Raw genomic sequence first — 57091 nt, forward strand, 5'->3', positions numbered from 1 at the left:
AAGCCAGGTGATGGTACAACCGAAGAGCCAAAAGATCAGGACGGGACAAAGCCAGGTGATGGTACAACCGAAGAGCCAAAAGATCAGGACGGGACAAAGCCAGGTGATGGTACAACCGAAGAGCCGAAAGATCAGGACGGAACAAAGCCAGGTGACGGCACAACAGAAGAGCCGAAAGATCAAGACGGAACAAAGCCAGGTGACGGCACAACAGAAGAGCCGAAAGACCAAGATGGAACAAAACCAGGAGAAGAAACTGCGAAAGGTATACTTTCCATTACCATGATCAATGGGTTACAAAAGGATTATCTGCTCTCAATGAAAGAAATCAACGATTTTCTTAATTGGTATAAAGAAAGAAGCTTTGGAATCGGAATGAACTTTTATGAGATCAATGATGAACACAATAAAGGACCTTTCACAAGTAAGAAAGATTACGTGGTGTACCAAAATATCTTAATGTTTGATATCAAGCAATATTAATAAAATGAAAGCTGCTAAAAATAGGTTAGCAGCTTTTTATATTTTACATTATTGTTAAAAATAGGATTAATATCATAAAAAAACAAGATATTTTTTAAAAATCTGCTAAACATCCCATAACCACGTCCGATAATAAAATTGTCAGGGTTGATAAGCCCTAGAATAAAGGACTTTTTTCAGACAAGGACGTCTGTCAGGTCCCACATACATGGAGGTAATAGGAAATGAGAATTAACCACAATATCGCAGCACTTAACACATTAAACCGTTTGTCTTCAAACAACGCTGCTAGCCAAAAGAACATGGAGAAACTTTCTTCTGGTCTTAAAATCAACCGTGCAGGAGATGACGCAGCAGGTCTTGCAATCTCTGAAAAAATGCGTGGACAAATCCGCGGATTAGAAATGGCTTCTAAAAACGCACAAGATGGTATCTCACTTATCCAAACAGCTGAAGGTGCATTGACTGAAACTCACTCAATCCTTCAACGTGTTCGTGAACTAACTGTTCAAGCGGGTAACACTGGTACGCAAGATGCAACTACAGATCTTAAAGCGATCCAAGATGAGATCGACAACCTTTTAGATGAAGTAGATGGTATCTCTAATCGTACAGCATTCAACGGTAAAAAATTACTTGATGGTACTGCAACAGATGGATTTACTTTCCAAATCGGTGCTAACAAAACTCAACAATTAACTGTTAATATTGGAAACATGGGTACTGCGGCTACAGGTCTTGATATGTTGAAAGCAGACTATGTTGTGACAACAGCTACAGCTGCTAACACAGATGCTTTATTAGACAAAGTAGATGCTGCAATCAATAAAGTATCTTCTGAGCGTGGTAAACTTGGTGCAGTTCAAAACCGTCTAGAGCACACAATCAACAACCTTGGTGCTTCTGGTGAAAACTTAACAGCTGCTGAGTCTCGTATCCGTGACGTTGACATGGCGAAAGAAATGAGTGAGTTCACTAAGAACAACATTCTTTCTCAAGCTTCTCAAGCAATGCTTGCACAAGCGAACCAACAGCCACAAAACGTACTTCAATTACTACGTTAATGAAAGGCCCCTTGATGGGGCTTTTTTTTATGCTGTTTTTTCCTTCGCATTTTCTCCAGTCTTATGATTCTTAAATCCCTCTGATAAATCATGAAAAATGACCTATAAATTTGGCATACTCTAGCGAAACGATCATAATGAATAAGACTTTTTCCTTATTTATTCCTTTTTTGTTAAACATATTCCATTGAAGTTCGATAAATGGATTGTAAGGCTTACAAAAAAATTCTAATTTAGAACTTTTGGACATGGATGTCTAATTGGTTCAAACACATGGAGGTCATTTAATATGAGAATTAACCACAATATCGCAGCACTTAACACACTGAACCGTTTGTCTGCAAACAATGGGGCAGGACAAAAGAACATGGAGAAGCTTTCTTCTGGACTTCGTATCAACCGTGCAGGAGATGACGCAGCGGGTCTTGCAATCTCTGAAAAAATGCGTGGACAAATCCGCGGATTAGAAATGGCATCTAAAAACGCACAAGATGGTATTTCTCTTATTCAAACAGCTGAAGGTGCATTAACTGAAACTCATGCGATTCTTCAACGTATGCGTGAATTGACAGTTCAAGCAGGTAACGTTGGTACACAGCAGACTGAAGATTTAACGGCGATTCAAGAAGAACTTACTGCTTTGGTTGATGAAATTGATGGGATTTCTCAGCGTACAGCATTTAACGGAAAGAATCTATTAGATGGTAGTGTAGAGGATGGATTCCAATTCCAAATTGGAGCGAACATTGAGCAAAATATCAACGTAAAGATCGGCAAAATGGACGCTGAAACATTGACTGTCAAAGATATTAAAGTGAATGAAGATGGTTTTGACTTTGACGTTGAAGTAGCAAAAATCGACGCTGCAATCGGTGCGGTATCTAAACAACGTTCAGCACTTGGAGCTGTCCAAAACCGTCTAGAGCACACAATCAACAACCTTGGTGCTTCTGCTGAAAACTTAACAGCTGCTGAGTCTCGTATCCGTGACGTTGATATGGCGAAAGAAATGAGTGAGTTCACTAAGAACAACATTCTTTCTCAAGCTTCTCAAGCAATGCTTGCACAAGCGAACCAACAGCCGCAAAACGTACTTCAGTTATTACGTTAATTAAAAGCCCCCGTTGAGGGGCTTTTTTTATGTTAGTTTAATTTTAGCAATTGATGTAATTGAAAGTCTGGAACAGCTTCATTGAAGAAAGCTCGATTTAATTCCTCATTCTTTTGATCCCACCTATGCCACCAGTGGCCGACATCACCAGTGAAGTCAGCTTGAATCATGTCTTGCAGCTGCTCTAGGTTGATGATTTTTCTCGGTTCTATTAAGAATGAATGCATACGATGATACGCCTCAAGGTATTTAGTTTGTTTTGTTTGAACGGCATATTGTACATAATAATTTAAAAATTCTTGTACAAATGTCAGATGGGGAATGGGGGTTCCTTTTAACTCGACGCCTTCCCATGCCATATCCGCAATTGCACAAAGCCACCAGCCAAGCTCATTGGCATGCTGCATTTGTTGTAAGGTATGCCGTTCAAAAGAAATAAGCTCATCTTCTTGTGCTTGTTTGAGCATATGCTCAAGTGTTTGTGCCTCAAGAGCTGCCTTTGTCATTCCTTGACCATGTATTGGATCTAATGTGCACAAGGCATCACCCATGACCAATAATCCGCTTGGCCAATCTTCCATTTGTTCATAGTGGTTTCTGACACAAGCCGGAACTCTAAATCCTTTTGGTTTCGTATAGGGAATTAAATGAGTGATGGCTTCTGCTATAGAGGGATTGGTCAGCCTAGCGGTCTCTACATCAAACTGATCAGCGTCCGTTGTTGGATAATGAGAGCCGCCAGCTGCAGAGAGAAGAACAGCTGCTAAATCATGATCTACTCGTTCAAACAGTCCTGTTGGAATTTTCTTATTTGGCTGTCCAACGATGACCATTGGTTCTAGGTTCGGTGCCTCAGCTGGTATTTGGTAGTATCTTGTGCTATAGCCAAGAGACACGATTAACTCATCTGTCTGCGGCAAGGTCAGTCCTGCGCTTTTCAGCCATTTTGGCAATTTAGACATTCTTCCAGACGTATCGATCACTAAGTCCGCTTTCAATTTGTGAATGATTCCTGGCTTTATCCTCCGATCTTTGACCTGTAGTCCACTCACTTGAGTCGTTTTTTTCTCAAAAAGAAGAGAGATCGCTTCATGTTTTTCAAAAAATTGAACACGTTCCTCACGTAACATTCTTTGCATCAGCACCCACTCTAGCATGGCACGTCGTGTGACAGCTGTTTCTTCAGTATCGGTGAGTACTAACTCGCCATCTTTTGTCATAAATCGAGATGTCTGATGCCATGTGTTGTACCCGCCCAATTCTAGTAATTCTTTTGTATAACCAGGAAATAGACGTTCCACTATTTGTTTGCCTAGTGGCAGCATTCTATGTGGATGAAAGGCTTGAGGCGTGCCAAGACGATTCTCAGGAGAGTCTGGCAATTCGTCCTTTTCAATAATCAATACTTCAAGGTAGAAACTTGATAAAACCTTTGCAGCGAGCATTCCCGTTATTCCGCCTCCGATGACGATCGCCCGCTCATACTTCATGGGTTGTGTCACAACATGCGCCTCCAGTGAATATATAAAATGGTTACATGACCATTTCATCATATGTTGATTTTCTAAGTATAGCAAATTCTTGTTTTTTTGAATATAGAAAGGAATTGGCATACTTTTTACTCGTAAATATGAAAAAAACTTCAATCTTGATCATTATTTTTAAAAAATAATGATCAAATTTAAGAGGAATGACCGATAAATACATTAAGGGGGTAGAGAGAATGGATATACTACAGAGTATTGTAACCGCAGCACCTTATATGATGAAGATTTTAAAAGATGAAGTGACGATGGGTGTCATTGATCGAGAAAAATTCTTGCTGTATTTGCCATCAAAAGATGTGGATTTTCAAATACGGACAGGAGATCCCATTAAACCAGATGATCAGAATATGAAAAATGCGCTTAGAGGCGAAACATCAAGTACATTCGTACCTGAATCGGTGTATGGGACGCCTTTAAATGCAATGGGATTGCCGATTTTCGATGAAAATCATCAAGTCATTGGTGCAATCGCTTTAGGTTTTCCGCTTAAAAATCAAATAGAACTCGAGGCGTATATGGAGTCATTGAACGACATCATTCAAAGTATTCAAGAAAAAGTACATGTGGTGGCGGCTCATTCAGAAGAGCTCTCTGCGACAAGTGAGGAAATGACATTCCAAACACAGCAAACACTTGAAAGCTCGAAAAAAACTTCAGATATTACAAAAATGATCAAAGGTATCTCTAAACAAACGAGTTTGCTAGGATTGAATGCTTCAATTGAAGCGGCCAGGGCAGGAAAAGAGGGAGCGGGTTTTAGTGTGGTAGCGAGCGAGGTTCAAAAGCTCTCAAGCGAAACCTCACGTGCAACGGAAAATATAGAAAGCTCATTACAAGGGATTTCCTCTAATATACATACATTACTTGAGAGTATGGGCCATATGAAAGGGTCATCTTCAGAACAAGCTTTATTAGTGACGGAGTTTAGTGAAATTGTAGATAGGTTGACGATGGTTAGCAAAGAAATGAAAGAATTTATGCAAAAGGCGATGTTAACGTAAAAAACGAATCCAAAAAGGGTTCGTTTTTTTGTTGGCTCGTTATTTTCTATTTTTCTGATCAAAGCGATAATCGTATGTTTCACCTTTGACCACATTTAAAAACTCATGTCCAATTTGAACGAGCTGTGCATTTTCCCATTTAATCAGAGGATCTTTATCAGGGTACTTCCAGTAGATTGTTTTCTTGTGATGGGTGAGTTTGTTTTCAATTTCTGCTCTGACCGCATTCTCTTTTAGCTTTCCTCCGCTATGTCGATATGTGTTAATGGTATAGGTTCCATCAGGTGATGATATCGAGCGGATGAATGTTCCGTGAGACACGCCTTGAAGAGAGAAGCATTTCCAGTAAATAATTCCGGCGAAGCTAAGACATAAGATGGCAAGGATGATGGTGGTTTTCTTTTTAAACATGAATTCCTCCAGGTGTAGATCGCAATATTCTAATATATGAGAGAGATTACAAAAAGATTCATATAGTCCAAAAGTTCTATTCATTTCAATTATCGGTCATTTTTTCTTAACATTCAACAGTTAGCCCGTAAAGATAAGGAAAATTTAAGGATGCATTCAGATCACACTGGTCATTCGAAAACACTTTACAAAAGAATTTGCGATCAGTAGACTTATGCTCATATAGAGAAATGGGGCAGATGGAATGAATCGAATCATAGATACGTATCAAAATTATGAAGAGCTTTCCGCTCATGAAAGAAAAGGGATTGACTATCAAATTCTTCATCAGCGGAAAGGGGATCAGCTTCTCGTCCTGTCACCTCATGCGGGCGGAATTGAATCTGGTGTGAGCGAGCTGGTCCATGAAGTAGCAACCGATTATTCTATGTATTTATTCGAGGGCCTTAAAGTGAAAGGCAATCATGTTCTTCACATTACGAGCACACGTTTTGATGAGCCGATTTGTCTTTCTCAAGTGCATACACATCATTATACGTTTGCACTCCACGGCTATGGAGAAACAGATGTCCTACAAACTTTAGTTGGCGGTACCGACAGGGAAAAAGCTGCTGAAACAGTGAAGTGTCTCACACAAAATGGCTTCCATGCCTTGCTTTTATCTGAATCGGATCAATTTGCTGGAACACATCCTCAAAATATCAATAATCAATGCCTCACAGGAAAAAGTGTTCAAATTGAAATTAGCCAAGCTCAGAGAAGAGCTTTTTTTCAAGACTTTAGGCGGAGCCGTAGACGTGATACACAAACCGAACAATTTTATCAATACACAAATGCGCTGAAACAAGTGTTAAGCCTTTATGAATAAACTTCTGACGTCACGTGTGCTGACGCTTTTGTTTGATATGTAGCTTCATTTTCTGCCACCTTGCCGGCTCTCATTAAATAAGAAGTAAATTCTTTTTGAAATTGAATGCCGGCTCTTCGCTGTTCAAATAGAGCAAGCCGTTTTTCAGCAAAAGCCCGAGTGACATGAAATGTTTGAGCAATATGCAAAATGGCTTGCTGCCTAAGGTTTGGGAGCGTCATTTGCAGCAGCATAAAAGTCGGAACACAAAAGTGATACATGAATTGTTTTGCTTGAAACTCTTGCAGTTCTCGAAAGAGCTTGTGCATGTTAAAGTGGTTGCCTGTATGCTTCAGCACATGACAAAGCTCGTGGGCGAAATCCTGCCACTGTTCTTCTGACGATAAGGATCTGTTTAAAATAATACTGTAAAGACCTTGATGTTTGATCATCATGCTGCCAGTATCCTCGTAGTGTACCCATACATGAAATTCAGCTGCGATCCTATGCATGTCTACATAGGCAGGACCGCTTATTTGCAGTTGAGTGTATAACCGTTTAATATCTTCTTCTAAATGGGTTAAAAAATAAGTCATGTCAAAACCTCCATACAAACGTATGTTCTATTTTTGCCGTAAAAGAAAAGTCCATATAGGACTAAATGGCTAATAAAGCTATCGCTTACTTTTTATATCGGCTTATTTTTAACAATTTTAACATAAAATCAAAGAAAATTGGAAGTTTTTCCTGTTTTTTTTGTTCTATTTTTTATTTTTTACAAAGATAAAACGGCGATTGAATTCAAATTTTACCATAGTCTTATGACGAAAACAAACAAATTTGTCTTACGTTTGCCACCGATTGATGAGCAAGATCAAACATCAATTGAACAAAAAGGAGTGCAAAACATGGTACAAATTTATCAAGATTTTATTCCAGTTGGAAACGGAAATCGGCCAGGATATACTATGACGCCGCTTTATGTAACTGTGCATAACACAGCCAATACATCTAAGGGAGCTGACGCAAAAAGTCATGTGGCATATGTCAAACGCTCAACAACAGAGGTAAGCTGGCACTTCACAGTGGATGACAGAGAAATTTTTCAGCATCTCCCTTTAAATGAAAATGGGTGGCATGCTGGGGATGGACATGGAGATGGCAACCGAAAATCGATTGGCATTGAAATTTGTGAAAACGAAGATGGAAACTTTCAACAAGCTGTCAAACATGCCCAGTGGCTTATTCAAAAGCTTTTAAAAGAACATGGCATTCCATTAGCAAATGTGGTGACGCATCAGCATTGGTCAGGAAAAACATGTCCACGTCTGCTGCTAGCTACATGGGATGAATTTAAAAGAGGAATTGAGACTGCAGGTGATCCGGAAACGGTGATCACATATGTGGTGAAAAGCGGGGATACGCTAACGAGTATTGCCAAAGCCCATGGTGTTACAGTGAGTGATTTACAGACATGGAATCAGATTAGTGACCCGAACATGATTCGAGTTGGACAAGTTCTCAAAATTTATCGTGCAGAAGAAAAGCTCAGTTATGAACTGCCGGATGGGGTGTTAAAGGTGACATCACCTCTGACAAAAGGGGAGCATGTACGTCTCGTCCAAAAAGCGCTTGCTGCTGTGTATTTTTATCCTGACAAAACAGCTGCAGATAAGGGCATTGATGGCGTTTATGGGGAAAAAACAGCCAATGCCGTCGCGCGATTTCAACTGATGAATGGTCTAACAAGTGATGGAGTATACGGTCCTAAAACAAAAGTGAAGTTGCTTCAACTATTAAATCAGTGAGTCTTTCTTTTTGGCCGCTTGAATGACGGCTTCACTTTTTTCATGTAATCGGCAGATATAAGGGGATGGCTTAAATTCAGCAAACTGAACATACCTCAATTGTTTAAGTTTCTTTTTCATATTGGCACCTCAATCGTTGCAGCAGTTGGTTTTATTGTATGCAAGTAGATGTGAAAACGGAAGTAGGACGCGGATAAAGTTCCGCGTCCTTTAGTGTAATCAAGCTTTTTTATTTTTATACTCATCTAGGAGCTGTTCATTCTTTTTGAAAATACGCTCCGTATGGGGACTTACTTTGTAATCAGCCATACTAATATGGCGCTTTTTCTTTAAAATCTTAAATGGGTTTTTCTTGCGATTGTTATTATCCCCTTGAAGTGCGTGTTCCATCTTCATCACCTTCCTCTTCGTCAGGCAAGATTAGGTCATAAATCGTTGTAAGTGAAGTCATTAATAAATAGTCGAATTCAGTGACAATATCCTCAGAGGTCAGCTTAATCACAAAGTGTGCATCCGCTACTGAAAACGGGATGAGAACCAATTTGCCGAAATCATCGTAATACACTTCCTGCCTGTCAAGCTTTGCTTGAATAAGTGCTCTCTGATCAAGTGTCCGCAGCAGGTCATCTTTTTGCTCCTGCGTATCATAAGGACAAAGAACTGCTTGAATATTCATTTTTTCTGCAAAAGAATAGATCAGTCGTTCAATTCCCTCTATATATGCTTCTATACTTCCATAATATACATGGATCGGTTCATTTTTCAATAGGTATTGGTACGTTTTTAGTTTATTGAGGTAAGAATGAAGCAGGTCGTTATTTTGTTCTAGGAGTTGATGGGTGTCGGTTTCAAGTTCATGATTTCCGAGTTTTTTAATATAGGAGCTGAGGAAAATAAAGGCATCAGTTAATGCGAAAAAAACAGCAATAATCAGGTAGTGCATCCAATCGGTGAAGATTGAAGCAGGGTCATTTGTCCAGTACACAACAGCACCTGCTACATAAATCCAATACCACGTTTTACGAATCGCAAACATCTTTTCTTTTACTTTTTGTTCAAAGCGCCATACCGCAAATACATATACAGCAAGAGCACCTAGCAATAACCAAACAGTCAATTGAAAAAATAATAGCATGTTCTTCTCTCCCATAGACAGATGGATACTTATTTATTTCTATGGATATGATTGGAAACCCTGCTTCATGAAAAAATGGCTTGCAGAAAAAGAGCATTTGAGGATGCGAACAAATAAAAAAAGACCTGTTAGACAGGTCTTTGATATTAGAGAATCGCATTTAACACAAAGTATATAAGTGCCCCTAGAGTTCCCGAAATCGGTAATGTGATCACCCAAGTGACAAGCATACGTTTTGCCGTACCCCAGTTGACTCCTTTTACTCTATGTGCAGAACCTACACCTAGAATAGAAGATGAGATCACGTGAGTGGTACTAACCGGTAAGTGAATAAATGTTGCACCGAAGATAATAGCTGCACCCGTTAAGTCTGCAGATACTCCGTTTACTGGACGAATCTTCATGATTTTACCGCCGACTGTTTTAATAATCTTCCAGCCGCCAATAGACGTGCCAAGTCCCATTGCAAGCGCACAAGAGAATTGTACCCAGAAAGGAATGTCGTCTGTTGTATGCAAATTACCTGCAATTAAAGCCATCGTAATAATTCCCATCGCTTTTTGCGCATCGTTTGTTCCGTGGGTATACGATTGCAGTGCAGCCGTTAAAATTTGAACACGTCGGAATTGTTTATTTGTTTTTGCGAGATTGTTGTTTCGGAATATAATTTTGATAATGGTATACACGATATATCCCAAAACAAAAGCCAGGATAGGTGAAAGCAAAAGTGCTTGAATGATTTTAATGAATCCCGAATAGTTTAAAGCGCCAAAACCAGCAGAGGCAATAACAGCTCCTGCAATTGATCCGATCAGTGCATGTGAAGAACTACTCGGAATCCCGTAATACCAAGTAAGCAAGTTCCAAGTAATCGCTGCAATTAAAGCAGCCAAAATGACGACAGATCCGTTTTGAAGTGTAAAAGGATCTGCGATGTCTTTTGTAATGGACTTTGCCACACCTGTAAATGTCATTGCTCCTAAGAAGTTCATAAACGCTGCCATAATAATAGCATGTCTTGGCTTTAACGCCTTTGTTGAAACTGAAGTAGCAATGGCATTTGCTGTATCGTGGAATCCGTTAATGAAATCAAAAGCAAGTGCACAAATGACAATAAGTATGGTAAGGATGAGTAATGTATCCATGTTTAACTAACCCCGTTACGCATTCTTCATAATGATTGTTTCTAGATTGTTGGCAACACTTTGACAGGAATCTGCGATTTCTTCAAGTGTTTCGTAAATTTCTTTGTATTGAATGACCTTAATTGGATCTGTTTCTTTTCCAAACAAGTTCTTTAGTGATTTGCGGTGAAGATTGTCACAATTATGCTCAATCTCTTTAATTTTGATTGCGTGCGGATGAATATCTTTCAAGCGATTATCAGCCAGTAATTCAATAGTCGTTAAAATTTCTTTCGCACATTCTCTGATGTAGTGGCTGAATTTGTCGATATGTTCGTCAGAGCTTGTAATTGAATAAATTTCTAAAGTTGCTGAAAAATGCTCAATGCCGTCTAAAACATCGTCGAGGCTATTCGTCAATTGAAGAATGTCTTCACGTTCAATCGGTGTAATAAAGGCTTTATTCAGCTCTTTAATCATGGTATGAACATGATTATCACCTTTTGTCTCATATTCCTTCAATGTGTCAGAAAATTCTTTCAGAGTGGTTTGATTTGTTACTTTATAGCTAACAAAATACTCAGCAGTTTCATCTAAATTTTTAGCAATTTCCGTTAACAAGACGGAAAACTTGTCTTTTTTCCTTTTTAACATGTAAAAACCCTCCATTGTATAAATGAGACAATGCACACATCAAATAATTATATATTCTTTTGTCGAAAAAAAACAGGTGTAGTCGAAAATTTCTTCACTTTTTCTATTTGATCTTATTCTGACCTAAAGATGTGATCTCAACTCACCTTTTTCAGAAAGGGGAAAAGAAAGCAAAAAAGCGGACCATTTTTGGCACCGCTTAAACGTTAAGAAGCTGAATAAACAAGCTTAAACCGCTCACAAACAAGAAGCATATCTTCCTTAAATGTTAATCCGTACGGCTTAAGGGCTTCTGTGAAAAATTCTTCATGTTCTTTGTACCAATAGTCATATGAAAGATCGCCTTCACCTTCTGCTTTTGCAAATGATTCAGGAACCTCATTCATTGGCATGATATCTACTTGTGTGATCTCTATGATGGCTTTTGGTTCCTCCTGGCTGTCCAAAATGACCGCATATTGACCGGGTTTTGGAAGAGGCTCTTGTTCTTTTTCGTAAAAAAGGTATCCAGAACAAGTGGCTGTTTTTTTTCCTTGTTGTACAAGGTCAAGCAAGTGATCTGGATCTGCGCCAAATGCCCAAGCAGAAACAGAGGCGTGATCAGGAGTTTTTCCTGATTTTTCTTCCCAATAAGATTCCCAAAATAAAGTGCTTTTGTGGTTCATCCTTTTTCCCCCTTTGTTATGAGTTTATTATATCGTGAAGTTTCAAACTTGGAAATCGTATGTCTTTATTACTACGAACTGTGCATGTCATATGTTTTGAAAACATGCGTTTTGTTTGGCAGATATAGGATGATATAATGAAAAATTTTGAAATTTTAGAATAATCTATTGTATTCTGGTCAAGAAGTCGGTAAGGTCAAAGTAAGAATATGGAAGGGGTGTTGTTCATGAAACGCATTTCTCTAACTGTTTTGTCCATATGTCTGTTTGTTTTCTCGTTTTTTCTGCCGGTCAGCCAAGTCACTGCAAACGAAACTCATGGGAATAAAGTAGCTGTTGGTAAAGATGGTATGGTGGCTACTGCACATCCGCTTGCATCGGAGATTGGTGCTGACGTATTGAAAAAAGGTGGGAACGCAGTGGATGCTGCTGTTGCCATTCAGTACGCACTTAACGTAACAGAGCCAATGATGTCAGGAATTGGCGGTGGCGGATTTATGATGGTTTATGATGGGAAAACAAAGGAAACTTCCATCATCAATAGCAGAGAGCGAGCACCACAGGGCGCAACACCTGACATGTTTTTAACAGATGATGGAAAAGTGATTCCGTTTGCTGAGCGATCTACACATGGAAATGCGGTAGGTGTTCCAGGGACTGTAAAAGGTCTTGAAGCTGCATTAGATAAGTGGGGTACTCGTTCTATGAAGGAATTGATTGAGCCCTCCATTCAACTTGCAGAAGATGGTTTTGAAATTGATTCTGTCTTGGCAAAAGCGATTGATGATCACCAAGGGAAATTGAAAAAAACGGCCGCAGCGCCAATTTTTCTTCCAAATGATCAGCCGCTCGAAGAAGGAGATCTGCTTGTCCAGCCAGGTCTTGCAAAAACATTTAAACTCATTGCGAAAAAAGGAAGCAAAGCGTTTTATGAAGGAAAAGTAGCAAAGGCACTTGCAAATACAGTTCAAGATTTTGGCGGGACGATGACTTCAAAAGATATCAAACGTTATGAAGTCAAGACTGACAAGCCAATCTGGGGAGACTATAAAGGATATCAGCTTGCAAGCATGCCTCCACCAAGCTCAGGCGGGGTGTTTATGCTACAAATTCTCAAAATACTTGACCATTTTAACCTGTCTCAGTATGACCCCAAATCATTCGAAAAATATCAGCTGCTTGCTGAAACAATGCACCTCTCCTATGCTGACAGAGCCGCATATGCCGGCGACCCCGAATTCGTAGATGTTCCACTAAAAGGACTACTAGACGATGATTACATTTCAGAAAGAGCCTCTCTCATTCAATTAGATCAAATGAATCGCAGCCCGAAAGAAGGAGATCCTTGGGCATATGAGGATGAGAAAAACCCATCCCCAATTGTTCCTCAGCCAGAAGATAAAACCATTGGTGAGACGACCCATTTTACTGTTGCAGATCAGTGGGGAAATGTTGTGTCATTTACAACAACCATTGAACAATTATTTGGTACAGGGATTCTTGTTCCAGAGTATGGATTTTTCTTAAATAATGAACTAACTGATTTTGATGCACGACCTGGCGGTGCAAATGAAGTCCAGCCCAATAAACGCCCATTATCAAGTATGACCCCGACGATCATTTTTAAAGATGGAGAGCCTGTCATGACTGTTGGATCTCCTGGTGGAACGACGATCATTGCTTCTGTTTCACAGACGATTCTCAATTTACTTGAATATGACATGGAGCTTCAGGATGCGGTAGAAGAGCCAAGAATCTACACAAACAGCTTAACTTCGTATCGTTATGAAGTAGGTGTCCCTCTAGATGTAAGAACAAAGTTAAATGATATGGGTCACCAGTTTGGCAGTTCCCCTATTGATATAGGGAATGTGCAAGCTTTACTGATTGATCGAAAAGCAGGGACATTCACTGGAGTAGCTGATTCAACGAGAAATGGAACTGCTGTTGGTGTCAATCTAAAGGTAGCTGCAGATCAATAGCATTTCCCGGGAAAAGAAGCGCCTCATCAAGAAGGCGTTTCTTTTTAGTTTTCATTAAAATAAAAACACAGTTGACACCTGTGAATAGTTTGAATAATATATAGACTAACATCAATCATACATAGCTGATCGGACAACCGAAGGCTCTTGGCATTGACGTACAGGACTTTTTTGTACTTCAATCGCTGAGGGCCTTTTTTGCGTATAGAACTGAAAACGGCAAGGTTGGTGTCACTATTCAATGTGAAAGGGAGCGGATAACATGAAAAAAAGGATATGGATGTCTATTGCGATGACACTTTTCATCATCACAAGTGCTGCATGCTCAAATGCGAATGAAGCCTCAAATCAAAAGGGAAAGATTGAGCTGTTGAATGTGTCATACGATCCTACACGTGAATTGTATCAGGAATACAATCAAGCCTTTCAGATTTATTGGAAAGACAAAACCGGTGAGGATGTGACGATACAGCAGTCTCATGGAGGATCAGGTAAGCAGGGGAGATCGATTATTGATGGACTCGAAGCAGACGTGGCTACACTTGCTCTTGGGTACGACATTGATGCCATTGCAGATCGAGGGCTACTTTCAAAGGATTGGCAAAGAGAATTTCCAAATCAGTCCACACCTTATACGTCTACGATTGTGTTTCTTGTGAAGAAAGGAAACCCCAAAAATATTAAAGACTGGGATGACTTGCTTCAGCCAGGTGTATCCATCATCACACCAAATCCAAAAACGTCAGGCGGTGCAAGATGGAATTATTTAGCCGCATGGGCATATGCCGATAAAACCTTTCATGGGGATGAAGAAAAAACGAAGGATTTTGTGAAAAAGTTATATGAGCATGTCGAAGTACTCGATTCAGGTGCTCGTGGCGCCACAACAACTTTTGTCGAGCGCGGTCTTGGTGACGTGTTAATTGCTTGGGAAAATGAAGCCTATTTGACACTGCATGAATTAGGTAAAGACAAATTTGAGATTGTCAGTCCCTCCATTAGTATTCTAGCAGAGCCGCCCGTTGCCGTTGTCGACCAAAATGTGAAACGAAAAGGAACAGAGAAAGTGGCAAAGGCTTATTTAGATTATTTGTATTCTAAAAAAGGACAGGAAATAGCGGCTAAAAACTATTATCGACCAAGAAATCAAGAAGTGCTAAACAAATATAAAGATCAATTTAAAGAGATTGATATGGTGACCATTGATCAGGCATTTGGCGGTTGGCGAAAGGCGCAGAAAAGATTTTTTGATGATGGCGGATTATTTGATCAAATATATAGCGGACAAAAATAGGGGGCGACGTGATGAAGAAAGGCTATGCTGCCGCCAATAAAAGAAAACGTGTATTGCCTGGATTCGGGCTGAGTCTCGGAGTGACACTTGTTTATGTCAGTGCGATTGTCGTGATTCCTTTATCTATGGTATTTATTTGGACGGCTTCATTAGGAGCAGAAGGAATTTGGAATGTCTTTAGTGATGCGCGGGTGCTAAAGTCGCTGCAGCTTACGGTTACGACTTCTTTTGCAGCTGCACTCATCAATGCAGGTTTCGGTGTACTGATCGCATGGGTTCTCACGCGGTACTCGTTTCCAGGAAAGAACATCCTGGATGCCCTCATCGATTTGCCGTTTGCTCTTCCAACGGCAGTGGCTGGCATCGCTTTGACGACTCTATATTCTCCGAATGGGTGGATTGGGCAATTTTTGCATGTGAAGGTGGCTTACACCCCGCTCGGTATTATTTTGGCACTGATTTTTATTGGCATTCCATTTGTCATAAGAACGGTTCAACCGGTCATTGAGGGGCTTGAGCAGGAAGTGGAAGAGGCTGCAGCCATACTTGGTGCTACAAGAAAACAGACCTTTTTTCATGTACTGCTGCCTGCCTTGTTTCCAGCGGTAATGACTGGATTTTCTCTTGCATTTGCAAGAGCACTCGGTGAATATGGCTCCGTTGTGTTTATAGCGGGAAATATTCCGTTTAAAACAGAGATTACACCACTGATGATCATGTCTAAGCTTGAGCAGTATGATTATCAAGGTGCCGCAGCCATTGCTTGTTTCATGCTGCTCTTATCATTTGTCATTTTGTTATTGATTCACGGATTGCAGTGGTTTGTCGAGCGGAAAAAACAAGTGGAAGTGAGGTGAGACGATTGGAAAGGGAGCTTCTTAAAGAGCACCGCATCAAGTACAGGAGTCCTGTGACGGAATCAAAAGCGGTGAAGAGTATGTTGATTGGTGTGGTGTATGTTTTTTTGATTTTGTTTTTACTCGTGCCGTTGATTGCTGTGTTTTCAAAGGCCTTTGAGAAAGGATGGAGTTCTTATCTTCTTGCCATCTCACATCCAGACACGATTGCGGCAATCAAATTGACTGTTTTCATTGTGATGATCACATTGCCGCTTCAAATGATTTTTGGGGTCAGTGCTGCTTGGCTCATCACAAAATTTCATTTCCCGGGAAAACGTTTGTTAACGACTGTCATTGATCTTCCGTTTGCGGTGTCACCTGTCATTGCAGGACTTGTATTTGTACTTTTATTTGGTTCAAATGGACTTTTAGGACCGTGGCTTTTAGCAAATGGATGGAAAGTGATTTACTCTGTACCGGGGATGATTCTTGCGACCATCTTTGTGACATTTCCTTTTGTTGCGAGAGAATTAATTCCGTTTATGCAAAATGAAGGCATTCATGAGGAAGAAGCATCGCTTACGCTTGGTGCCAGTGGGTGGAAGACCTTTTTCCTTGTGACACTTCCAAATATAAAATGGGCCCTTTTTTACGGCGCCATTTTAGCAGGGGCAAGGGCGATTGGTGAATTTGGTGCAGTGTCGGTTGTATCTGGTCATATACGCGGAATGACGAATACGATGCCGCTTCATATAGAAATTCTATACAACGAGTATCAATTCCAAGCGGCTTTTGCTGTGGCCTCTCTCATGGCGTTTGTAGCGGTCATTACATTAATCATCAAGCAGATCATTCAGCAGAGAGATCACAGGCTTGGCAAGCGTTCAAAATGAATGGAGGGATCAGCCTTGGGGATTACAGCGAAACAAATATCAAAGCAATTTGGGCAGACGAAGGTTTTGCAAAACGTGGATTTGACGATCGGAAATGGGGAATTAATATCCTTACTAGGACCATCTGGATCAGGTAAGACGACTTTATTAAGAATTATTGCAGGGCTTGATGATGCGAATGCAGGACAGATCTTATTTGGAGAACAGGATTATACTCACATCCCAGTGCGAAAACGGCAAATTGGTTTTGTCTTTCAGCAATATGCGCTTTTTCGAAATATGACGGTATTTGATAATGTGGCTTTTGGATTGAAGATGAAACCTAGAGGTGAAAGGCTGCCTAAAAAAGACATCAAAGAGCGGGTGCATGAGCTGCTGAAAGTCGTTCAATTAACGCAGTATGCACACCGTTATCCAGAGCAGCTGTCAGGTGGACAAAAGCAGCGTGTAGCACTTGCACGTGCTCTAGCCGTTAAACCCAAAGCTCTTCTCTTAGATGAACCTTTTGGTGCACTAGATTCAAAGGTGAGAAAAGACTTAAGACATTGGCTGAAAAAAGTTCATCAAGAATTTCAAATGACGACCATCTTTGTGACGCATGATCAAGAAGAAGCGTTTGATATCGCTGATCGTGTTGTGGTGATGAATGAGGGCAGAATCGAAAAAATCGGCACAAAAAAAGAAATGACAGAGCAGACAGACAACCTTTTTGTAGCTGAGTTTTTAGATATAGGAAGCCATATTTAACAAGAAGTTGATGTGATGTAATGAAAGAGATGCGGCAAAAAGCTGCATCTTTTTTTATAAAAATTTTCCTAGGAACATTGACTTATAATTTCGAATATTATAATATCTTTACAAAGGTAACAGTATTGAACATTTTATAAAACATCTATTTGTAAGCGCTTTACAAAAGGTTCTATTTTAAAATGTTCATTCTTTTTGTTACATGTGTTCATATTTATACCAAATGAAAGGGGTGGTTGTTTGAACAGCTTGTTTGAGTTAGATCAACAACTGATTGAGCTGCAATACGAAGCATCTTCAAGTGAGGAGGTGACTGCCTATTTAGCAGAAAGGTTAGAAACTGGAGGATATATTAAATCGAGCTTTTTACCAGCAGTGCTTGAAAGAGAAAAAACATATCCGACCGGTCTTCCTCTTGCGACCTTTGGGGTGGCCATTCCCCATACAGATCCTGAACATGTAAACAAACCGGCGATCAGTGTAGCGACATTAAAGGAACCTGTTATTTTTCATAAGATGGGAAGCCCTCACGAGACAGTTCAAGCCAAAATTGTGTTCGTTCTGGCAATCTCTGAACCTAGTAAGCAGCTCGTGATGTTAGAGAAACTGATGACGCTTTTCAGAAAAGAAGAAGTAATGACAAGTTTATCTCAGATGACATCGTATGAAGAAGCTGTTGATGTACTTCAAAAAGAATTAAACCAATAGTTATTCACGACATAATGTAAGCGCTTTATCTAAAATCAGGAGGTGGATGTATGATCAAGCAAGCCGTCGATTTCATCTTAGACTTAGGGCCAACAATTATGCTCCCAATTATTATGACGTTATTCGGTATGATTTTAAGGCAAGGATTTAAAAAATCCTTCCGTGCAGGTATTACGATCGGAATTGGATTTGTCGGGGTCAATCTTGTCATTAATTTACTTGTAAGCGGTCTTGGACCAGCAGCCAAAGCCATGGTCAATTCTCTTGGATTAAAGCTTGATATTTTAGATGTCGGCTGGCCGATTGGAGCCGCCATTTCATTTGGTACACCTGTTGCCCCTTTGATGATTCCTCTTGTGCTCTTGTTAAATGTCATTTTGCTGTCTGTTAACTTTACGAAAACATTGAATGTGGATATTTGGAATTTCTGGCATTTGATTTTCGCTGCTTCTGTTACTTACTACGCTTATCATAATATGTTCTTAGCTCTTGCCGTTGGTTTAATCGTTTCTGCGATTACACTAAAACTCGCCGATTGGACGGCACCGACGATTGAACACCATTTCGGATTAAAAGGCGTATCGATGGCTCATGCTGAAACGGTCAACTTCGCTCCGCTCATGTATGCGTCAAACCGCGTGATTGATAAAATCCCTGGTTTAAACAAAATTCATGCGGATCCAGAAACTTTGAAAAAACGTTTTGGCATCTTTGGTGAACCGCTTGTGATGGGTCTTATACTTGGTATCATTATTGGTCTTCTTGGCGGCTATGATGCAAAAGGTGTCATGACTCTTGGAATTCAAATGGCTGCAGTGCTTGTGTTAATGCCAAGAATGGTTGCTTTATTAATGGAAGGACTTATTCCAATCTCTGAGGGTGCTCGTTCTTATATTCAAAAGCGTTTCCCTGGAAAAAATGTCTATATTGGTTTGGATACAGCGATTGTCATTGGTCATCCAGCGAATATGGCTGTAGCCCTTTTGATGGTGCCAATCACCATTTTGCTTGCTGTCGTCCTTCCTTACAATGGTATGCTGCCGTTTGCAGACTTATCGGTTCTGCCATTTACAGTCGTATGGGCAGTAGCAGCCGCTCGTGGGAATATTATTCGCGGCCTCATTAACAGTATTTTTACTTTAATGATTGTTTTCTTCATTGCAACGAACCTTGCACCACTCGCCACCACAATGGGGAAAGCAGTTGGTTTCGACTTCCCAGAAGGGGCAAATATGATCTCTGGTATCGATCTTGGTTCTCACGTCATTCCTTGGATCATGGTGAGACTTCTTGATCCGAGCAATCCTTACTTCATTGCAGCGATTGTGTGTGCACTGGCATATGCGCTTCTTTGGTACTGGGTGCGAAATGATATTAAAAAGCAGTATGCAAAAGAAATGGGCTTAGATCAGAAAGATCAATAAATGAGCTGGAGGGATTCTCATGGCAAAAAAAATATTAGTATCTTGCGGAACGGCAGTTGCTACGTCAACGGTTGTGGCAAAAAAGGTAGAAGAGACATTAAAGGAAAAAGGATACGATGTCATCGTTGAACAGTGTAAGGCATCTGAGGTTCCGCAGAAAGCGGAGGGTGCTGATTTAATTGTGACGACAACGCCTGTTAGTGATACAAAAGGAACGCCTGTGATTCAAACGTTATCTTTTTTAACGGGATTTGGCATTGAAGAGGATATTGAAAAAATTATCGATCATATTAAGTGAACGATGATTGCGTGGAGGAGCTGCGAAAGCTCCTTCCATGTCATTTGAAAGGAGGAGCTCTCATGCAGCAGCATGCTTATAGCCGAACGTCTGCCATGTTTTCTATTTTCCTTCCGGCCTTGTTAATATGTGTGTTTTTTCTCTGGTCTCTTTATACGTTGATGTCGGCAGGACCTGAGCCATTAGCTGTGTTAGGTGTCTATACGCTGCCTATCCTTATGCTTTCTAGCATCACTGGCCTGAATCAGCCAACGAATATCATGATTAGTGAAGATGAGCTGAAAATAGGTGCTTTTGGCAGGTGGCACACATATGTCGTGTCCGATATTAAAGGAAAATTGTTTTTAAAACCATATCCTCATATCGGGAAAGTATATGTCAGAGTGGGACCTGCGCGAATATTTGGCGGACGCTACTGGATTTCAAGTGAGATGAGTGAGTACAAGCAGCTCGTTCAATCCTTGCAGAGTCTTGCGACATGTGATGAAAAGGAGGATGCGGCTAAATGAAATCAGCTGTCTTTTATTCTTCAGAGGACATTCGTTACGAGGAGCGGAAGCGGCCAGCCATTGGTGATGATGAAGTATTATTAAAAATGCGTGCCTGCGGGTTATGCGGGACGGATATTTATAAAGCGACACATGAGACGGTACCTCCTGGCACAGTGCTAGGGCATGAAATCGCTGGTGACATTATCGAAACAGGCCGTCACGTCACACATGTTCAAACGGGAGACAGGGTGTATGTAGCGCATCATGTCCCTTGTTTTACTTGTGACTTTTGTCAAAGAGGATTTTATACAATGTGCCCGCAATTTGCAGCCACAAATGTAGAGCCGGGCGGTTTTTCGGAATATATTCGTGTTCCTGCTTTACATGTGAAGCATACAATGGGCAAACTCCCACATGACGTCTCATATGAACAAGGAGCGATGGTCGAACCGGTTGCCTGCTGTCTTCACGGCTTTGAAAGGGCGCCCGTTCATCCTGGAGATTCGGTGTTGATTCTTGGAGCGGGGCAAATTGGCTGCATTCAATTACAGCTTGCCAAATATTATTTGGCTGGAAAAGTGATGATCACAGACGTAAATGAGAACAGGCTCCTTCAAGCAAGAAATCTTGGGGCGGACGTCGCCTTTCATCCAGCATCTGAGCCAGTAGAAAACCGCGTCATGAAAGAAACAGGTGGAAAGGGAGCGGACCTTGTCATTATTTCTGTGGGGAGCAGTGCGCTTTTAAAAGAAGCATTTCAAGCTGTCGCAAGAGGCGGAACGATTTTGGTCTTTGCTCACTTTCCGAAAGGGGATGTCTCCATTCCAGCAGAACGTTTTTTCCATGATGAAGTGAAAGTAGTCGGAGCTTATTCGTCGCATCCATACCATTATCGTGAAGCGCTGGAGCTCTTAAAAGCAAAGGTCGTTCATACAGAAAAAATGGTGACGCATCGATATCCATTAAGTCAGCTTCGTCAGGCGATAGAATGCGCTAGGCATCCAGAAGGTGAAAGCGTCAAAATCATGATGTATCCAGATGAATGAGAATGTACGAGATGGAGAGAAAGAGAAGGTCTTTGGAAAAGGGCTTTGCCTTTCTCTTTTTTTCTGAAAAAAGATGAAAACGCTTAAAAAATAAACGGAAATGCTTGACTTCAATGAGAGTTAAACGTATGATAATTACAAATGTAACACATAAGAACAAATGTAAAGGGGAGAGAAGAAATGCAAAAACAAATCACTTTGCCTGAACAGATTAGTCATGAGAAATTAGCAGATTTATATAAACAAATGTGGTTAGTAAGATATTTTGATGAAAAGGTCGATCAATTCTTTGCTAAAGGATTAATCCATGGAACGACCCATTTATGTGTTGGACAGGAAGCATCGGCTGTTGGATCTATTGCTGTGTTAAAGGATGAAGATAAGATTGTCAGTACACACCGCGGACATGGTCACTGTATTGCAAAAGGTGCAGAGGTCAATAAAATGATGGCTGAACTGTTCGGACGTGAAACAGGTTACTGCAAAGGAAAAGGCGGTTCCATGCATATTGCCGATTTAGAAAAAGGAAACCTTGGGGCAAATGGAATTGTTGGCGGCGGTATTCCACTTGCAACAGGTGCGGCGCTCACGTCCAAGATGAAAAAGGAAGGCTTTGTGGTCCTTTGTTTCTTCGGAGACGGCGCCACAAATGAAGGCAGCTTCCATGAAGCGCTGAATCTTGCTTCCATTTGGGATTTACCTGTTGTGTTTATTTGTGAAAACAACCAATACGGCATGTCTGGTCCTGTGAAAGAAATGATCAACATTGAAGACATCTCAACAAGAGCAGAAAGCTACGGAATGCCAGGGAAAACAGTTGATGGAAATGACATGGTTGAGATCATGAATACAGTAGATGAAGCGGTAAGCCGTGCAAGAGCTGGAGAAGGGCCATCACTCATTGAAATGAAAACGTATCGCTGGAAGGGTCACTCAAAGAGTGATGCGAAAAAATACCGTACACGTGAAGAAGAGACAGAATGGAGACAAAAAGACGGAATTAAACGCTTTAAGTCACTCTTAATGGAGCTAGATGTTCTGACAGAAGAGCAGGCTGCTCGTTTACAAGAAGAAGCGAAGCAAGAGATCGAGGCATCTGTTGAATTTGCGAAAAATAGTAAAGAACCATCAATTGACACACTATTAGAGGATGTATACGCCTAATTAGGAGGGGAATCACGTGACAAACACGACAGTGAGAGAGATTTCATATTTAGAAGCCGTTCGAGAAGCAATGAGTCAGGAAATGAGAAAAAATCAAGATGTCTTCATTTTAGGTGAAGATATCGGCGTATACGGTGGCGCATTTGGTGTCACGCGCGGGATGATCGAGGAATTCGGTCCAGAACGCGTCCGCAATACGCCGATTTCAGAGGCTGCCATCGCAGGAGGCGCAGTCGGAGCGGCTTTGACAGGGATGCGTCCGATTTTAGAACTACAATTCTCTGACTTTATTACAATTGCAATGGATCAGCTTGTAAACCAAGCAGCGAAAACACGTTACATGTTTGGCGGAAAAGGGAAAGTGCCGCTTGTTGTCAGAACACCAGCAGGTTCCGGGACAGGTGCCGCAGCGCAGCACTCCCAAAGCTTAGAAGCGTGGATGGCTCATATTCCTGGACTAAAGGTGGTTCAGCCTTCAACAGCTTATGATGCAAAAGGACTTTTAAAAGCAGCAATGGATGATGACAACCCTGTCATTTTCTATGAACACAAGCTTTTATATAAAACAATTGGTGAAGTACCAGAAGAGCAGTATTCGATTCCTTTAGGGAAAGCGGATGTGAAGAGAAGCGGAAAGGACGTCACAATTGTCGCAACAGCCATTATGGTGCACAAAGCGCTCGAAGCAGCGAAGGAACTAGAAGCGGAAGGAATCGATGTCGAGATCATTGATCCGAGAACGCTCGTCCCATTAGATGAAGAAACCATTATTGAATCTGTGAAAAAAACAGGCAAATGTATCGTTGTGCATGAGGCAGTGAAACGAGGCGGCTACGGCGGAGAGATTGCGAGTATGATAGCGGAAAGTGAAGCCTTCGACTATTTAGATGCACCTATTAAACGACTTGGCGGTCTTGCCGTTCCAATACCGTACAACCCAACGCTGGAAAAAGCAGTCATTCCACAAGTGCCAGATATTATTGAAGCAGCAAAAGAGCTCGTGCGCTCTTAAGTAAAGGGGGAGAAGATCATGCCAAAAGAGATATTTATGCCGAAGCTAAGCAGTACGATGGAGATCGGTACCTTGCTTCAATGGTTTAAAGAAGAAGGAGATTCGGTTGAAATCGGTGAGCCTCTATTTGAGATTATGACAGACAAAATCAATATCGAGGTTGAAGCCTATGATGATGGCGTTTTTCTAAAGAAATATTACGAAGCAGATGATCAGATTCCAGTCAATGCTGTCATTGGATATATCGGAGAGGCAAATGAGCAGGTACCGAGCGAGCCGCCAGCGCAGTCAGATGAAGCATCTTCTGAAGACAGCGGAACGTCATCACCATCTGAACCATCTGTTTCGACTGACGTTGAACCAACGGTGGGTGAGAAAGTACGCGCAACACCTGCAGCGAGAAAAACGGCAAAAGATCACCAAGTAGCCATTCACGAAGTATCTGGTACAGGACCAAAAGGCAGAATTCAAAAACGGGATGTCGAAGCGGCCCTTCATACGAGCGAGGAAGGTCAGCGAGTATCACCTCTTGCAGGAAAAGTGGCTGCTCGTGAAGGGATCGACTTAGCGAATGTTGCTGGTTCTGGCGTCCACGGAAAAATCATGAAGAGTGACGTAAAAGCAGCAGGCGCACAAAAGGCAGAGGCTGCTCCAGTGAGAACACAAAAACTAGCCGGGATGAGAAAAGTGATCGCAGATCGCATGTCACAAAGTGCCTTTACAGCGCCGCACGTCACATTAACAAGTGAAATTGATATGACAAAAGCAAAAGAAGTGCGCAAACAGCTGCTCCCAGCGATTGAAAAAGAGACAGGCTACAGATTGTCGTTTACAGAAATCATCATCCATGCGGTCAGCAGTGTCCTCACGCGCCATCCGCAAATCAATATGACGTTTGAACAAAATGAGCTCCATTTCCATGAGGATGTGCACATTGGTCTCGCGGTTGCTGTGAAAGACGGCTTAATGGTTCCGGTCATTTCTCATGCAAATCAAAAAGGGCTGAAACAGCTCACAAAAGAAGCAAAAGAAATTGGTCGAAATGCACGCGATCAAAAGCTGCTGCCAGACCAGTTGAAAGGGTCTACATTTACCATTAGTAACTTAGGGATGTATGCCATTGATACGTTTACCCCAATTATTAATCAGCCGGAAGTGGCGATTTTAGGTGTTGGACGCATTCAAGAAAAACCTGTAGTGATCGATGGAGAAATTCAGGTGCGGCCAATGATGGGTGTCAGCTTATCATTTGATCATCGAGTGGTAGATGGTGCACCAGCAGCGGCCTTTTTAACAGACCTTAAAAAAGTGCTTGAACAACCATTTGAATTGCTAATGTAGGAGATGAATCGGATGACAAAAACGTATGATCTGACAGTCATTGGCGGAGGGCCTGGCGGATACACTGCCGCCCTTCAAGCCGCTGAACGTGGACACAAGGTTGCATTGATTGAAGAGGATTTTCTAGGGGGGACTTGTTTAAATCGAGGCTGTATCCCTTCAAAGACACTGCTCAAACATGCAGAAGTCATTGAATCCATTGAGAAAGCAAAAAGCTGGGGAATCGAAACAGGTGAGATGGTTCTTTCTTTTGATAAAATGAGAAAACGTAAAGATGATGTCATCGAAAAACTCAGGGGCGGAATCGCCTTTTTATTAAAGCAAGGAAAGATTGATGTATATAACGGCAGAGGGACAGCTGTCACAAAAAATCGCATTGACATTGAAAAACAAGATGGGTCAGAAACGATTGAAACAAAAGAGCTGATCATTGCCACTGGCTCATCACCTGCTATTCCGCCTATTCCAGGGCTCAAAGAGATTCAATTTGACACAAGTGATACGATCTTTGACATCCCAGATATTCCTGCATCTGTCGTCATCATTGGCGGGGGTGTAATTGGTCTTGAGCTGGCCTGTATCTTCCAGAGTCTCCAATCAAAAGTCACCATTATAGAAGCCGCTCCGTCGATTATTCCGCAGGAAGATGAAGAAGCGTCGAAATTACTAGAAAAAGAATTGAAGAAAAAAGGCATCCATATCGCAAAGAAAACGACGGTGACAGAGGTAACAGAAAGCGAAGGAGTCAAAGCGATTCATGCGACAGACGATAAAGGAGAGACGCACATCTTTACGGCTGAAAGACTGTTAGTTTGTGTCGGAAGAAGACCAAATGTCTCTGCTGTCAGTCAGCTGGATCTTCAGCTGGATGGCCCTTTTATTAAAGTAAACGACGAGATGAAGACAAGTGCTGAAGGTGTATATGCAATTGGCGATGTAGCCGGCGGCTATCAGCTCGCTCATGCGGCGATGGCAGAGGCAGCCGTTGCGGTTAGCAATATATGCGGCGAGCCTGAAAGAATGAATCACGACATCGTTCCTAGATGTATTTATACATTGCCAGAGGTAGCGAGTGTTGGACTGACTGAGAAAGAGGCGAAAGCGAAAGGGCTGAACGTGCGGGCAGAGCGATTTGATTTAGCTGCAAGTGGAAAAGCGTTGGCAGCAGGTGTTCAAACCGGCTTTATTAAACTCGTGTACGATACCGTATATGGTGAAGTCATTGGCGCTACAATGGTTGGTCCGCATGTAACGGAGATGATATCAGAGGCTTCCTCATTTATGTATTTAGAAGGAACAGCTGAAGAGATGGCCAAAATGATTCACCCGCATCCAACCATCTCAGAAGGCTTTTATGAAGCAGCTCTTGATATTGTGAGTAAGCTGAGAAAATAAATGCCAAACAAGGGATAGGGAGGAGATCCGTGTGCACGTCCAGCTTCATCAGAAAGTGGCACTTGTGACAGATAGCACAGATGGATTTGGAGAAGCCATCTGCCTGGCTTTGGCCCAGGCAGGTGCACATGTTTTCATACACGCTTTTGGTGATGAATCAAAAGCAAAGTCGATAAGCGAAGACATTGAAAAATTAGGCGGCCAATCGACTGTTGTCATCAATCCGCTTGAGACACCGCGTGATGCTACGCTTATGCTAAGACAAGTCATCGATACATGCGGCAAGCTTGATATTTTAGTCAATCAAGCCGAGCAAAAAGCAGATGAGGAGATTGATGACGTAAGTCCTGAGATATGGGTCGATGAAGTGGAAAGATCCGTAAATACAGTCTTTCTTTCCAGTCAAGCCGCTGTGTGGCATATGGTGGATCAGAAGCAGGGCTGCATCATTAATATTTCCTCATCAGGCAGCATAACAGGTGATGGCGGGATCTCACATGCTACATCAAATAGTATGTTGAATGCCATGACAAAAGGATTAGCGCGCGAATTTAAAGACAAAGGCATCCGGGTATTGGCACTACTTCCGCCGCCTCTCCATTTGCTTACTGACAAAGAGCAAATCAAGGAGACGGTGGCTCATATGACGGTTTTCTTAAGTACATCGTACGGTGCATTTACAGATGGAGCAGCAATTATGCTTGATGGGGGTGAGAGCGCTGGCTAATCAACAAAAACCAGTTCTCATCGTAGGTGGCGCCCAAGGAATCGGCAAAGAAATTGCTCAGCGTTTTTTAAAAGAAGGGCATCGTGTAGCTGTGTCAGATATAGATGAACAGGGACTTTCGCTTTTAAAACAGCAACATCCTCAGCTGCTGACGTTCCAAGCTGACGTTTCATCGTGGGAAAGTGTTCAGCAAATGGCGTCAGCAGCTGAAAGGGAGTTGGGTGGCATTGGGCATCTTGTCTATTCAGCAGGAATGACGAAATCCCTTCCTTTTTTAGAGGTTGATTTTTCACTTTGGAAAAAGACACTGGCTGTGAATCTATATGGTCTTTTCTACTGCATCAAAGCATTAGCACCCTATCTATGTGAGCGGAAAGAAGGCAGCGTTGTCATTATTGGATCAGGATCTGCGATAACAGGCTCTGGCGGCGGCATCCAGTATTACGCGTCAAAAGCCGGGGCATTTGGTCTCATGCGTTCGCTTGTAAAGGAATTGGGTTCCCATCATGTCCGCATCAATGTCATTGCACCGCGCGTCATTGAATCTCAGATGCTTGATACGCTCTATCCGACTGAGCTTGAGAAAAGTCAGCTTCGATCCCTTATTCCTATCGGGAGATTAGGAAAACCAGAAGATATTGCTGGAGTCACTTTATTTCTCGCAAGTGACGAGGGAAGCTATTTGCACGGACAGATACTCTTATTAGATGGCGGGAGAACGTATCAGCCTAAATATAGCGAGGGAAAAAGAGCGGAGAGTTAATCGCTCTTTTTTTATTTTCATAACAATTGTTCCAATTAGAAACGAATGTTTGGTATACTGGTAATCATAGTATATTAAAAGGATGATGTCACATGCTGAATTGGGAAGAAAGACGACAGCTCGTCAAGGTTGCTCATCTTTATTATACAGACGGGTGGACGCAGCAGGAGATTGCAAAAAAGCTCAATGTCTCAAGACCAGTCATTTCAAAGCTCTTACAAAAAGCAAAAGATGTGGGAATCGTTGAAGTGTACATTAAAGACGAAAGTATTCATACAGTGGAACTTGAAAAGCAGCTGGAAACGACCTTTCAATTAACGGATGCTGTCGTTGTCCCAAGTGTCGGGACAATGTCTGAGATGGTCAAACGGGCAGTCGGTCAAGCGGGCGCCTATTATCTTTCTAAAAACATGAAAGGCGCTGAGAAAATCGGTATTTCATGGGGAACCACACTTGCCGAGCTAGTGAAGGAATATCCATTTGAGCGAAGAAACGATGTCAAAGTCATTCCTTTAGAGGGCGGAATGGGCAGGCAGGCAGTCGACATTCACGCGAATCAGCTGGCATATGAGCTGGCAAAGAAGATGAATGGTACGTGCTCCTATTTATATGCACCTGCGATTTTAGAAACAGAAGAATTAAAAGAGCGGCTGATGGCGATGCAGGACATAGAAGCTGTGCTTGAAGAAGGCAGAAATGTTGATATTGCCCTGATCGGTATTGGGAATCCGCATAAAGGCTCTACATTGAAAACAGTCGGTTATTTAAAAGAAGAAGATTTGTCTGGTTTAAGGCAATCAGGAGCTGTTGGTGATATTGGTTTTCGTTTCTTTGACGGGGAAGGGAAACCAGTCCAAGATGAGCTGAACCAAAAGGTGATTGGATTATCGTTAGAACAATTAAAGAGCGTGAAAAAAGTCATCGCAGTTGTGGAAGGAACCCATAAGGCTGAAAGTATTTTAGGGGCTTTAAACGGCGGCTTTATTCAGGTGCTCGTCACCGATGAATTGACTGCGGCAGCTATTTTAAAGGAAGCATCTGTCCAATAAACAGCTGACAGCCATCGTATTGTATAAAAAGAGCAACATCAAACGAGAAAGGAGCTGTGTATCTTGAAGAAAACCGAAATGGAAGCAAACCTACACTGTACTCGGTGCCAAGAAGAGACCCTCCACAGCATCGTTTATGTGAATGATCAGATGAAAAGCGTTGAGTGTACAGAGTGTCATCAGAAGATCAGTGTGCAAGTCGACATCATGAAGGAATTTTACAAAGAAGTGTATGAAAAAATTGCCACAAAGCCGAAGCGGATGACGCAGGAGTATAAGGCGAATCTGAATGGATTTATTTCAAGACTCCCCATCCGGGTTTTAAGTAAGCCATACCGGCTGATGAGATATTTAAACGAATCTTATAAGGTCATTAAGCAATATAAAAAATAAAGCAGAGGCTGTCTTAGCGCTCTGCTTTATTTTGTGTTTTTTTCATGTAGTAATAAATCGGCAGTCCAGCAATGCCGATCAGCATGGAGATCAGGCAGCTTTGCCAATCGGTGATCATGGTGCTGATTAAGACAAAGAAAGAGCCGATAATTGCAATGATCGGTGTGAGCGGGTAAAGTGGTACGCTATAAGCGCGCTTCATTCCCTTGTTTTGTTTTCTTAGCTTAAAGACAGCGAAAAAGGCCATCACATAAAAGATGTAAATCATGAAAATCGAAACTTCTGACAGCTTCTCGGGATTACTGACGATCATAAACACAATGGCAATCAAAATCTGTACAAATACAGCGATCCAAGGTGTTTGAAAAGTAGGATGAATGCGTGAAATGGCTTTGGCAAACGGAATTTGTTTTCGTTCTGCCATTGCAAAAATGACACGCGGGAACGAAAGAACCTTTCCATTCAAACAGCCAAAGATACTAATGATGATTCCGATACTAATAATTTTACCGCCAATGGGACCAAAGAGCATTGTAGCAGCTGTGCTTGTGGCATTTTCACCTAGTTGAACGATTTGATCAGCTGGTAACACATGCAAAAGGGCGATGTTAATAAAGAGATAACATGCTGTGACAATTAAAATACCGCCTGCCATCGCGCGAGGAAGCAGTTTCTCTGGATTTTTCATTTCACCGCCAAGCGCTGCAAGCAAAATCCAGCCATCATAGGCGAATAATGTTGCCAAAATTGCTGCACCGAAGTTCATTTGTGCGATACTCTCATTGACGGCTGTGAAAATATGTTCATTTCCTTTCCATAAGCCAAACACAATAATTGCTGCAATTGGAACAAGCTTTCCGATCGTGGTCAGTCCTTGGACAAAACCACCGTATTTTGTTCCCATGATGTTGATCACACATAAAAAAAGAACGGTGATAATGCCAATGGTTGTAGCCCATAAAGAAGAAAGAGAAAATAAATTAGCTAATAATGAACCAAAATAAAGACCAAGAGCACCAATAATCGCTGGTCCGTAAATAATAATTTGCACCCAGCCACATAAGTAGCCCCAAAATTCACCGTATACTTCTTCAAGATAGGCATATAAACCGCCAGTACGCGGGATTTGTGTACCAATTTCAGCGACTGTGAGTCCGCCTGCAAGGGTTAAGATCCCGCCTAACAGCCATGCGAATAAGGCGATGCCTGAGCTTCCTGAATAAGAAAGGACGTTGCCAGGCTTCATAAAAACGCCAGATCCAATAATTGTTCCGATGACAAGAGATAGGGCAAAAAATAAGCCGATGTCTTGTTTTAACGCTGGTTGTTCTTTGTTCATTACACACGACCTCCTGCATCACTTTCGTACGTTACTGTGACATGTATTTTGTTCATTGTAATACGATTTTAGGAAAACAAGAATTAAAAAAATTTTCTGATTTTCGTATTTGTATTTAAAAGTGTTCGTTTATTGGAGATATTAGGATGAATGTTATCTTAAAAACGAACAATATAATAACATTTTCGATTTAATGTTAATTTAATAGGCGAAAACCGAACATCCAATAAAGATGCAGCCGAATGGTTGACTTTTCTTCTAAAATGACCTATTTTATTCATAAGGATATTATCTTGAATTCGAGATATTTTATAATAGGAGTGAACACAATGAAAATAAATGGGATTCACCACGTATCAGCACTAACAGCAAATGCTCAGAAAAACGTTGATTTCTACCGCCAAATCCTTGGCTTAAAACTGGTGAAAAAAACAGTCAATCAAGATGATCCATCGATGTATCATCTATTTTATGGAGATGAGGTCGCCTCACCTGGTACAGAGCTGACGTTTTTTGAAATACCGATGCTCGCCCGCCGGCTGGACGGAACAAATGCGATCTCACGCACAGGTCTGATTGTCTCTTCAGAAGAGGCACTCACCTTTTGGGAAAAGCGCTTTGAAGAAAAAGGTGTAAAGAAAGAAACAGCTTCTTTAAGAGGCGGCAGACCTACCTTGAAATTTACAGATCCAGAAGGACAGCAGCTGTTTTTGACTGTAGAACCAAGCGTGCAAGATGGAGCGAAGCCGCCAGTGCATGATGAGATTCCTGCTGATTTTGCGATCAGAGGTTTGGGACCAGTAGAATTAACAGTCGCAGAAGCAGATAAAACGATCAGTGTGTTAACGAGCATCCTTGGTTTCACAGAAAAAGCACGTGAACAATCAAATGATGGGGAAATCGTGACGATTTTTGAATCAGGACAAGGCGGAGCTGGAACAGAGATTCATGTCATTGAAAAAGCAGAAGGACCTGCTGAGCGATCTGGCAGAGGGAGTGTTCATCACGTAGCCTTTCGTGTAGCGGACGCAGAAGAGCTTGAAAAATGGCATGATAAAATAGCCAAAGCCGGTTTCACCAACTCTGGTGTTGTAGAACGTTTTTATTTTAAAGCCCTATATTTTAGAGAGCCAAACGGCATCTTGTTTGAAATCTCAACAGACGGTCCTGGATTTACAGTGGATGAAAGCGTGGATGAACTTGGTGATCAATTAGCACTTCCGCCATTTTTAGAGCACAAACGAGCAGAAATTGAACAAAGATTGGTCCCAATCAAGTGAACATGAAAAAAGCAGCTCAATTTTTATGGGCTGCTTTTTTCGTTAAGAGCTGACTTGCTTTGATTCAGATTGTGTTAATGTCACTTGTTTTGTTTCTTCTTTTCCATTACGAACGAGTGTGATGCTGATGGTATCTCCTACTTTTGCATTCGTGTAAAGCTCGTGACGTAATTCACTGCCGGTTGTCACTTTTTTGCCATTGATGGCGGTGATGACATCCTCTGCCTTTAATCCAGCTTTTGCAGCAGGTGAGCCAGCAGCGATTTCTTTTACGTACACGCCTTTATCCAGCTGATTGCTAGTCAGTCCAAGCGTTTCCTTCTGATAAGCATCTGGTACTTGTTCGAGATCCAGCATACTGATACCGATATAAGGTCGTTCGATTTTTCCTTTTGTGAGAAGCTGCTCTGCAATTGGTTTGACATCATTGATTGGGAGAGCAAACCCGATACCTTCCACACCTGTTTCAGAAATTTTCATACTGGTGATCCCCACAACCTTTCCGTCTGTTGTTAAAAGCGGTCCGCCGCTGTTACCGGGGTTAATGGCGGCATCTGTTTGAATGACATTAATACTGCTTTCGCCAGCTGATGTATCCATAGAAACTGTTCGATCGACACCGCTGACAATTCCTTGTGTCACTGTTCTTGATAAATCTTCACCAAGCGGGTTTCCGATTGCGATGACGGTTTCTCCCGCACGAAGGGATGAGGAGTCTCCAAGTTCAGCGACTTTTGTAACGCCGCTGCTGCTAATTTCCACGACAGCAAGATCAGTCAGCGGGTCAGAACCGACCACTTTTCCTGCTACCGTCTTGCCATTATGCAAGGAGACTGTTAATTTATTTGCTCCTTCAATCACATGGTTGTTTGTTAATACATAGGCTTTACTGCCGGATTTTTTGAAAATAACCCCTGATCCGGTACCGCTTTCTTGTTCTTGACTGCTGCTGTTTTGATTTTGCTGTGATCCATCAAAAGGTGTGTTCATATCGCCAAAATCTGTGGTTGTTTGACTTTGTGTTTGATAGTTTGTAATGCCGACGATGGCTGGTGATACGTTTTCGACCATACTTGAAATACTGCTGGTCGAATTCGATGTTTGTGACGCTGTTGTTTTTGACGAATTTGTACTTGTATCATTTGTCGATACAGCGGCTGTTTTCGTTGACGAATCAGTTGAACTATTTTCTGAATGCTGAGCATATGGAGTTAGAACGTAAACACCTAACGCTAACGTACCTCCTACAATCCCGCTGACAAATGGCTTCAGCCAGCCACTTGGCTTCTTCTGCTTTTGTTTCGGCTGTTCAATGGTTTGTAATTCATAAGAAGTGTGTTTTTCATCTTTGTGATGTGTCATCAAGATCACTCTCTTTCATCGATTTTTACATGTATGTGTTTAAGGTGAATGACTGTATGTGGTGGATACTGACTTTATCGTAAGAAAAAAGTGTGGGATAAAAATGAAAACATTGTGGGAAATTGTTAAAATAAGTAGTGAATCTAAGCAAAATAGAGGAGATTAAACTGTGGAGACTATTGGAATCATTGGATATGGAAGCATGGCAGATATGATGGTACAAAAATGGCTGGACAAAGGAGTACTTCATGCCAGTCAGTTTATGATCCATACAAGAAGTGAAACGGAGCGGCTGCAACAGCTGAAAGAGAAGAACCAGCATGTCAACATTTGCTCTTTAGATGACATCTCTGCATCATGTGATGTCGTGTTTGTTTGTGTACCACCGCTTGCTGTACTTGATGTCTTAGATCAGCTGAGCCCCGCAAAGACATCTCTTCATATCGTATCAGTGGCAGCGGCTGTCACGTTAGACAAATTAATGCAACATACGAATCAGCCGGTTTCTAGATACATTCCCACTTTGACATCAGCCGTAGGGACGGGTGTATCCCTTGTGGCGCATGGTGAAACCACTGGACAGGAGGCACAAGAACGACTCCACCGCCTGCTTTCAGCTTTTAGTATCGTCAGGGAAGTAGAAGAGGACCGGTTTGATGCGGCGAGTAATTTGACAAGCTCTTCTCCGGGCTTTATTGCAGCAATCTTTGAAGAAATGGCGAGAGCCGCTGTTCGGAATAGTGAGCTTTCTTTAGAAGAAGCCTATGAATTTTTAACATATGCGCTGCTCGGTACAGGACAAGTTCTTGTTGAACGCGGACTGACATTTGCTGAAACGGTGAATAGGGTCGCAACAAAAGGCGGGATTACAGGAGAAGGCGCTGCAGTCATCCAGCAGCAGGCACCGCAAATGTTCGATGACTTGTTTACACAAACGATGAAAAAATATGCGCAGCTAAAATCGCAAATCGATGAAGCAGACAAACACCACTAAAGACATAGCTAGTGGTGTTTTTTCTGTCAAATAAATCCTTTCGCATCAATGCTTTTGACCTGTATTACCTGAGTCTAATTTCCTTATTTTCAGACATTGTATTGAAAAATCAATCAAGTTCTCATATAATTTTTTAGAAAATTTAGAAAAATATACACAAATTTTAAGTTTAATTAAAGGGGGATGGGGATGAAGCTCTATGTATCAGTCGATATGGAGGGAATTACTGGTCTAGCTGATCATACATTTGTTGATAGCCGCCAGCACAATTATGAGCGCGGGAGAAAAATCATGACAGGTGAAGTGAACGCCTGTGTAGAAGCTCTTCTTACACATGGGGCGACCGAGATTTTAGTGAATGATAGCCATTCTAAAATGAATAATCTGTTGATTGAAGATTTGCATGAGGAAGCATCTCTCATATCAGGGGATGTAAAGCCTTATTCAATGGTTCAAGGATTAGATCAAACGTATGATGCCGCTGTTTTTTTAGGCTACCATGCGAGGGCATCAATGAAAGGTGTGATGTCTCACAGTATGATTTTTGGTGTCAGACATTTTTACATAAATGATCATCCAGTTGGTGAAATGGGCTTTAATGCGTATGTCGCAGGCTATTATGGTGTTCCGGTCATTCTTGTATGCGGAGACGATCAAGCGGCACTTGAAGCAGAAAAGTTAATGCCTGGCGTGAAAACAGTGGCGGTGAAAGAAACCATTTCAAGATCTGCTGTGAAATGTCTTACTCCTGCCAAAGTCAACCAACTAATCTCTCAGCAAGTGGAAGTCGCAATGAAAGAGATTCATCACATCAAGCCGCTGACGCCACCTGATCAGCCGCTGCTGAAGATTGAGTTTGCCAATTATGGACAAGCTGAATGGGCGAATTTAATGCCTGGTACTGCCATTATTGATGGGACAACAACGGTGACGTATCAAGCAGAGAATATATTAGAGGCCTACCAAGCGATGCTTGTCATGACAGAGCTTGCCGCACGTACAACATTTTGTTAAGCGAGGGGGAGACGGCAGATGACCAGCTTTTTGCTCAAGCGTTTGATTGCGATGATTGCCACGATTTTAACGATTACGACGTTAACGTTTATTTTAATGAAGGTCATCCCAGGATCGCCCTTCAATGAAGAACGAAATACAAACGAAACTGTCCAGCGAAACCTCGAAAGCTACTATCACTTAGACGAACCACTCTATGTTCAATATATGATCTATTTAAAATCCATCGTTACTTTTGATTTTGGTCCTTCCATTAAAAAGCCTTCTGAAAGTGTCAATGATTTATTGGCGAGAGGTTTTCCAGTCTCATTAGAACTTGGTCTTATCTCTATTTTGATTGCTGTCATCTCCGGCATCTTGCTCGGAATCATGGCTGCCCTCCGGCATAATGGCTTGATTGATTATATCGCCATGACGATTGCTGTTTTCGGTATATCCATACCAAACTTTATCTTTGCTACCTTATTAATTCAGCAGCTTGCTGTGAATGTAAAGCTCTTTCCTACAGCGATGTGGACAAGTCCAATGCATATGGTGCTTCCTACCATTGCACTGGCGGTAGGTCCAATGGCGATCATTGCCCGGTTAACGAGATCGAGCATGATAGAAGTGCTGTCGCAGGACTATATTCGAACTGCAAAAGCGAAAGGACTTTCCCCTTATAAAATTGTGTTTAAACATGCCCTGCGGAATGCACTTTTACCTGTTGTCACGATCCTTGGCACACTTGTCGCAAGTATTTTAACAGGCAGTTTTGTGATTGAAAAAATATTTGCGATCCCTGGAATGGGAAAATATTTTGTTGAGAGTATTAATAATCGTGACTATCCTGTCATCATGGGAACCACTGTTTTTTACAGCATCATCTTAATTACCCTTCTTTTCATTGTAGATGTGACATATCGTCTGCTTGATCCAAGGATCCAGCTGCATCAGAAAGGAGGAAAGGCATGAGTATACACCTTCAGCATGATCAAACGAATCAAGCGCATGAAGTGCCAGATGAATGGTTTGCTCCTAAAGAACAAAAGACATCTGAAGTCCATGCCATTAAAAGACCTTCACTTTCGTATTGGGCGGATACTTGGCGACGGTTAAAACAAAATAAACTCGCTATGTTTAGTTTATCGGTGCTGATTTTTCTTTTCTTCATGGCTGTATTAGGCCCACTCCTTGCACCGATTAGTGTGACAGAACAGCGGCTTTCCATGCAAAACTTGCCACCATCAGCTGCTCACTGGTTTGGAACAGATGAACTTGGACGTGATGTGTTTACACGTACTTGGTACGGCGCACGCATTTCATTATTTGTGGGCGTGATGGCCGCTCTCATTGATTTTGCAATCGGTGTCATCTATGGCGGTATTGCAGGCTATAAAGGCGGGAAGTACGACCATGTCATGATGCGGATCGTCGAGGTGCTTTACGGTCTGCCGTATTTACTCGTCGTCATTTTATTGATGGTTCTGATGGGGCCTGGCCTTGTCACTATTATTGTGGCGCTCACTGTCACAGGATGGATCGGGATGGCAAGAATCGTGAGAGGTCAAGTCCTTCAGCTGAAAAGCCAAGAATATGTCCTTGCCTCGAAAACCTTTGGCGCAAAAAGTTTGCGCATCATCCGCAGAAATTTACTGCCGAATACGATGGGACCGATTATTGTCCAGATGACGCTGACTGTACCGACAGCGATATTTGCTGAAGCGTTCTTAAGTTTTCTTGGTTTAGGGATTCAAGCGCCGTTTGCAAGCTGGGGTGTGATGGCCAATGATGCCTTGCCGACAGTGCTGTCAGATAATGGTCACTGGTGGCGTTTATTCTTTCCGGCATTTTTTATTTCGCTGACGATGTTTTGCTTTAATAATTTAGGTGATGGCTTGCAAGATGCGCTTGATCCGAAGATGAAGAGGTGATGGCGTGATGAAAAAAATGCTTCGGATTATCGATCTGCATGTTAGCTTTCGGACATATGGCGGTTCTGTTCAAGCGGTACGCGGGGTGAATGTGGATGTGTATGAAAAAGAAACCCTCGCCATTGTAGGAGAATCAGGCTGCGGGAAAAGTGTGACGTCTCAAAGTATCATGCGGCTTCTCCCTGCATACAGTGCACAAGTTGATCAAGGGGAAATTTGGTTTCGTGATCGCAACTTGCTGTCATTATCTGAAAAAGACATGCGCAGCATACGTGGTGTCGATATCTCCATGATTTTTCAAGATCCTATGACGGCACTCAACCCGACGCTGACAATTGGAGATCAGCTGATGGAAGCTGCAAAAGTGCATCAGAAGCTGACAAAAAAAGAAGTGAAAGAAGAGGCGCTTCGTATGCTTGACTTGGTGGGGATACCGCAGCCGAAAGAGAGGCTGAAGCAATATCCGCATCAATTCAGCGGTGGCATGAGGCAGCGGCTCATGATTGCAATGGCTCTTATTTGTGAGCCGAAGGTGCTGATTGCAGATGAACCGACAACTGCACTAGATGTCACCATACAGGCGCAGATTTTAGAACTATTTAAAGAGATTCAGAAAAAAACAGGCGTGACGATTATTTTAATCACACATGACCTAGGGGTCGTAGCACAAGTCGCTGATCGAGTGGCTGTCATGTACGGGGGGAAAATCGTTGAAGTTGGGACAAGGCGAGATATCTTTTACAGTCCGCAGCATCCCTATACAAAAGGGCTACTGCAATCCGTTCCAAGGCTGGATATGAAAGATGAGCTCATTCCTATTGAAGGAAGCCCGCCTGATTTATTTGCCCCGCCAAAAGGATGTCCATATACTGATCGATGCCCGTCTGCGATGAAAGTGTGTGATCATATCATGCCGCATGAAACGCAGCGTTCACCTACACATGCAGTACATTGCTGGCTTCAAGATGAACGAGCGAAGCAAACGGTTTTATCTTCAACACAAAGGGGGAGTTTTTCATGAGAAAAACAGGTTGGATTCTCAGTATGTGCTTTATCGCAGTGATGCTGCTTGCAGGATGTACAGCCAATGAGCAAGCAGGCAAAGGATCTTCAAGCAAGGGCGATGAGAAAGTTTTGACATTAAATAACGAAAACGAACCGACATCATTTGATCCGCCCATTGGTTTTAATAATGTGTCCTGGCAAGGGCTCAATAACTTAATGGAAGGATTAACGAGACTGAATGAGAAGCACGAACCATCTGCTGCCATGGCGGAAAAATGGGACATTTCAAAGGACGGAAAAACGTACACGTTCCATTTAAGGGATGGGATTAAGTGGTCAAATGGTGACCCAGTCAAAGCAAGTGACTTTGAATATGCGTGGAAGCGGCTGCTAGATCCAAAGACGGGCTCTTCTGCGGCATTCTTAGCTTATATGATTGAAGGGGGCGAAGCGTTTAACAGCGGAAAAGGGAAGAAAGAAGATGTAAAAGTCAAGGCTGTTAATGATCAAACGCTAGAGGTCAAGCTAGCATACCCGCAGAAATCTTTCTTAAATATGACCGCAAACCCTGCCTTTTTCCCGGTGAATGAGAAGGTAGCGGAGAAGGACCCGAACTGGGCCAAGGATGCGAAAACCTTTGTCGGTAATGGACCGTTTAAGCTGACAGAGTGGAAGCATGATGAAAGCTTTACAATGGAAAAAAGTGACACGTATTGGGACAAACAAACGGTCAAGCTGGATCAAGTGAAATGGCTCATGATCAGTGATCGAAACACAGATTACCAAATGTATCAATCAGGAGATTTAGATACGGCCTTCGTTCCGGCAGAACAAAGTGAAGACCTGTTAAAAAGCAAAGATGTGCAAATTGAAGATCAAGCAGGGCTGTTTTTTTATCGTCTAAATGTCAACATGGAGCCTTTTCAAAATAAGAACATTCGCAAAGCCTTTCAAATGGCGATCAATCCTCAGGATATTGTAGAGTATGTAACGAAAAATGAAGAGAAGCCAGCACGTGCCTTCGTTTCACCAGGAATTTTAGATTCAAAGGGTGAAGATTTCAGAGAAGCTGGCGGCGACCTTGTCAAACATGATACGAGTGAAGCCGTAAAACTATTAGAAAAAGGGTTGAAAGAAGAGAACTATTCAAAGCTGCCGCCCGTCACATTAACATATAGTACAAAGCCTGAAAATAAGAAAAAAGCAGAAGCCATTCAGCAGCAATTAAAAGAAGCGCTAGGGGTAGATGTGAAGCTTGCCAACATGGAAGCAAATGTGTTTGCAGAAGATCAAAAGGCACTCAAATTCCAATTCTCGCAAAGTTCATTTCTAGCTGACTATGCAGACCCAATCAATTTCTTAGAGAGCTTCCAAACAGGAAATGCGATGAACCGGACAGGTTGGTCAAATGATACGTATGACCAGCTGATCAAAAAGGCGAGTCAAGAAGCAGATGAACAAAAGAGAAATCGTATGCTGCATGATGCCGAGGCACTTCTCATGGAAGAAGCACCGATCATTCCCATTCATTTTTATAACCAAGTCTATTTACAAAAAGAAGGCGTAAAGGGCATTGTCCGTCATCCTGTTGGTTACATTGATTTGAAATGGGCGCAGGTAGATGGAGAGTAAATGGAAAAATGAGAGAACGGGACGCTTTGAAAAAAGCGTCTCAGCGTGTAGACAAACCCTCGCATTCGGTGTCAGTCCTGCGCTTCGGTGCTCACGAATGTCAAATTCGCTCCGCGCCGATGCTCGTCCTTCCTAGGGCTGCAAAGGTTTTCTATCACGCTGAAAAGAAGACAAAGGGTTAAAATAAAGTTCATTTTAACCCTTTGTCAACAATCTGGGACGCTTTGAAAAAAGCGTCTGTTCCTTTATTCGTTCATGTTATGAAGAAGATGCCCATAGATTGAAAGAAACGAAGAGAAAGAGGGGATTGGCATGAACCAGCTGCCAGTGGCACTTCAAACAGGAGATACAGTGGGAATCATTGCACCAGCAAGCCCGCCTGATGAGCTGAAATTAGCAAGAGGTATTTCTTTTTTAGAAAGCTTAGGGCTAAAGGTGAAAAAGGGGAAGTATATCGTCTCCCGGTATGGTTATTTAGCAGCTCATGATCATGAACGAGTGGAAGATATTCATCACATGTTTCAAGATCCAGATGTGAAGGCAGTGATTTGTGCTTGCGGAGGATACGGAACAGGAAGAATTGCAGAAGCCATTGATTATGACCTCATTCGCCGGAACCCAAAAATCTTTTGGGGATACAGTGATATTACATTTTTACATACAGCCATTCAGCAGCAGACGGGTCTTGTCACCTTTCATGGTCCAATGCTCTCCTCTGATGTGGGACTTGAAGAGGTTCATCCGTATACAAAGGATACCTTTTTACAGCTATTCACTCCAAAAGCCTTTTCGTATACGAACCACCTGTCACCTCTTCACACTTTTTATCATGGCACGGCTTCAGGCGAAATCACCGGAGGAAATCTTGCCCTTATCGTCACGACACTTGGTACACCTTTTGAAATTGATACAAAGGGGAAGCTTTTATTAATAGAAGATATTGACGAAGAACCATATAAAATCGATCGAATGATGCAGCACCTAGCCTCTGCAGGAAAATTACATGATGCGGCGGGATTTATCATTGGTGATTTTCATCAATGTGAGCCGAAAAAGAAAGAGCAGTCGTTAACGCTGGATCAGTTATGGGAGACGTATATTGTCCCGCAACAGAAACCTGCACTTGGCGGTTTTCGGATCGGTCATTCATCTCCAAACTTCGCCGTTCCAATCGGCGTGCAGGCTACATTAGATGCTACAGGGAAAAAACTGCATATTTCCCCAGGTGTTGCAGCGAAAGAGGCGATCAAATGAAAATCGTAGATGTTCGCACATGCAGAACGAGTGTACCGCTAAAGAAGCCTTTCAAAACAGCATTAAGAACGGTGTATGACGCCGCATCTCTTATTGTGATCATCACCTATGATCAAGGTGATGTCAGCTATGGAGAGGCAGTGCCGACATCGGTCATTACAGGTGAAACACTGGAAAGCATCGACTATGCTATTTGCGCTGTGATGAGGCCGATCTTGATTGGGGCCTCATTGTCACAATATGAACAAATCTTTTCAGCGATCGACCGTGTACTTGTAGGCAACACGAGTGCAAAGGCTGCAATAGATATGGCGATTTACGATGGTTTAGCGAAGCAGGCTGGCCTGCCGCTTTATCAATATCTTGGTGGTTATCGTAATCAGCTGGAAACGGATTACACGGTTAGTGTCAACCGTCCGCTAGAAATGGCAGAGGATGCGAAGCAATATGCAGCTGAAGGCTTTCGTACCTTAAAGATCAAAGTGGGAAAAGATGATATAGATACGGATATTCAGCGGATCAAACGGATTCGAGAAAAAGTCGGGTCGGATATTCAAATCAGGCTTGACGCCAACCAAGGCTGGACATGGAAGGAAGCGATTGTCGCCATTCGAAAAATGGAGGCACTCGATATTGAACTAGTCGAGCAGCCAGTGCCTAAAGAAGACATCGAGGGTCTGCGCCGGGTGACGGAAGCAACAGACACATTGATTATGGCAGATGAAAGTATTTTTAGCCTCCATGATGCCATCAAGGTGTTAGAAACGAGAAGCTGTGATCTCATCAACTTAAAATTAATGAAAACAGGCGGTATCAAAAAAGCGCTGAAAATCAATAGTTTAGCAGAAGCATACGGCGTCAAGTGCATGGTTGGCAGTATGATCGAATCAAAACTAGGGATTACCGCAGCCGCTCATCTTGCTGCAAGCCAACCGAATATTACCCGTTACGATTTTGATGCGCCGCTTATGCTCAAAGAGGACTTAATAGACGGAGGAATTATCTATCAAGGAAAAGATATTCTCTTTCCGCCGCATCATGGGTTAGGCATTCAAAGAGTGAAAGGGGTCTTATGATGTTATATGAATCAAAGGTTCCAGTCGCAAATATATGGACAGCACCGCAGTCGCCGAGAGAAATAGATCGACACGTTCTTCAAAGTTCCGTCCAGATCAAAGAATGGATTGATGAGCAAACATATGAACAGAAATTGGCCTTATGTGAAGAAAATCTTATTCAAACCCAAGTACTGCTTGGCGAACGAGTCATTGGGCTGGAGGAAACAGATGGCTGGATGAAAGTTGTCATCCCGCAGCAGGCAAGCCGGAAACACCCGCAAGGCTACCCAGGTTATATCCCTGTAGAGCAATTAAATGAAGTATCAGAGAGTGAACCACCTGCTAGTCCCTTGATTGTTTGTCAGAAAAAAGCGGTTTTATATCAAAACGGAACACCGGATATGGAGGTTAGTTTTTTAACAGAACTAGCACTTGTTGAAGAAATGAGCGATTCCTTTGATGTTCTAACTCCAGTAGGAAGAAGAGAAATCAAAAAAGAAGATGTGCGCCGTGCTTCATCACCTTCTTCTATGAGCGGTAAGGATGCCTTAGCCATAGGAAAACAATTTATTGGACTGTCATATTTGTGGGGCGGCATGAGCAGCTATGGCTACGACTGTTCGGGTTTTGTTTACAGCATGTACAAAGCATGTGGATGTTTATTACCGAGAGACGCAAGTGACCAAGCAGTTCAAGGAACTCCAGTCGCATCAAACCATTTGGCGCCAGGTGATCTCATGTTTTTTGCCAATGACAATGGGAAGGGAGCAGTTCGCCATGTAGGGATGTATGCTGGAGATGGCATGATGCTTCACTCGCCTAAAACGGGCAGACAGATTGAACTCCTTTCTCTTTCTGGTACTTCATATGAACAGGAATGGGCAGGAACAAGGCGGTATTTGAAAGCTGAGAGGGGGAGATGTGATGGGAAGTGAACCACTTCTGCAAGTCAACAACTTAAAAAAGCATTTTCATCTATCGAAAGGAAGAACGTTAAAAGCATTAGATGGTGTCACCTTTCAGCTGAAACAAGGCGAAACCTTTGGTCTTGTTGGTGAGTCAGGCTGCGGGAAATCTACACTTGGAAAAGTGCTCATGCGGCTTTATGACCCGACAGAAGGGGAAGCTTTGTATGAAGGGAAAAGTCTCCATCACTTATCGAACCGAGAATCATTTGATTTCAATAGGCAAATTCAAATGGTGTTTCAAGATCCGTATTCTTCTTTAAATCCTAGGCTCTCTGTAAAAGATATTATGCTAGAACCGATGGAGATCCACCAATTGTATGGCAGTCAAAAGAAAAGGCTCGAGCGCGTGAAGGAACTGCTTGAAGCGGTGGGGCTAAGTCATGATTTTGCTACACGCTATCCTCACGAATTCAGCGGAGGTCAGAGGCAAAGAATAGGGATTGCTAGAGCACTCGCCTTATCGCCAAAGTTTATCGTGGCAGATGAGCCGATTTCTGCACTAGATGTATCCGTTCAAGCTCAGGTCGTGAATTTGCTGAAAAAACTGCAAAAAGAAGAAGGATTGACGTTTTTATTTATTGCCCATGATTTATCGATGGTCAAATATATTAGCGATCGAATCGGTGTCATGTACTTAGGACATCTCGTGGAGATGACTAGCAGTGATGCTTTATATAAAACACCGCTTCATCCATATACACAAGCATTGCTGTCTGCTATCCCGATTCCAGATCCTGATGTGGAAGATAAACGCAAGCGGTTTATTTTAAAAGGAGAAATTCCAAGTCCAGTGAATCCGCCAAGCGGCTGCGTATTTCGGACAAGATGTCCTGCTGCAATGGATGTATGTGCGGACAAAAAGCCAGTATTACAAGCAGTCGAAGAAGGGCATGAAGTGGCTTGTCATTTATATGATAGGAAATAGATAGAGGGAAGAAGGTAAGCATTTAAAAAGCCAGCGAGTAGACAAGCTGGCTTTTTGGCTTTTATGAACGCCTAATAGGTAATGTACAGCATCTAAAAGAGCCGCCGGATTTAATGATTTCTGAAAAATCTACTTCAATGACGGTGTAGCCGTGGGCTGTTAATGCAGCATTTGTTTCTTGGTTGATTGGTAAGCTGATGACTTTTTTCTGTCCAATGGACAACACATTTGGTCCAAGTGTGAACTGCTCTTGCTCACTTATTTCAATGAGATCATAATGCTTTGTGAGCATATGAAGATCCTTTTCCGTAAAAGCTTCAGGGTAAATCAAGATCTCATGATGAGAAAGAATATTCATCACACAATCAAGATGCAAAATGTGAGAAGGAAGATGAATAGGAATGATGTCGTGATTCGGCAGTTCTTTTTTGAGCTGCTGGATGGCGGCTAGATTTGTTCTTTTGCTGATCCCCACAAATACCCGGGTTTGGTCTACAAGCACATCGCCGCCTTCAATCGTTCCATCATCCAGCGTGATGGTTGTCCATCCTTTTGTCTGTGCCCATTCTTTTAAGGAATGTTCTTCTCCTTGTCTGACAGGGGCTGCCATATTTGAAACAAATAAAGTCTGTCCAATTGTAAATCCAATATCCCGAGTGAAGACTTGTTCAGGGAAACGTTCATTTGCAGGAAGAAGGACAGGCCGGACATGATGGTTTTTCAGCGTTTGGATGAATTGCTTATGCTGCGTGAGGGCTTTGATTTGAGAAATATTTTCTCTTGCAAAATGCTTTTGGGTTTCATTGATGATCTGTTTAATTTCCATATAAATTGGACTGCATAAGAGGACTTCTTGTAAATCATCATATTCACTCATACATTGCGGCGTTTTATACACTTTCTCTGATTTCATAGAATCCATCAAAGGGCCTCCTTGTTTATCGATAGTTATATTATTCCTCCTTCTAGTAAATGTTGAAACATTTCCGAAAGAAAATCTCTCATGAGAGACTAAAGCAAAAAGTTTAGACAAACCTAATAGAATAGTGTTTAATAAAAGTCGTTCCGCATCAACGAAAACAGCAAGAAGGAGCTATGACGATGAGTGAAGAAAATTTCAAATACTGCAAGGAATCGAAAGTTGTGAAAACCAGCAGGGTATTTCCCCTCGATACGAATAACCACCAAACGTTATTTGGCGGGAAATTAATGAGTTATATAGATGACATTGCTTCCATCTCGGCAGCAAGACACAGCCGTAGTGAAACAGTCACCGCATCAATGGATTCAGTTGATTTTTTAGAGCCGATTGGACAGAAAGAGTCCGTCTGCTTAGAATCTTATGTGACATGGGTCGGCACATCTTCTATGGAAGTATTCGTCAAAGTCATTAAGGAAAACTTGATGTCTGGAGAGCGCAGACTCGCAGCAACTTCATTTCTTACCTTTGTCTCGCTTGATGAAAACGGGAAGCCAAAACGAGTTCCACAAGTCATGCCGGAAACAGAGGAAGAAATCATGCTTCATCAAACAGCGAAGCAGCGGGCAGAGGAAAGAAAAAGCCGCCGGAAGCATAGTAAAGCTTTGGCTGACGCACTTGGGACGGATAAGCCTTGGGCGTAAAAATCACCCTTTAAGCGGTGATTTTTTTTTGAGTCGGTATCTTGCATGGCAAGATAGTGTGTGGTAAGATCAACCTATCTTGTCATGCAAGGTACTGAAAGCGGAGGATCGATGATGACACAATCAACACAAATGCTAAAAGGAATTTTAGAGGGATGCCTGCTGTCGATTATTTCTGAAGGTGAAATTTATGGCTATGAAATGACAAAGAAGCTTGCTCACTATGGGTTTGATCAAATTAGTGAAGGCAGTATTTATCCGATCTTGCTGCGCATGCAAAAAGAACAGCTGGTCAGTACGTCCACAAAAGCATCGGCGAGTGGGCCGAAAAGGAAATACTATACGCTCACACAAAGAGGTGAAGAAGCGCTGACGGATTTTACCATGCGATGGAATGAGCTGTCAGGGAATGTAGAGCGATTATTACATAAAGGGAAGTGAGAAGATGGTAACAAAAGAAACGAGACACATCTTATTAGAGCTGCAACTCTATCTCATATCAAAAGGGAAAAATCAGGACGAGATCGACGAAGTGATGGATGAATTAACGACACACGCTGTCGAAGCTGAGAAAGATGGGAAAACAGGGGAAGATGTATTTGGCGGAGATCCACGGGGCTTTGCTGACGAGCTAGCGAAAGAGCTCTCTAGAAATCATAAAGACTGGGTTCCGTTTGTCAGTGCTTTTTTAATTGGATCTCTTTTTTACATGATGTTAGCAGATGCCATCAGTCAAAGTTTATCGTATTCTTGGTATGCACTCATTGGTTATCCGCTCATCATAGTGGCCAATGTGGTCATGACCATTGTGATGTTTAGAGCTTCTGCCTTTCAAACAAGCAGGAAGGCATTCTTTTACTTTTGGATATTAGGTGTTTTTCAGATGACAGCCTTGATTACAGTGAAATTATTGGACCAAAAACTTGGTACTCCTTTACTTGTGCTGACCTCGAGCCAAAGATGGGGCGTCATTCTTCTGTTGCTGCTGTGTATTGTCTTATTGAATGCCATATTAAAGGCGAATATGATGTCGCTCATTCCGGTGATCTTCTTTGGACCGCAACTCCTATTCGAATGGCTCGGATGGACATCACCTCTCATGCTTCTTTTCACAAGTCTGGTATCCATTGTGATTTTAGTCATGCTCACAATCGCTTTTTTACGGAAAACAAACAAGAAAAATGAACATTTAATGTAAATAGAGCACATCACTTGCGATGTGCTTTTCTTTTTCTAAAAAAATGTAGATATGGGATCACATTTTTCTTTACAATGAGAAGAGGACAAAAATGAAAAGGGGTTCTGTGATTGGATATTGTATGGGGGTATGTACTCGTTTTTATATTGGCTGCTTTACCTTTCTTTGAAGTGGTTGGTGTCGTTCCGCTGGGGATTTTAAGTGGTCTGCATCCTGTGACAACGGCAGTTATTGGATTCGTCGGCAACTTTCTTACCGTCTTGCTACTCATCGTCTTCGTAGACCGATTTAAAGCGTGGTGGCTGAAGAGGAAAGAGGAGAAACATGATGAAAAAGGAGAGAAAAAACAGCTGAAAGCCAGAAAGGTTTGGGAACGGTATGGTCTCCCTGGTTTGGCACTTATCGGTCCTTTTATCATTGGCAGTCATTTAGCGGCTTTTATGTGTATGAGCTTCGGTACGAAAAGAAAACAAGTCACTGTGTGGATGACGGTCAGTTTAATCATGTGGACCGCATTAGCTGCTAGTTTAACGGGTGCGGGGTTCCATTACTTTGCCCCAGATTCAAATGGGTTGTTCGGAGATATTTTTAGCAAGTAAGCAAGGAGGATAAAAAATGGCATATCAAACACGGATCGTGCTTGAAACAGAGCGCCTCAGACTGAGAACAATGGATGAAGACGATGCGCCTTTTTTATATGAAAAGCTGTTCCAAGATGAAGAGGTCATGAAGTATTATCCTTCACTAAAGGATGAAGAGCAGACAAAAGAGTGGATTGCTTGGAATCAAAAGAATGACCGCACGTATCATACATCCCTGTGGATCATTGAAGAAAAAGAAACGAAAGAACCACTTGGACAAAGCGGAATTGTTCTCCAAAATGTCGAAGGACAAACAGAGCTTGAAATTGGCTATATGCTAAAGAGATCGGCATGGGGAAAAGGATATGCTGTTGAGGCTGCAAAAGGCTGTCTTGCGTATGGTTTTGACGAAATGAAGGTGAGGCGAATGGTCAGCTTAATTCGTCCTGACAATGAAGCGTCAGTCAAGGTCGCAATGAAAATGGGAATGAAAAAAGAAAAAACCATTTCAAAATGGGATCAAATGATTGATGTTTACAGTGTTACTCGTGACGGAAAAAGCGGCTCGCTTGAATCATAAGGAGAGCCGCTTTTTCTTTTGTTCTAACTGAAGTAAATATTTCTTTCGTTCGATTCCCCCGCCATATCCGCCAAGTTCACCGCTTGTTTGAATGACTCGGTGACAAGGAATGATGATGGCCAACTGATTGGCACCATTTGCATTTCCAACTGCCCGAACCAAATGGGGATCGCCAAGCATGATGGCAAGATCTCGATACGATCTCGTTTCGCCTGGTGGAATCTGTAAGAGAAGATCCCATACCCTTTTTTGAAAAGGGGTGCCATGTATAGCAAGTGGCACAGTAAACTGCGTGAGTTTCTTTTCAAAATATAAGGCCAATTCCTTTGCTAATTGCTGATGAACGTTTGTTTCTCCAACTAAAATACGGGCATGATGTTTTTTTCTGATGTTCTCAATTTCTCTTTCTAATCCTCGCCTGTCCATAAATTCAAGCAAATACACATGGGTTGCATCTGAAATGCTCATCATCCGCCCAATCGGGGTAGAAATAAAATTCGCATGTAAAATATTGACTTGCGCCTTTTTGGGTGGATTTCCCATGATTTTCGTAAAGGCATCATTGAAGGCACTGGAAGACTCATAACCGAAGGTGACTTGCTGATCAATGACTTTTTTTCCGTTCAGAATCTCTTTAAACGCTAGCCCCATTCGGCGTGATCTAGCATATTGAACAAATGTCATTCCATAGATTTCTTTGAATTTTCTCCGAGCTGTTGCAGAGTGAATACCTAATTGGCGAAAATCTTCTTCTTTCCACCGTTTCTCAGGACTCTCTTCAACTGCTGATACAAGTGTTTTGACTTCTTCTGGAATGCTGTTAGGATATGTTAAAGGCGTGCATCGCTTACACGGCCGATACCCTGCAAGCAGCGCCTCCTCTGCTGTAAAGAAAAACTCGCAGTTCTCATATTTTGGTTTTCTAGCAGTACATGTGGCATGGCAGAAGATGCCGGTTGTTTTAATACCAGCAAAAAACGTGCCGTCATATTGTGGATTCTTATCAACAAGTGCTTGATAAAATTCGTGTTTTTGTTCGTCGGTCATCATCATTTGATCCACCTCTTGTTTTATTATATCAGTGATGTGGTCGTTCCTCTTTCTAACATTTAGTATACTTCGCTTTCATCCACTTTCTTTCGAAAAATGAACAAGTATATTTGAAGGGGAAAAGCAAAGTGGTAGACCGGCATATCAGGGTGTGATACACTTTTTCATACAGAATCGGCTTTACGCTAGATCTGCTTATCATGAATTGGTTTTCTAGGGTTCCGTGCGGCAGCGCAGTCTGGACCGAGAGAAAACACATAGGGTCCTCTAAGAATGGGCCGTATGGACACGGAGGGATAAAAGCCCGGGAGATTTGATCAAACGATCGATTTCCGGGCTTTTTTTATTGCTTGGAATCGGTAAGAAAGGAAGAGATCGAATGAAATGGGGAAATGTTTTGATTGCAGCCGTATTTGAAGTCGGCTGGGTAATGGGGTTGAAATATGCTGACTCTATATTGGAATGGAGCGCAACCATCGTTTGTATTGTCGTCAGCTTTTATCTACTCCTGAAAGCCACGACTGTACTTCCAGTTGGCACACTTTACGCCGTTTTCACTGGACTTGGAACAGCAGGTACGGTCATAGTAGGGATGGTCATGGGTGAGCAGGTACAGCTAGTAAAATTACTTTTGATTATGGTCCTTTTAAGCGGTGTATTAGGACTCAAATTGACCACAGGTGAAAAGAAAGGGGAGGCTGAATCGTGAGCTGGCTTTTACTCATTGGGGCAGGCATCTTAGAAATGCTTTGTGTCACCATGATGAATCAATTCCAGAAAGATCGCCATGTCAAATGGATTTTCTTCATAGCAGCTGGCTTTTCGCTATCTTTTTTGATGCTGTCTCTTGCGATGAATACAATTCCGATGGGAACGGCGTATGCGATTTGGACAGGAATCGGAGCAGCTGGAGGAGCGATTGTTGGGATGCTGTTTTATGGTGAGTCGAAAGACGCAAAACGTATTTTATTTATCGCACTCATTTTATCAGCAGCGGTCGGGTTAAAAATCATTGAATAAGAAAAGGCTGGCAAACATGTGCCAACCTTTTTGCTACATCGAATGATGATTGGAATCGTTTTCATTTTTGCGGTAAAGCTGACTCACAAGCAGAAAACATACACCAAATGTAAGTAAAGGAATGAGTCTTTCTCCGGTCATAAATAGATAAATGCCCGTGATGAGACATACGATGCCGAGCCAAAAGCTCACTTTACCAAACAAAGTCATGTTTTTCATCTCCATCACTCCTTTTGTGATAAAAGGTCTATTCATATTATATCACGCTAGGTGCAGAATTGAATGAATATTCAATAAAAAACACGACGCTTAATTGCTTTTTCTCTTTCCAGTCCAGTATAATATTTCATTAGAATGAAAAATGTAAATGAGGTCATAAGACATGAGAACATTGATTACAGAGAAACTTGAATTACACAGACAAAAGCATGAGCAAAAAGGCAGGCTTTTAGTCAGCTGCCCGGATCAGCCTGGTATTGTGTCAGCTGTTTCTACTTTTTTATTTGAACATGGAGCAAACATCATTGAATCTAGTCAATACACAACAGATCATGAGAGCGGCCGGTTCTTTTTAAGAATTGAATTTGATTGGAAAGACATTTCTGCCAACTTAGATCAATTGAAAAGCAGCTTTGAGCCAATTGCGCAATCATTTCACATGACGTGGAGCATGTCGCGTGCAAGTGATCTGAAAAAGCTGGCGATCTTTGTGTCCAAAGAGCTTCATTGTTTACATGAACTTTTATGGGAATGGCAAAGCGGTAATTTAATGGCTGAAATAGCGGTTGTCATCAGCAATCATGAAACGGCAAAAGATACAGTCGAAGCACTCGGCATTCCATTCCACTTCGTGAAGGCAAATAAAGACATTCGCCAAGATGCAGAAAAACAACAGCTTGCATTATTAGAAGAATATGATATTGATGCGGTTGTGCTTGCAAGATACATGCAAATTTTAACGCCAGCCTTTATTGAACAGCACCCGAACAAAATCATTAATATTCATCATTCCTTCTTGCCGGCTTTTATAGGGGCTAACCCTTACAAGCGTGCATATGAGCGAGGGGTTAAACTGATTGGCGCGACTTCCCATTATGTCACCAATGATTTAGACGAAGGACCAATCATTGAACAGGATATTGAGCGGGTAGATCATAGAGATGATGCAGAGGCATTAAAAAATATCGGCCGCACGATTGAGCGCAGCGTGCTTGCCCGTGCTGTCAAATGGCATCTAGAAGATCGAATCATTGTCCATGAGAATAAAACGATTGTGTTTAATTGACCGCTTGACTTTTCTGAAGCAATTGGTGATAATATAAAAAAATTAACGAGCGTTGAGAAGGAATAGTAAGCAGGACCTGCTGTGTAAAGAGAGCAAATGACATGCTGAAACATTTGCCGCAGACAGCTGCTGAACCTACCCTTTGAGCCTTAGAGGAAAAATCTAAGCGCATGCCTGGCGTTACAGGAGTTGAGTGGAATAAGCAGACGTATGCTTATTCAATGAAGGTGGTACCACGGAAAATCCCTTTTTCGTCCTTTACATAAGGAGAAAAAGGGATTTTTTATGTGGTGAAAGGTATAGCGGAGGGAATCAATGATGAAAAAGCAAAGGATCGTCATAAAAATTGGTAGCAGTTCATTAACAGAGCAAAAGGGAGCCATTGATGAACAAAAAATGCAGGATCATGTCAAAGCCATTGCAAAGCTAAAAGAGGCAGGACATGAAATCATTCTCATTTCGTCAGGTGCCGTTGCGGCGGGATTTGGCAGTTTAGGATATCCGTCAAGACCTGTGACCTTAAAAGGGAAGCAGGCTGCTGCTGCTGTTGGTCAAGGCTTGTTAATGCAGAAATATACAGAACTATTTTCACAGTTTCAGATGACGCCTGCACAAATGCTTTTAACACGTAATGACTTTTCAGATCGTACAAGATATCGAAATGCTTACGCAACGATGATGGAGCTGCTCGAAAGAAAAATTTTACCGATCATTAATGAAAATGATTCTGTGTCCATCGAGGAGCTTACCTTTGGTGATAATGACATGTTATCAGCACTGGTGAGTGGCTTAATTCATGCAGACCAATTGATCATTTTAACAGATATCAACGGAATTTATGATGCCAATCCAAGTGAGAATCCTGATGCGAAGCGGTTTGATGTGCTGACTCACATTTCAGATGAATTGTTCTCATATGCGAAGAGTACGGGTTCAAAGGTTGGAACAGGCGGGATGAAATCTAAGCTTTCAGCTGCACAAACAGCTCTCTCCCTTGGCGTTAAAGTCTTCATTGGCACAGGTGCAGGAGAAGACAAGCTTCTTCACATTCTCGCTGGTCAAGGGGACGGCACATATATTGGTGAACAAGACTTATCATCAGTCAATAACCGTCGCCAATGGATTCAATTCCACTCACGAGTCTCTGGGAAGATCATGATTGATGCGGGAGCAGAGGCGGCGATTTTGCATAATGGAAGAAGTCTTCTTCCAGCTGGTGTCATTGATGTAGCTGGTGAATTTTCTAAAGGAGAGGTCGTCGAAGTTGTTGGTCCAAACGGGTTAGTCGGTAAAGGGCAAACATTGTATGATTCAGATGAGCTTCTTGGCATTAAAGGGATGCGAAGTCATGAGCTTTCTCATGAAAAACCTGAAGTCATTCACCGAGATCACTGGGTTCAGCACGTACAAAACTGAGGAGGGAAAACGATGAATGAAGTTCTAGAAAAAGCAAAAAAGGCAAGCGCAGCCAAAGATCAGCTGCTATTAAAAACAACTGAACAAAAGAATGCTGCATTAGACGCTATTGCAAAAGCATTAAAAGCATCTTCAGCGTATTTAATTGCCGAGAACCAAAAAGATGTTCAGGCGGCTATAGACAAAGAGTTCACGCCATCTGTGATCGACAGAATTACATTAACAGAAGAGAGAATTGAAGCGATTGCAGACGCTACGCATCAACTCATTCAGCTCAAAGACCCAATTGGTGAAACATTAGAGACCATTCAAAAAGAAAACGGGCTTTTCATTGAAAAAGTACGTGTGCCTCTTGGAACGGTTGGGATGATTTACGAAGCAAGACCAAACGTGACAGTCGATGCGGCCACTCTTTGCTTGAAAACTGGAAATGCTGTGATTCTTCGAGGAAGTTCATCGGCCATTCATAGTAATAAAGCGATTGTGAAAGTCATTCACGAAGCGCTGCAACCAACGGATATTCCAGTAGACAGTGTACAATTGATTGAAGATACAGGCCGTGAGACAGCTAAAACCCTGTTCACTTTAAATGACTATCTAGATGTCCTGATTCCACGTGGCGGGAAACATTTAATTGATCTTGTTGTGAGAGAGTCTACTGTTCCAGTACTTGAGACGGGTGCAGGGAATTGTCATATTTACATTGATGAAACAGCCCAAAAAGAAATGGCTGAACAAATTGTTCTGAATGCGAAAACACAAAGACCATCTGTTTGTAATGCCATTGAGAGCATTGTCATTCATGAAACATGGGCAAAAGAACATGGTGCTTCGCTCTTTGAAGCACTTCAGACACATGGTGTAGAGATACGGGGCGATGAAGCAGTATGTGCACTTGCACCGAGTGCCACATTAGCTAAGGCCACTGATTTTGAAACGGAATTTTTAGCGCCGATTGTCAGTATTAAAACCGTCAAGACCATGGAAGAGGCGATACAGCATATTCAAATGTATAGCTCTAAGCATTCTGAAGCGATCATTACGGAAAACGACCAGCATGCGGCACTTTTCTTAACAGCCGTTGATGCTGCCGCTGTGTATCATAATGCATCTACCCGGTTTACAGATGGCTTTGAATTTGGCTACGGAGCGGAAATCGGTATTAGCACACAAAAATTGCATGCTAGAGGACCAATGGGTCTGCCAGCCCTAACCTCTGAAAAATTTGTCATTCGTGGGCAAGGACAAATAAGAGAATAACCGATTCAAAAAGAGAGTCTTATCGCACAAGGCTCTCTTTTTCCTTTCATTTTTGTATTTCTTCGGTCAAGTATGATAAAATATGGTAATGTTTTATATTTTGAGAAGATTGGAGAAGGCAACGTATGGCGAAAATCATTCCCTCTTCGGATATTGGAGTGAAAATCAACAAGTGGTATGAATTAATCCGCAGATTTGATTCAGAACAAGCAGAACAGTTAAAGCAGGAAATTCGCACCTCTCTTGATTCAATGGAAGAAGATCAGAATTTGCTTCTCTATTTTTCTTTAATGGAATTCAGGCATGAGGTCATGCTCGATTATTTAAAGCCATTAAAGGAAGGAAAGCTTCGCGCCAACTTTTCCGAGCTTTCGAAAGAAATAGATGAGCATCAAACGCATGTCACAGGCATGCTTGAATATTACTATCATTTCTTCAGAGGCATGTATGAGTTCGGCCGGAGAGAGTACATTGCTGCCATATCGTCCTATCAAAAGGCAGAGCACAAGCTTTCTTTTGTATCCGACGATATTGAACGTGCAGAATTTCATTTTAAAATGTCAGAAATATATTATCACATGAAACAAACACACATTTCGATGCACCATGCCAAACTAGCGCTGGATGTCTATATTCAGCACGAACTATATGGGCTTCGTACCATTCAGTGTGAATTTATTGTAGCCGGTAATTATGATGATATGAGAAGGCATGAAAAGGCATTGCCACATCTCGAAAGAGCACTTGCAAGATCAAGAGACTTTCAGAATGTGCGTTTTATTGCTTCTTCTTTGTTTAATATGGGCAACAGCTATTACAGAATGGGAGACTTGAACCGCGCACTCGACTTAATGAAAGAATCCATCTCATTATTTGATCAAAATCAATCTGATCATCTTCGTCGATCGATAGACCCTCTTTATACAGCCGCTCAGATCTTATACAAACAAGGTAAAAACAATGAAGCATTATATTACAGAGAAGAATGTATGAAACGAGCAGAAGCTCTGCAGGATGACATTCATATTCAGAAGACCATTTTTTTAGAAGCATTGTACTTACGACAAGATGCAGAGCATATTAAACGAATTTTCCATTTTTTAGAATCTTCCTATGCATATCCAGATATAGAAGAGCTGGCTTTAGACACCGCAAAGTATTATAATGAAATGGAGGATTATGAAAAATCTTCCATGTTCTATGGGGAAGCGGAACATGCTCGTATCTATATTCAGAGAGGGGATTGTTTATATGAATTTTAAAAAATGGGCAGTCGTCTGTACAAGCATCACGATCTTGGCATTATGGATCACATCACCTAATGCCGACCCCGATAACAGAAACCATACGCTAGAAAAACCGAATCCGCAACATATCACGATCTAAAAAGCCCTTTTTAAAGGGCTTTTTTTATTGACCGCTTCAATCATCGGAGGTTGCACATTCATAAAAATAAAAAATGGAGGAAAGATGAAAGTGAGTGTTTTTCATTGACTCTTGAATTTAAATTGTGTACAATTCAATTGTAGAAAATATTAATAGAGCGAAAGAGGGTTATATTCATGTCAGAAGTTTTATTTACTGCAACGGTATCAGCTGTAGGAGGAAGAGAAGGTAAGGTTGTGTCAACAGATGGCGTACTAGAGCATGATGTAGCAATGCCAGGAACGCCAAGAGCGAAAAAGCTTGAGAAAGCAACGAATCCAGAGCAATTATTCGCAGCGGGCTATTCTGCATGTTTTGATTCAGCTCTTCAAATGGTCGCAAGACAAGAGCGTATCCGTTTTGAAAGTGAAGTAACGGCACATGTAAGCTTAATCAAAGACAGTTCAGACGGCGGTTTCAAACTAGGTGTCAAATTAGAAGTAAAAGGAACTGGAATTGAGCAATCTGCACTTGATGAACTTGTTCATAAAGCACACGGCGTTTGCCCATACTCAAAAGCAACGCAAGGAAACATTGAAGTAGAATTAGTAGCTGTCGCTCAATAATAGACATCAAAAAAAGGCTGAGGGAATATTCCCTCAGCCTTTTGATTGTGTTAATTTTTGCAAAAGCTCATGTAAAGAAGCGCGAAGTGTTTTCAGCTCTTCTTCTGATCTGCCTGTTCCAGACAGCATTTGAAATGGAATCGAAGTGGCCTTCTCTTGTAAAGCTTCTCCGTATTCTGTTAAACGAATTTGGACCGAACGCTCATCCTCTTTCGAACGTTCACGGATGATGAGTCCATTTTGTTCCATTCGTTTTAGCATAGGTGTGAGTGTACCGGAGTCTAAATATAAAAGCTCTCCCATTGTTTTCACATTTAATGTCCCATGCTCCCATAACAAAAGCAGTGCCAAATATTGCGGGTATGTGATATTTAACTCTTCTAATAATGGTTTATACTGCTTTGTCATTTCTCTTGAACTTGCATATAACAAGAAACAAAGCTGATTTTCCAGCTTCATATGTTCAAATTCATTTGTCATATCTGTCACCAACTATTTTTTGTCATACTTATCATTGTATAAGATTTTCTTCCTTTTTAAAATAAATACAGACTAAAAATGAAAAATTCTTCAATGTGCCATAAATGTTTGAGCAACGAATAGAACGTGAAAGGTATAAGTAGAAGAAGGAGGAGATCAAGATGAAACCATTATTTACTGCAAAAGTAAAAGCACAGCACGGAAGAGCAGGACATGTTCGTTCTGATGATGGTGTGCTTGACCACAACATTGTGATGCCAAACGCAAAGAAAGATGGAGAAACTGGTACGAATCCTGAACAATTATTTGCAGCGGGTTATGCGGCCTGCTTCGGAGGGGCGCTTGAACAAGTCGCTAAGAAGCAAGGTGTCGAAATTGAATCAGAAGTAGAAGGACATGTTAGTCTATTAAAAGATGAAAGTGATGGCGGTTTTAAACTTGGCGTGA

63 protein-coding genes, 1 pseudogene, 1 riboswitch and 1 other annotated feature (1 of these 66 running past the window's edge) are annotated in these 57091 nt (G+C 41.9%); of the genes and pseudogenes, 49 read left to right on the forward strand and 15 right to left on the reverse strand.

Annotated elements, in window-relative coordinates; genetic code table 11:
- From KVT11_RS02090 to hag (KVT11_RS02100), 3 genes and pseudogenes are all read left to right on the forward strand, one after another.
- Positions 1-483: pseudogene (locus KVT11_RS02090) on the forward strand (Kelch repeat-containing protein); the annotation flags it as partial.
- Between the two features lie 224 nt (positions 484-707).
- Positions 708-1547, forward strand: a complete 840-nt coding sequence (gene hag / locus KVT11_RS02095; RefSeq protein ID WP_191096755.1) for a flagellin Hag — start codon at positions 708-710, stop codon at positions 1545-1547.
- 289 nt (positions 1548-1836) lie between these two features.
- Positions 1837-2658: a flagellin Hag gene (gene hag / locus KVT11_RS02100; protein WP_025207195.1), complete on the forward strand. Its 822-nt coding sequence runs from the start codon at positions 1837-1839 to the stop codon at positions 2656-2658.
- A gap of 32 nt (positions 2659-2690) precedes the next feature.
- On the opposite strand, the gene KVT11_RS02105 is transcribed toward hag (KVT11_RS02100), so the two are convergent.
- Positions 2691-4160, reverse strand: coding sequence for an NAD(P)/FAD-dependent oxidoreductase (locus KVT11_RS02105; protein WP_210552398.1), 1470 nt, complete (start codon positions 4158-4160; stop codon positions 2691-2693).
- Between the two features lie 221 nt (positions 4161-4381).
- On the opposite strand from KVT11_RS02105, the gene KVT11_RS02110 reads away from it, so the two are divergent.
- Positions 4382-5206 (forward strand): methyl-accepting chemotaxis protein, encoded by an 825-nt coding sequence (locus KVT11_RS02110; protein WP_046527519.1) that lies wholly within the window; start codon positions 4382-4384, stop codon positions 5204-5206.
- Between the two features lie 39 nt (positions 5207-5245).
- Here the strand turns inward: KVT11_RS02110 and KVT11_RS02115 are convergent, their stop codons facing one another.
- On the reverse strand, positions 5246-5617 hold the full coding sequence (locus KVT11_RS02115; protein ID WP_017359605.1) for a DUF5412 domain-containing protein: 372 nt from the start codon (positions 5615-5617) through the stop codon (positions 5246-5248).
- A 244-nt stretch (positions 5618-5861) separates the two neighbouring features.
- Between KVT11_RS02115 and KVT11_RS02120 the strand changes: the two genes are divergently transcribed.
- Positions 5862-6485, forward strand: coding sequence for a poly-gamma-glutamate hydrolase family protein (locus tag KVT11_RS02120; protein WP_210552399.1), 624 nt, complete (start codon positions 5862-5864; stop codon positions 6483-6485).
- Here the strand turns inward: KVT11_RS02120 and KVT11_RS02125 are convergent.
- Positions 6476-7060, reverse strand: coding sequence for an ImmA/IrrE family metallo-endopeptidase (locus KVT11_RS02125; protein WP_210552400.1), 585 nt, complete (start codon positions 7058-7060; stop codon positions 6476-6478). The genes KVT11_RS02120 and KVT11_RS02125 overlap by 10 nt on opposite strands.
- A gap of 312 nt (positions 7061-7372) precedes the next feature.
- Between KVT11_RS02125 and KVT11_RS02130 the strand changes: the two genes are divergently transcribed.
- Positions 7373-8272 carry an N-acetylmuramoyl-L-alanine amidase gene (locus tag KVT11_RS02130; protein ID WP_210552401.1) on the forward strand — a complete coding sequence of 300 codons (900 nt, stop codon included), beginning with the start codon at positions 7373-7375 and terminating at the stop codon, positions 8270-8272.
- Here the strand turns inward: KVT11_RS02130 and KVT11_RS21240 are convergent.
- The 6 genes from KVT11_RS21240 to KVT11_RS02155 form a co-directional block, all read right to left on the reverse strand.
- The gene (locus KVT11_RS21240) at positions 8261-8392 is read right to left on the reverse strand and encodes a hypothetical protein (protein ID WP_255201815.1); all 132 of its coding nucleotides are present in this window, start codon (positions 8390-8392) and stop codon (positions 8261-8263) included. The two genes, KVT11_RS02130 and KVT11_RS21240, sit on opposite strands and share 12 nt — an antisense overlap.
- Positions 8393-8491: 99 nt before the next feature.
- On the reverse strand, positions 8492-8668 hold the full coding sequence (locus KVT11_RS02135) for a type II toxin-antitoxin system SpoIISB family antitoxin (RefSeq protein WP_008346289.1): 177 nt from the start codon (positions 8666-8668) through the stop codon (positions 8492-8494).
- Positions 8637-9407, reverse strand: coding sequence for a type II toxin-antitoxin system SpoIISA family toxin (locus KVT11_RS02140; protein WP_019743468.1), 771 nt, complete (start codon positions 9405-9407; stop codon positions 8637-8639). Before KVT11_RS02140 ends, KVT11_RS02135 begins: the two co-directional genes overlap by 32 nt.
- Positions 9408-9553: 146 nt before the next feature.
- The gene (locus KVT11_RS02145; protein WP_017359158.1) at positions 9554-10552 is read right to left on the reverse strand and encodes an inorganic phosphate transporter; all 999 of its coding nucleotides are present in this window, start codon (positions 10550-10552) and stop codon (positions 9554-9556) included.
- A gap of 15 nt (positions 10553-10567) precedes the next feature.
- Complete coding sequence (locus KVT11_RS02150; RefSeq protein WP_017359157.1) at positions 10568-11185, reverse strand: DUF47 domain-containing protein; 618 nt, start codon at positions 11183-11185, stop codon at positions 10568-10570.
- A gap of 206 nt (positions 11186-11391) precedes the next feature.
- Positions 11392-11850 (reverse strand): ASCH domain-containing protein, encoded by a 459-nt coding sequence (locus tag KVT11_RS02155; protein WP_138825609.1) that lies wholly within the window; start codon positions 11848-11850, stop codon positions 11392-11394.
- Between the two features lie 227 nt (positions 11851-12077).
- Between KVT11_RS02155 and ggt the strand changes: the two genes are divergently transcribed.
- The 18 genes from ggt to KVT11_RS02245 all read left to right on the forward strand — a co-directional run bounded on the left by ggt (position 12078) and on the right by KVT11_RS02245 (position 29416).
- Positions 12078-13832, forward strand: a complete 1755-nt coding sequence (gene ggt, locus KVT11_RS02160) for a gamma-glutamyltransferase (protein WP_017359155.1) — start codon at positions 12078-12080, stop codon at positions 13830-13832.
- Positions 13833-14112: 280 nt separating this feature from the next.
- The gene (locus KVT11_RS02165; RefSeq protein WP_411231014.1) at positions 14113-15126 is read left to right on the forward strand and encodes a sulfate ABC transporter substrate-binding protein; all 1014 of its coding nucleotides are present in this window, start codon (positions 14113-14115) and stop codon (positions 15124-15126) included.
- Between the two features lie 11 nt (positions 15127-15137).
- Positions 15138-15983 carry a sulfate ABC transporter permease subunit CysT gene (gene cysT, locus KVT11_RS02170; RefSeq protein WP_019743464.1) on the forward strand — a complete coding sequence of 282 codons (846 nt, stop codon included), beginning with the start codon at positions 15138-15140 and terminating at the stop codon, positions 15981-15983.
- A 5-nt stretch (positions 15984-15988) separates the two neighbouring features.
- A complete protein-coding gene (gene cysW, locus KVT11_RS02175) occupies positions 15989-16858 on the forward strand; it encodes a sulfate ABC transporter permease subunit CysW (protein WP_217608988.1) in 870 nt (289 codons plus the stop codon).
- Positions 16859-16873: 15 nt separating this feature from the next.
- Positions 16874-17605 (forward strand): sulfate/molybdate ABC transporter ATP-binding protein, encoded by a 732-nt coding sequence (locus KVT11_RS02180; RefSeq protein ID WP_008346267.1) that lies wholly within the window; start codon positions 16874-16876, stop codon positions 17603-17605.
- A 240-nt stretch (positions 17606-17845) separates the two neighbouring features.
- On the forward strand, positions 17846-18313 hold the full coding sequence (locus tag KVT11_RS02185) for a PTS sugar transporter subunit IIA (RefSeq protein ID WP_017359150.1): 468 nt from the start codon (positions 17846-17848) through the stop codon (positions 18311-18313).
- 50 nt (positions 18314-18363) lie between these two features.
- The gene (locus tag KVT11_RS02190; protein WP_007498866.1) at positions 18364-19737 is read left to right on the forward strand and encodes a PTS galactitol transporter subunit IIC; all 1374 of its coding nucleotides are present in this window, start codon (positions 18364-18366) and stop codon (positions 19735-19737) included.
- A 19-nt stretch (positions 19738-19756) separates the two neighbouring features.
- Positions 19757-20035, forward strand: coding sequence for a PTS sugar transporter subunit IIB (locus KVT11_RS02195; RefSeq protein WP_008346262.1), 279 nt, complete (start codon positions 19757-19759; stop codon positions 20033-20035).
- A 62-nt stretch (positions 20036-20097) separates the two neighbouring features.
- Positions 20098-20544, forward strand: a complete 447-nt coding sequence (locus KVT11_RS02200) for a hypothetical protein (RefSeq protein WP_056704883.1) — start codon at positions 20098-20100, stop codon at positions 20542-20544.
- A complete protein-coding gene (locus KVT11_RS02205; protein WP_056704882.1) occupies positions 20541-21572 on the forward strand; it encodes an alcohol dehydrogenase catalytic domain-containing protein in 1032 nt (343 codons plus the stop codon). Before KVT11_RS02200 ends, KVT11_RS02205 begins: the two co-directional genes overlap by 4 nt.
- Positions 21573-21752: 180 nt before the next feature.
- Complete coding sequence (gene pdhA / locus KVT11_RS02210; RefSeq protein ID WP_008346257.1) at positions 21753-22736, forward strand: pyruvate dehydrogenase (acetyl-transferring) E1 component subunit alpha; 984 nt, start codon at positions 21753-21755, stop codon at positions 22734-22736.
- Positions 22737-22767: 31 nt separating this feature from the next.
- Positions 22768-23748 (forward strand): alpha-ketoacid dehydrogenase subunit beta, encoded by a 981-nt coding sequence (locus KVT11_RS02215; protein ID WP_026050078.1) that lies wholly within the window; start codon positions 22768-22770, stop codon positions 23746-23748.
- Between the two features lie 18 nt (positions 23749-23766).
- The gene (locus KVT11_RS02220; protein ID WP_210552403.1) at positions 23767-25089 is read left to right on the forward strand and encodes a dihydrolipoamide acetyltransferase family protein; all 1323 of its coding nucleotides are present in this window, start codon (positions 23767-23769) and stop codon (positions 25087-25089) included.
- A gap of 12 nt (positions 25090-25101) precedes the next feature.
- Positions 25102-26484 (forward strand): dihydrolipoyl dehydrogenase, encoded by a 1383-nt coding sequence (gene lpdA / locus KVT11_RS02225; RefSeq protein ID WP_008346251.1) that lies wholly within the window; start codon positions 25102-25104, stop codon positions 26482-26484.
- 31 nt (positions 26485-26515) lie between these two features.
- A complete protein-coding gene (locus tag KVT11_RS02230; protein WP_210552404.1) occupies positions 26516-27211 on the forward strand; it encodes an SDR family NAD(P)-dependent oxidoreductase in 696 nt (231 codons plus the stop codon).
- The gene (locus KVT11_RS02235) at positions 27189-27974 is read left to right on the forward strand and encodes an SDR family NAD(P)-dependent oxidoreductase (protein WP_024719604.1); all 786 of its coding nucleotides are present in this window, start codon (positions 27189-27191) and stop codon (positions 27972-27974) included. Before KVT11_RS02230 ends, KVT11_RS02235 begins: the two co-directional genes overlap by 23 nt.
- A 92-nt stretch (positions 27975-28066) precedes the next feature.
- Positions 28067-29023 carry a sugar-binding transcriptional regulator gene (locus KVT11_RS02240; RefSeq protein ID WP_007498849.1) on the forward strand — a complete coding sequence of 319 codons (957 nt, stop codon included), beginning with the start codon at positions 28067-28069 and terminating at the stop codon, positions 29021-29023.
- Positions 29024-29086: 63 nt separating this feature from the next.
- Positions 29087-29416 (forward strand): hypothetical protein, encoded by a 330-nt coding sequence (locus KVT11_RS02245; RefSeq protein WP_008358910.1) that lies wholly within the window; start codon positions 29087-29089, stop codon positions 29414-29416.
- A gap of 13 nt (positions 29417-29429) precedes the next feature.
- Here KVT11_RS02245 and KVT11_RS02250 read toward each other — a convergent pair whose 3' ends face one another.
- Positions 29430-30755 (reverse strand): APC family permease, encoded by a 1326-nt coding sequence (locus KVT11_RS02250; RefSeq protein WP_008346243.1) that lies wholly within the window; start codon positions 30753-30755, stop codon positions 29430-29432.
- Between the two features lie 329 nt (positions 30756-31084).
- On the opposite strand from KVT11_RS02250, the gene KVT11_RS02255 reads away from it, so the two are divergent.
- Positions 31085-32035: a ring-cleaving dioxygenase gene (locus KVT11_RS02255; RefSeq protein ID WP_191218890.1), complete on the forward strand. Its 951-nt coding sequence runs from the start codon at positions 31085-31087 to the stop codon at positions 32033-32035.
- A gap of 42 nt (positions 32036-32077) precedes the next feature.
- On the opposite strand, the gene KVT11_RS02260 is transcribed toward KVT11_RS02255, so the two are convergent.
- Complete coding sequence (locus KVT11_RS02260; protein ID WP_060832267.1) at positions 32078-33397, reverse strand: S1C family serine protease; 1320 nt, start codon at positions 33395-33397, stop codon at positions 32078-32080.
- 169 nt (positions 33398-33566) lie between these two features.
- Here KVT11_RS02260 and proG point away from each other — a divergent pair, with 169 nt between their 5' ends.
- The 10 genes from proG (at position 33567) to KVT11_RS02310 (ending at position 44160) form a co-directional block, all read left to right on the forward strand.
- On the forward strand, positions 33567-34391 hold the full coding sequence (gene proG / locus KVT11_RS02265) for a pyrroline-5-carboxylate reductase ProG (RefSeq protein ID WP_048001641.1): 825 nt from the start codon (positions 33567-33569) through the stop codon (positions 34389-34391).
- 189 nt (positions 34392-34580) lie between these two features.
- On the forward strand, positions 34581-35405 hold the full coding sequence (locus KVT11_RS02270) for a M55 family metallopeptidase (protein WP_048001640.1): 825 nt from the start codon (positions 34581-34583) through the stop codon (positions 35403-35405).
- Between the two features lie 18 nt (positions 35406-35423).
- Entirely contained in the window at positions 35424-36359 is a 936-nt protein-coding gene (locus KVT11_RS02275; RefSeq protein WP_048001639.1) for an ABC transporter permease, read from the forward strand.
- Positions 36356-37318, forward strand: coding sequence for an ABC transporter permease (locus tag KVT11_RS02280; RefSeq protein WP_050827189.1), 963 nt, complete (start codon positions 36356-36358; stop codon positions 37316-37318). The genes KVT11_RS02275 and KVT11_RS02280 overlap by 4 nt, the downstream gene beginning before the upstream one ends.
- 7 nt (positions 37319-37325) lie before the next feature.
- Positions 37326-38339 (forward strand): ABC transporter ATP-binding protein, encoded by a 1014-nt coding sequence (locus KVT11_RS02285; protein ID WP_007498841.1) that lies wholly within the window; start codon positions 37326-37328, stop codon positions 38337-38339.
- A complete protein-coding gene (locus KVT11_RS02290) occupies positions 38336-39955 on the forward strand; it encodes a peptide ABC transporter substrate-binding protein (protein WP_017359136.1) in 1620 nt (539 codons plus the stop codon). Before KVT11_RS02285 ends, KVT11_RS02290 begins: the two co-directional genes overlap by 4 nt.
- Before the next feature lie 312 nt (positions 39956-40267).
- Positions 40268-41209: a S66 peptidase family protein gene (locus tag KVT11_RS02295; RefSeq protein ID WP_017359135.1), complete on the forward strand. Its 942-nt coding sequence runs from the start codon at positions 40268-40270 to the stop codon at positions 41207-41209.
- Positions 41206-42285 (forward strand): dipeptide epimerase, encoded by a 1080-nt coding sequence (locus tag KVT11_RS02300; RefSeq protein WP_046527716.1) that lies wholly within the window; start codon positions 41206-41208, stop codon positions 42283-42285. The genes KVT11_RS02295 and KVT11_RS02300 overlap by 4 nt, the downstream gene beginning before the upstream one ends.
- Entirely contained in the window at positions 42285-43202 is a 918-nt protein-coding gene (locus KVT11_RS02305) for a C40 family peptidase (protein ID WP_017359133.1), read from the forward strand. Before KVT11_RS02300 ends, KVT11_RS02305 begins: the two co-directional genes overlap by 1 nt.
- Positions 43192-44160, forward strand: a complete 969-nt coding sequence (locus KVT11_RS02310) for an ABC transporter ATP-binding protein (RefSeq protein WP_008346217.1) — start codon at positions 43192-43194, stop codon at positions 44158-44160. The genes KVT11_RS02305 and KVT11_RS02310 overlap by 11 nt, the downstream gene beginning before the upstream one ends.
- 61 nt (positions 44161-44221) lie before the next feature.
- On the opposite strand, the gene KVT11_RS02315 is transcribed toward KVT11_RS02310, so the two are convergent.
- A complete protein-coding gene (locus KVT11_RS02315) occupies positions 44222-45082 on the reverse strand; it encodes a dimethylarginine dimethylaminohydrolase family protein (RefSeq protein ID WP_041507407.1) in 861 nt (286 codons plus the stop codon).
- A 179-nt stretch (positions 45083-45261) separates the two neighbouring features.
- Between KVT11_RS02315 and KVT11_RS02320 the strand changes: the two genes are divergently transcribed.
- From KVT11_RS02320 to KVT11_RS02340, 5 genes are all read left to right on the forward strand, one after another.
- Positions 45262-45783, forward strand: coding sequence for an acyl-CoA thioesterase (locus tag KVT11_RS02320; protein ID WP_008346212.1), 522 nt, complete (start codon positions 45262-45264; stop codon positions 45781-45783).
- A 114-nt stretch (positions 45784-45897) separates the two neighbouring features.
- On the forward strand, positions 45898-46224 hold the full coding sequence (locus KVT11_RS02325) for a PadR family transcriptional regulator (RefSeq protein WP_019743451.1): 327 nt from the start codon (positions 45898-45900) through the stop codon (positions 46222-46224).
- A 4-nt stretch (positions 46225-46228) separates the two neighbouring features.
- A complete protein-coding gene (locus tag KVT11_RS02330) occupies positions 46229-46981 on the forward strand; it encodes an HAAS domain-containing protein (protein ID WP_116306769.1) in 753 nt (250 codons plus the stop codon).
- A gap of 110 nt (positions 46982-47091) precedes the next feature.
- Positions 47092-47580, forward strand: a complete 489-nt coding sequence (locus tag KVT11_RS02335; RefSeq protein WP_007498817.1) for a small multi-drug export protein — start codon at positions 47092-47094, stop codon at positions 47578-47580.
- A gap of 16 nt (positions 47581-47596) precedes the next feature.
- Positions 47597-48142 (forward strand): GNAT family N-acetyltransferase, encoded by a 546-nt coding sequence (locus KVT11_RS02340; RefSeq protein WP_035392303.1) that lies wholly within the window; start codon positions 47597-47599, stop codon positions 48140-48142.
- Here the strand turns inward: KVT11_RS02340 and KVT11_RS02345 are convergent.
- On the reverse strand, positions 48137-49195 hold the full coding sequence (locus tag KVT11_RS02345; protein WP_048002445.1) for a bifunctional transcriptional activator/DNA repair enzyme AdaA: 1059 nt from the start codon (positions 49193-49195) through the stop codon (positions 48137-48139). The two genes, KVT11_RS02340 and KVT11_RS02345, sit on opposite strands and share 6 nt — an antisense overlap.
- A 199-nt stretch (positions 49196-49394) precedes the next feature.
- Positions 49395-49505: riboswitch (guanidine-I (ykkC/yxkD leader) on the forward strand.
- Between the two features lie 66 nt (positions 49506-49571).
- Here KVT11_RS02345 and KVT11_RS02350 point away from each other — a divergent pair.
- Complete coding sequence (locus tag KVT11_RS02350) at positions 49572-49901, forward strand: DMT family transporter (RefSeq protein WP_017359127.1); 330 nt, start codon at positions 49572-49574, stop codon at positions 49899-49901.
- Positions 49898-50212 carry a DMT family transporter gene (locus tag KVT11_RS02355; RefSeq protein ID WP_017359126.1) on the forward strand — a complete coding sequence of 105 codons (315 nt, stop codon included), beginning with the start codon at positions 49898-49900 and terminating at the stop codon, positions 50210-50212. Before KVT11_RS02350 ends, KVT11_RS02355 begins: the two co-directional genes overlap by 4 nt.
- 33 nt (positions 50213-50245) lie before the next feature.
- Here the strand turns inward: KVT11_RS02355 and KVT11_RS02360 are convergent, their stop codons facing one another.
- Complete coding sequence (locus tag KVT11_RS02360) at positions 50246-50431, reverse strand: hypothetical protein (RefSeq protein ID WP_017359125.1); 186 nt, start codon at positions 50429-50431, stop codon at positions 50246-50248.
- Between the two features lie 163 nt (positions 50432-50594).
- Between KVT11_RS02360 and purU the strand changes: the two genes are divergently transcribed.
- From purU to KVT11_RS02390, 6 genes are all read left to right on the forward strand, one after another.
- Positions 50595-51497, forward strand: a complete 903-nt coding sequence (gene purU / locus KVT11_RS02365) for a formyltetrahydrofolate deformylase (protein WP_007498809.1) — start codon at positions 50595-50597, stop codon at positions 51495-51497.
- Positions 51498-51540: 43 nt separating this feature from the next.
- Positions 51541-51759, forward strand: a binding site (T-box leader).
- Between the two features lie 56 nt (positions 51760-51815).
- Positions 51816-52913, forward strand: coding sequence for a glutamate 5-kinase (gene proB / locus KVT11_RS02370; protein ID WP_142759404.1), 1098 nt, complete (start codon positions 51816-51818; stop codon positions 52911-52913).
- Between the two features lie 12 nt (positions 52914-52925).
- Positions 52926-54173, forward strand: a complete 1248-nt coding sequence (locus KVT11_RS02375) for a glutamate-5-semialdehyde dehydrogenase (RefSeq protein ID WP_048002072.1) — start codon at positions 52926-52928, stop codon at positions 54171-54173.
- A gap of 125 nt (positions 54174-54298) precedes the next feature.
- The gene (locus tag KVT11_RS02380; protein ID WP_050827196.1) at positions 54299-55435 is read left to right on the forward strand and encodes a response regulator aspartate phosphatase; all 1137 of its coding nucleotides are present in this window, start codon (positions 54299-54301) and stop codon (positions 55433-55435) included.
- On the forward strand, positions 55425-55559 hold the full coding sequence (locus tag KVT11_RS02385; protein ID WP_008346190.1) for a hypothetical protein: 135 nt from the start codon (positions 55425-55427) through the stop codon (positions 55557-55559). The genes KVT11_RS02380 and KVT11_RS02385 overlap by 11 nt, the downstream gene beginning before the upstream one ends.
- A 176-nt stretch (positions 55560-55735) precedes the next feature.
- On the forward strand, positions 55736-56164 hold the full coding sequence (locus tag KVT11_RS02390) for an organic hydroperoxide resistance protein (RefSeq protein ID WP_007498801.1): 429 nt from the start codon (positions 55736-55738) through the stop codon (positions 56162-56164).
- Between the two features lie 33 nt (positions 56165-56197).
- Here KVT11_RS02390 and KVT11_RS02395 read toward each other — a convergent pair whose 3' ends face one another.
- A complete protein-coding gene (locus tag KVT11_RS02395; protein WP_008346188.1) occupies positions 56198-56644 on the reverse strand; it encodes a MarR family winged helix-turn-helix transcriptional regulator in 447 nt (148 codons plus the stop codon).
- A 161-nt stretch (positions 56645-56805) separates the two neighbouring features.
- Here KVT11_RS02395 and ohrB point away from each other — a divergent pair, with 161 nt between their 5' ends.
- Positions 56806-57091: the 5' portion of an organic hydroperoxide resistance protein OhrB gene (ohrB, locus tag KVT11_RS02400; RefSeq protein WP_008346186.1), read on the forward strand. It continues 134 nt past the right edge of the window; the window shows 286 of its 420 coding nt (coding positions 1-286); the start codon lies at positions 56806-56808; the stop codon falls past the right edge of the window.

This window comes from Bacillus sp. GbtcB10 (assembly GCF_019091365.1).
GTDB classification, from domain to species: Bacteria; Bacillota; Bacilli; order Bacillales; family Bacillaceae; genus Bacillus; species Bacillus altitudinis.

Coding starts and splice junctions, on each gene's coding strand:
- hag (WP_191096755.1), top strand. CDS start 708: ATGAGAATTAACCACAATATCGCAGCACTTAACACATTAAACCGTTTG.
- hag (WP_025207195.1), top strand. CDS start 1,837: ATGAGAATTAACCACAATATCGCAGCACTTAACACACTGAACCGTTTG.
- KVT11_RS02110 (WP_046527519.1), top strand. CDS start 4,382: ATGGATATACTACAGAGTATTGTAACCGCAGCACCTTATATGATGAAG.
- KVT11_RS02115 (WP_017359605.1), bottom strand. CDS start 5,617: ATGTTTAAAAAGAAAACCACCATCATCCTTGCCATCTTATGTCTTAGC.
- KVT11_RS02120 (WP_210552399.1), top strand. CDS start 5,862: ATGAATCGAATCATAGATACGTATCAAAATTATGAAGAGCTTTCCGCT.
- KVT11_RS02125 (WP_210552400.1), bottom strand. CDS start 7,060: ATGACTTATTTTTTAACCCATTTAGAAGAAGATATTAAACGGTTATAC.
- KVT11_RS02130 (WP_210552401.1), top strand. CDS start 7,373: ATGGTACAAATTTATCAAGATTTTATTCCAGTTGGAAACGGAAATCGG.
- KVT11_RS21240 (WP_255201815.1), bottom strand. CDS start 8,392: ATGAAAAAGAAACTTAAACAATTGAGGTATGTTCAGTTTGCTGAATTT.
- KVT11_RS02135 (WP_008346289.1), bottom strand. CDS start 8,668: ATGAAGATGGAACACGCACTTCAAGGGGATAATAACAATCGCAAGAAA.
- KVT11_RS02140 (WP_019743468.1), bottom strand. CDS start 9,407: ATGCTATTATTTTTTCAATTGACTGTTTGGTTATTGCTAGGTGCTCTT.
- KVT11_RS02145 (WP_017359158.1), bottom strand. CDS start 10,552: ATGGATACATTACTCATCCTTACCATACTTATTGTCATTTGTGCACTT.
- KVT11_RS02150 (WP_017359157.1), bottom strand. CDS start 11,185: ATGTTAAAAAGGAAAAAAGACAAGTTTTCCGTCTTGTTAACGGAAATT.
- KVT11_RS02155 (WP_138825609.1), bottom strand. CDS start 11,850: ATGAACCACAAAAGCACTTTATTTTGGGAATCTTATTGGGAAGAAAAA.
- ggt (WP_017359155.1), top strand. CDS start 12,078: ATGAAACGCATTTCTCTAACTGTTTTGTCCATATGTCTGTTTGTTTTC.
- KVT11_RS02165 (WP_411231014.1), top strand. CDS start 14,113: ATGTCTATTGCGATGACACTTTTCATCATCACAAGTGCTGCATGCTCA.
- cysT (WP_019743464.1), top strand. CDS start 15,138: ATGAAGAAAGGCTATGCTGCCGCCAATAAAAGAAAACGTGTATTGCCT.
- KVT11_RS02190 (WP_007498866.1), top strand. CDS start 18,364: ATGATCAAGCAAGCCGTCGATTTCATCTTAGACTTAGGGCCAACAATT.
- KVT11_RS02195 (WP_008346262.1), top strand. CDS start 19,757: ATGGCAAAAAAAATATTAGTATCTTGCGGAACGGCAGTTGCTACGTCA.
- KVT11_RS02200 (WP_056704883.1), top strand. CDS start 20,098: ATGCAGCAGCATGCTTATAGCCGAACGTCTGCCATGTTTTCTATTTTC.
- KVT11_RS02205 (WP_056704882.1), top strand. CDS start 20,541: ATGAAATCAGCTGTCTTTTATTCTTCAGAGGACATTCGTTACGAGGAG.
- pdhA (WP_008346257.1), top strand. CDS start 21,753: ATGCAAAAACAAATCACTTTGCCTGAACAGATTAGTCATGAGAAATTA.
- KVT11_RS02220 (WP_210552403.1), top strand. CDS start 23,767: ATGCCAAAAGAGATATTTATGCCGAAGCTAAGCAGTACGATGGAGATC.
- lpdA (WP_008346251.1), top strand. CDS start 25,102: ATGACAAAAACGTATGATCTGACAGTCATTGGCGGAGGGCCTGGCGGA.
- KVT11_RS02235 (WP_024719604.1), top strand. CDS start 27,189: ATGGGGGTGAGAGCGCTGGCTAATCAACAAAAACCAGTTCTCATCGTA.
- KVT11_RS02240 (WP_007498849.1), top strand. CDS start 28,067: ATGCTGAATTGGGAAGAAAGACGACAGCTCGTCAAGGTTGCTCATCTT.
- KVT11_RS02250 (WP_008346243.1), bottom strand. CDS start 30,755: ATGAACAAAGAACAACCAGCGTTAAAACAAGACATCGGCTTATTTTTT.
- KVT11_RS02255 (WP_191218890.1), top strand. CDS start 31,085: ATGAAAATAAATGGGATTCACCACGTATCAGCACTAACAGCAAATGCT.
- KVT11_RS02260 (WP_060832267.1), bottom strand. CDS start 33,397: ATGACACATCACAAAGATGAAAAACACACTTCTTATGAATTACAAACC.
- KVT11_RS02270 (WP_048001640.1), top strand. CDS start 34,581: ATGAAGCTCTATGTATCAGTCGATATGGAGGGAATTACTGGTCTAGCT.
- KVT11_RS02275 (WP_048001639.1), top strand. CDS start 35,424: ATGACCAGCTTTTTGCTCAAGCGTTTGATTGCGATGATTGCCACGATT.
- KVT11_RS02280 (WP_050827189.1), top strand. CDS start 36,356: ATGAGTATACACCTTCAGCATGATCAAACGAATCAAGCGCATGAAGTG.
- KVT11_RS02285 (WP_007498841.1), top strand. CDS start 37,326: ATGAAAAAAATGCTTCGGATTATCGATCTGCATGTTAGCTTTCGGACA.
- KVT11_RS02290 (WP_017359136.1), top strand. CDS start 38,336: ATGAGAAAAACAGGTTGGATTCTCAGTATGTGCTTTATCGCAGTGATG.
- KVT11_RS02295 (WP_017359135.1), top strand. CDS start 40,268: ATGAACCAGCTGCCAGTGGCACTTCAAACAGGAGATACAGTGGGAATC.
- KVT11_RS02300 (WP_046527716.1), top strand. CDS start 41,206: ATGAAAATCGTAGATGTTCGCACATGCAGAACGAGTGTACCGCTAAAG.
- KVT11_RS02305 (WP_017359133.1), top strand. CDS start 42,285: ATGTTATATGAATCAAAGGTTCCAGTCGCAAATATATGGACAGCACCG.
- KVT11_RS02310 (WP_008346217.1), top strand. CDS start 43,192: ATGGGAAGTGAACCACTTCTGCAAGTCAACAACTTAAAAAAGCATTTT.
- KVT11_RS02315 (WP_041507407.1), bottom strand. CDS start 45,082: ATGGATTCTATGAAATCAGAGAAAGTGTATAAAACGCCGCAATGTATG.
- KVT11_RS02320 (WP_008346212.1), top strand. CDS start 45,262: ATGAGTGAAGAAAATTTCAAATACTGCAAGGAATCGAAAGTTGTGAAA.
- KVT11_RS02325 (WP_019743451.1), top strand. CDS start 45,898: ATGACACAATCAACACAAATGCTAAAAGGAATTTTAGAGGGATGCCTG.
- KVT11_RS02330 (WP_116306769.1), top strand. CDS start 46,229: ATGGTAACAAAAGAAACGAGACACATCTTATTAGAGCTGCAACTCTAT.
- KVT11_RS02340 (WP_035392303.1), top strand. CDS start 47,597: ATGGCATATCAAACACGGATCGTGCTTGAAACAGAGCGCCTCAGACTG.
- KVT11_RS02345 (WP_048002445.1), bottom strand. CDS start 49,195: ATGATGATGACCGACGAACAAAAACACGAATTTTATCAAGCACTTGTT.
- KVT11_RS02350 (WP_017359127.1), top strand. CDS start 49,572: ATGAAATGGGGAAATGTTTTGATTGCAGCCGTATTTGAAGTCGGCTGG.
- KVT11_RS02360 (WP_017359125.1), bottom strand. CDS start 50,431: ATGAAAAACATGACTTTGTTTGGTAAAGTGAGCTTTTGGCTCGGCATC.
- purU (WP_007498809.1), top strand. CDS start 50,595: ATGAGAACATTGATTACAGAGAAACTTGAATTACACAGACAAAAGCAT.
- proB (WP_142759404.1), top strand. CDS start 51,816: ATGAAAAAGCAAAGGATCGTCATAAAAATTGGTAGCAGTTCATTAACA.
- KVT11_RS02375 (WP_048002072.1), top strand. CDS start 52,926: ATGAATGAAGTTCTAGAAAAAGCAAAAAAGGCAAGCGCAGCCAAAGAT.
- KVT11_RS02380 (WP_050827196.1), top strand. CDS start 54,299: ATGGCGAAAATCATTCCCTCTTCGGATATTGGAGTGAAAATCAACAAG.
- KVT11_RS02385 (WP_008346190.1), top strand. CDS start 55,425: ATGAATTTTAAAAAATGGGCAGTCGTCTGTACAAGCATCACGATCTTG.
- KVT11_RS02390 (WP_007498801.1), top strand. CDS start 55,736: ATGTCAGAAGTTTTATTTACTGCAACGGTATCAGCTGTAGGAGGAAGA.
- KVT11_RS02395 (WP_008346188.1), bottom strand. CDS start 56,644: ATGACAAATGAATTTGAACATATGAAGCTGGAAAATCAGCTTTGTTTC.